39 protein-coding genes and 3 pseudogenes (1 of these 42 only partly in view) are annotated in these 44,221 nt (G+C 72.7%); 28 read left to right on the forward strand and 14 right to left on the reverse strand.

The annotated features are described in order from the left end of the window. Nucleotides 1–189, reverse strand: the 5' portion of a protein-coding gene (locus tag ACGF5G_RS31605; RefSeq protein WP_393269574.1) for an ATP-binding protein. It extends 1,182 nt beyond the left edge of the window; the window shows 189 of its 1,371 coding nt (coding positions 1–189); the start codon lies at nt 187–189; its stop codon lies off the left edge, out of view. 29 nt (nt 190–218) lie between these two features. Then, nucleotides 219–908, reverse strand: a complete 690-nt coding sequence (locus ACGF5G_RS31610) for a response regulator transcription factor (protein ID WP_357452216.1) — start codon at nt 906–908, stop codon at nt 219–221. A 73-nt stretch (nt 909–981) separates the two neighbouring features. Here ACGF5G_RS31610 and ACGF5G_RS31615 point away from each other — a divergent pair, with 73 nt between their 5' ends. Together ACGF5G_RS31615 and thrS are read left to right on the forward strand one after the other, a co-directional pair. Further along, entirely contained in the window at nt 982–1,902 is a 921-nt protein-coding gene (locus ACGF5G_RS31615; protein WP_393269577.1) for an ADP-ribosylglycohydrolase family protein, read from the forward strand. Between the two features lie 149 nt (nt 1,903–2,051). Beyond that, nucleotides 2,052–4,052 (forward strand): threonine--tRNA ligase, encoded by a 2,001-nt coding sequence (gene thrS / locus ACGF5G_RS31620; protein ID WP_393269580.1) that lies wholly within the window; start codon nt 2,052–2,054, stop codon nt 4,050–4,052. Nucleotides 4,053–4,126: 74 nt separating this feature from the next. Here thrS and ACGF5G_RS31625 read toward each other — a convergent pair whose 3' ends face one another. Continuing rightward, a complete protein-coding gene (locus tag ACGF5G_RS31625; protein ID WP_393269584.1) occupies nt 4,127–4,873 on the reverse strand; it encodes a D-Ala-D-Ala carboxypeptidase family metallohydrolase in 747 nt (248 codons plus the stop codon). 159 nt (nt 4,874–5,032) lie between these two features. Here ACGF5G_RS31625 and ACGF5G_RS31630 point away from each other — a divergent pair, with 159 nt between their 5' ends. Both ACGF5G_RS31630 and ACGF5G_RS31635 read left to right on the forward strand, forming a co-directional pair. After that, nucleotides 5,033–5,542 (forward strand): HIT domain-containing protein, encoded by a 510-nt coding sequence (locus tag ACGF5G_RS31630; RefSeq protein ID WP_350706683.1) that lies wholly within the window; start codon nt 5,033–5,035, stop codon nt 5,540–5,542. Nucleotides 5,543–5,624: 82 nt separating this feature from the next. Beyond that, nucleotides 5,625–6,683, forward strand: coding sequence for an aldo/keto reductase (locus ACGF5G_RS31635; RefSeq protein WP_393269587.1), 1,059 nt, complete (start codon nt 5,625–5,627; stop codon nt 6,681–6,683). A gap of 141 nt (nt 6,684–6,824) precedes the next feature. Here the strand turns inward: ACGF5G_RS31635 and ACGF5G_RS31640 are convergent, their stop codons facing one another. Further along, the gene (locus ACGF5G_RS31640; RefSeq protein ID WP_393269591.1) at nt 6,825–8,987 is read right to left on the reverse strand and encodes an elongation factor G-like protein EF-G2; all 2,163 of its coding nucleotides are present in this window, start codon (nt 8,985–8,987) and stop codon (nt 6,825–6,827) included. Nucleotides 8,988–9,239: 252 nt separating this feature from the next. Between ACGF5G_RS31640 and pgsA the strand changes: the two genes are divergently transcribed. The 9 genes from pgsA to ACGF5G_RS31685 all read left to right on the forward strand — a co-directional run bounded on the left by pgsA (nt 9,240) and on the right by ACGF5G_RS31685 (nt 17,543). After that, complete coding sequence (gene pgsA / locus ACGF5G_RS31645; protein WP_393269594.1) at nt 9,240–9,872, forward strand: phosphatidylinositol phosphate synthase; 633 nt, start codon at nt 9,240–9,242, stop codon at nt 9,870–9,872. A gap of 43 nt (nt 9,873–9,915) precedes the next feature. Then, nucleotides 9,916–10,848 (forward strand): phosphatidylinositol mannoside acyltransferase, encoded by a 933-nt coding sequence (locus ACGF5G_RS31650; protein ID WP_393269597.1) that lies wholly within the window; start codon nt 9,916–9,918, stop codon nt 10,846–10,848. 15 nt (nt 10,849–10,863) lie between these two features. Further along, nucleotides 10,864–12,024 carry a glycosyltransferase family 4 protein gene (locus ACGF5G_RS31655; RefSeq protein ID WP_393269600.1) on the forward strand — a complete coding sequence of 387 codons (1,161 nt, stop codon included), beginning with the start codon at nt 10,864–10,866 and terminating at the stop codon, nt 12,022–12,024. A gap of 2 nt (nt 12,025–12,026) precedes the next feature. Further along, nucleotides 12,027–12,530, forward strand: a complete 504-nt coding sequence (locus ACGF5G_RS31660; RefSeq protein WP_393269670.1) for a hypothetical protein — start codon at nt 12,027–12,029, stop codon at nt 12,528–12,530. Between the two features lie 189 nt (nt 12,531–12,719). Further along, nucleotides 12,720–13,637 carry a pyridoxal 5'-phosphate synthase lyase subunit PdxS gene (gene pdxS, locus ACGF5G_RS31665; protein WP_358093221.1) on the forward strand — a complete coding sequence of 306 codons (918 nt, stop codon included), beginning with the start codon at nt 12,720–12,722 and terminating at the stop codon, nt 13,635–13,637. Nucleotides 13,638–13,713: 76 nt separating this feature from the next. After that, entirely contained in the window at nt 13,714–14,322 is a 609-nt protein-coding gene (gene pdxT, locus ACGF5G_RS31670) for a pyridoxal 5'-phosphate synthase glutaminase subunit PdxT (RefSeq protein ID WP_393269603.1), read from the forward strand. 243 nt (nt 14,323–14,565) lie between these two features. Next, on the forward strand, nt 14,566–15,315 hold the full coding sequence (locus tag ACGF5G_RS31675; protein ID WP_393269606.1) for a YebC/PmpR family DNA-binding transcriptional regulator: 750 nt from the start codon (nt 14,566–14,568) through the stop codon (nt 15,313–15,315). Nucleotides 15,316–15,522: 207 nt separating this feature from the next. Beyond that, nucleotides 15,523–16,773 (forward strand): hypothetical protein, encoded by a 1,251-nt coding sequence (locus ACGF5G_RS31680; protein WP_393269609.1) that lies wholly within the window; start codon nt 15,523–15,525, stop codon nt 16,771–16,773. Between the two features lie 107 nt (nt 16,774–16,880). Continuing rightward, on the forward strand, nt 16,881–17,543 hold the full coding sequence (locus ACGF5G_RS31685) for a DUF402 domain-containing protein (protein WP_393269611.1): 663 nt from the start codon (nt 16,881–16,883) through the stop codon (nt 17,541–17,543). Nucleotides 17,544–17,621: 78 nt separating this feature from the next. On the opposite strand, the gene ACGF5G_RS31690 is transcribed toward ACGF5G_RS31685, so the two are convergent. Further along, nucleotides 17,622–19,070 (reverse strand): hypothetical protein, encoded by a 1,449-nt coding sequence (locus ACGF5G_RS31690; protein ID WP_393269613.1) that lies wholly within the window; start codon nt 19,068–19,070, stop codon nt 17,622–17,624. A 112-nt stretch (nt 19,071–19,182) separates the two neighbouring features. Between ACGF5G_RS31690 and ACGF5G_RS31695 the strand changes: the two genes are divergently transcribed. Then, nucleotides 19,183–20,169 (forward strand): ornithine cyclodeaminase family protein, encoded by a 987-nt coding sequence (locus ACGF5G_RS31695; protein WP_393269616.1) that lies wholly within the window; start codon nt 19,183–19,185, stop codon nt 20,167–20,169. Nucleotides 20,170–20,281: 112 nt separating this feature from the next. Here the strand turns inward: ACGF5G_RS31695 and ACGF5G_RS31700 are convergent, their stop codons facing one another. Then, nucleotides 20,282–21,073, reverse strand: a complete 792-nt coding sequence (locus tag ACGF5G_RS31700) for a shikimate dehydrogenase family protein (RefSeq protein WP_393269618.1) — start codon at nt 21,071–21,073, stop codon at nt 20,282–20,284. A 347-nt stretch (nt 21,074–21,420) separates the two neighbouring features. Between ACGF5G_RS31700 and ACGF5G_RS31705 the strand changes: the two genes are divergently transcribed. The 3 genes and pseudogenes from ACGF5G_RS31705 to ACGF5G_RS31715 all read left to right on the forward strand — a co-directional run. Beyond that, the gene (locus tag ACGF5G_RS31705) at nt 21,421–22,224 is read left to right on the forward strand and encodes an SGNH/GDSL hydrolase family protein (protein WP_393269621.1); all 804 of its coding nucleotides are present in this window, start codon (nt 21,421–21,423) and stop codon (nt 22,222–22,224) included. A 99-nt stretch (nt 22,225–22,323) separates the two neighbouring features. Continuing rightward, nucleotides 22,324–22,458: pseudogene (locus ACGF5G_RS31710) on the forward strand (IS110 family transposase); the annotation flags it as partial. 79 nt (nt 22,459–22,537) lie between these two features. Further along, nucleotides 22,538–22,676 (forward strand): annotated as a pseudogene (locus tag ACGF5G_RS31715) (TniB family NTP-binding protein); the annotation flags it as partial. Between the two features lie 99 nt (nt 22,677–22,775). Here the strand turns inward: ACGF5G_RS31715 and ACGF5G_RS31720 are convergent. Both ACGF5G_RS31720 and ACGF5G_RS31725 read right to left on the reverse strand, forming a co-directional pair. Further along, complete coding sequence (locus ACGF5G_RS31720) at nt 22,776–24,626, reverse strand: LamG-like jellyroll fold domain-containing protein (RefSeq protein WP_393269623.1); 1,851 nt, start codon at nt 24,624–24,626, stop codon at nt 22,776–22,778. A gap of 259 nt (nt 24,627–24,885) precedes the next feature. Continuing rightward, a complete protein-coding gene (locus tag ACGF5G_RS31725; RefSeq protein ID WP_393269626.1) occupies nt 24,886–25,266 on the reverse strand; it encodes a winged helix-turn-helix transcriptional regulator in 381 nt (126 codons plus the stop codon). Nucleotides 25,267–25,394: 128 nt separating this feature from the next. On the opposite strand from ACGF5G_RS31725, the gene ACGF5G_RS31730 reads away from it, so the two are divergent. Next, nucleotides 25,395–25,802 carry a RidA family protein gene (locus ACGF5G_RS31730; protein WP_393269629.1) on the forward strand — a complete coding sequence of 136 codons (408 nt, stop codon included), beginning with the start codon at nt 25,395–25,397 and terminating at the stop codon, nt 25,800–25,802. A 270-nt stretch (nt 25,803–26,072) separates the two neighbouring features. Then, nucleotides 26,073–26,519, forward strand: a pseudogene (locus ACGF5G_RS31735) (IS110 family transposase); the annotation flags it as partial. 98 nt (nt 26,520–26,617) lie between these two features. Here ACGF5G_RS31735 and ACGF5G_RS31740 read toward each other — a convergent pair. The 4 genes from ACGF5G_RS31740 to ACGF5G_RS31755 form a co-directional block, all read right to left on the reverse strand. Beyond that, a complete protein-coding gene (locus ACGF5G_RS31740) occupies nt 26,618–27,679 on the reverse strand; it encodes an ABC transporter permease (protein WP_393269631.1) in 1,062 nt (353 codons plus the stop codon). Beyond that, on the reverse strand, nt 27,676–28,569 hold the full coding sequence (locus ACGF5G_RS31745; RefSeq protein ID WP_393269632.1) for an ABC transporter ATP-binding protein: 894 nt from the start codon (nt 28,567–28,569) through the stop codon (nt 27,676–27,678). The genes ACGF5G_RS31740 and ACGF5G_RS31745 overlap by 4 nt, the downstream gene beginning before the upstream one ends. Before the next feature lie 82 nt (nt 28,570–28,651). Next, on the reverse strand, nt 28,652–29,353 hold the full coding sequence (locus ACGF5G_RS31750) for a response regulator (RefSeq protein WP_393269672.1): 702 nt from the start codon (nt 29,351–29,353) through the stop codon (nt 28,652–28,654). A 95-nt stretch (nt 29,354–29,448) separates the two neighbouring features. Continuing rightward, nucleotides 29,449–30,735, reverse strand: a complete 1,287-nt coding sequence (locus tag ACGF5G_RS31755) for a histidine kinase (RefSeq protein WP_393269635.1) — start codon at nt 30,733–30,735, stop codon at nt 29,449–29,451. A gap of 248 nt (nt 30,736–30,983) precedes the next feature. Between ACGF5G_RS31755 and ACGF5G_RS31760 the strand changes: the two genes are divergently transcribed. Both ACGF5G_RS31760 and ACGF5G_RS31765 read left to right on the forward strand, forming a co-directional pair. After that, the gene (locus tag ACGF5G_RS31760; RefSeq protein WP_393269636.1) at nt 30,984–31,790 is read left to right on the forward strand and encodes a Scr1 family TA system antitoxin-like transcriptional regulator; all 807 of its coding nucleotides are present in this window, start codon (nt 30,984–30,986) and stop codon (nt 31,788–31,790) included. Next, nucleotides 31,781–31,993, forward strand: a complete 213-nt coding sequence (locus ACGF5G_RS31765; RefSeq protein ID WP_393269639.1) for a DUF397 domain-containing protein — start codon at nt 31,781–31,783, stop codon at nt 31,991–31,993. Before ACGF5G_RS31760 ends, ACGF5G_RS31765 begins: the two co-directional genes overlap by 10 nt. Nucleotides 31,994–32,224: 231 nt before the next feature. On the opposite strand, the gene ACGF5G_RS31770 is transcribed toward ACGF5G_RS31765, so the two are convergent. Then, on the reverse strand, nt 32,225–33,115 hold the full coding sequence (locus ACGF5G_RS31770; protein ID WP_393269642.1) for an NmrA/HSCARG family protein: 891 nt from the start codon (nt 33,113–33,115) through the stop codon (nt 32,225–32,227). 218 nt (nt 33,116–33,333) lie between these two features. Between ACGF5G_RS31770 and dnaE the strand changes: the two genes are divergently transcribed. Together dnaE and ACGF5G_RS31780 are read left to right on the forward strand one after the other, a co-directional pair. Continuing rightward, nucleotides 33,334–36,864, forward strand: coding sequence for a DNA polymerase III subunit alpha (gene dnaE / locus ACGF5G_RS31775; protein WP_393269644.1), 3,531 nt, complete (start codon nt 33,334–33,336; stop codon nt 36,862–36,864). 80 nt (nt 36,865–36,944) lie between these two features. After that, complete coding sequence (locus ACGF5G_RS31780; protein WP_393269646.1) at nt 36,945–37,982, forward strand: aminotransferase class V-fold PLP-dependent enzyme; 1,038 nt, start codon at nt 36,945–36,947, stop codon at nt 37,980–37,982. Nucleotides 37,983–38,024: 42 nt separating this feature from the next. On the opposite strand, the gene ACGF5G_RS31785 is transcribed toward ACGF5G_RS31780, so the two are convergent. Then, a complete protein-coding gene (locus tag ACGF5G_RS31785) occupies nt 38,025–38,885 on the reverse strand; it encodes an SPFH domain-containing protein (protein ID WP_393269648.1) in 861 nt (286 codons plus the stop codon). A 306-nt stretch (nt 38,886–39,191) separates the two neighbouring features. On the opposite strand from ACGF5G_RS31785, the gene ACGF5G_RS31790 reads away from it, so the two are divergent. From ACGF5G_RS31790 to ACGF5G_RS31810, 5 genes are read left to right on the forward strand one after another with little or no spacing between them, the layout of a single operon-like run. Further along, nucleotides 39,192–39,953 carry an ABC transporter ATP-binding protein gene (locus ACGF5G_RS31790; protein WP_350685486.1) on the forward strand — a complete coding sequence of 254 codons (762 nt, stop codon included), beginning with the start codon at nt 39,192–39,194 and terminating at the stop codon, nt 39,951–39,953. Continuing rightward, the gene (locus ACGF5G_RS31795) at nt 39,940–40,632 is read left to right on the forward strand and encodes an ABC transporter ATP-binding protein (RefSeq protein WP_393269651.1); all 693 of its coding nucleotides are present in this window, start codon (nt 39,940–39,942) and stop codon (nt 40,630–40,632) included. The genes ACGF5G_RS31790 and ACGF5G_RS31795 overlap by 14 nt, the downstream gene beginning before the upstream one ends. A 43-nt stretch (nt 40,633–40,675) precedes the next feature. After that, entirely contained in the window at nt 40,676–41,935 is a 1,260-nt protein-coding gene (locus ACGF5G_RS31800; protein ID WP_357701467.1) for an ABC transporter substrate-binding protein, read from the forward strand. 7 nt (nt 41,936–41,942) lie between these two features. After that, a complete protein-coding gene (locus ACGF5G_RS31805) occupies nt 41,943–42,824 on the forward strand; it encodes a branched-chain amino acid ABC transporter permease (protein WP_357452299.1) in 882 nt (293 codons plus the stop codon). Further along, a complete protein-coding gene (locus ACGF5G_RS31810) occupies nt 42,821–43,837 on the forward strand; it encodes a branched-chain amino acid ABC transporter permease (protein WP_393269656.1) in 1,017 nt (338 codons plus the stop codon). Before ACGF5G_RS31805 ends, ACGF5G_RS31810 begins: the two co-directional genes overlap by 4 nt. Nucleotides 43,838–44,221 lie beyond the last annotated feature (384 nt).

Below are 44,221 nucleotides of genomic sequence, written 5' to 3' on the forward strand. Positions count from 1 at the left end.
CCGGGTGGCCGGGTCGTCGCCGCTGGCGGCCACGGCGCGCTGCACCACGGCGGGATCGGTGCTGACCGCGAGCGCCCCGGTCACCAGCGCGCTGCGGCGGGCGGCATCCGCGAGCGCCTCCTCGCGGGCCCGGTCACCGAGGCCGGTGGCGAGCGGGACGAGGAAGGCGAACGCGACCAGGGCACACATGCCGGCCGTGAGACGGGCCAGCGACGCCCTCAGTCCGGCGCCACCAGCCGGAAGCCGACCCCCCGCACGGTGCGCAGGTAGCGCGGCTTCGCCGCGGACTCGCCCATTTTGCGACGTAGCCAGTAAAGGTGAACGTCGATGGTCTGGTCCTCGCCGACCGACGGCTGCCGCCATACCTCCTCCAGAAGTTCCCGGCGGGACACTACCCGGCCCGGACGTGCGGCGAGATACGCCAACAGGTCGAATTCCTTGCGGGTCAGCGCCAACGGCTCGCCGTCGAGGTGGGCGCTGCGCTCCCCGACGTCCACCCGCAGCCCGCCGACGCTGTGCACGGCCGGCTGCACCGCCCGGCTGGCCCGCCCGGCCCGGCGCAGCACCGTGGTGATCCGGGCGTCGAGGTGCGCGCCGGTGAACGGCTTGACCATGTAGTCGTCGGCCCCGGCGCGCAGCAGCCGGACCACGGACTGCTCGTCGTCGCGCGCGGTGGCGATGATGATCGGCACGTCGGTGATGCCGCGCAGCATCCGCAGCGCGTCCGAGCCGTCGAGGTCGGGCAGGCCGAGGTCGAGCACCACCAGGTCGGGGGTCTCGGCGGCCACGCGGCGCAGCGCGTCCAGCGCGGTGCCCACGGCGTGCACGGCGTGCCCCCGGTCGGCGAGGGACCGCAGCATCGCGCCGCGTACGACGTGATCGTCTTCGACCAGGAGCACGGTGGCCACGCCAAGACGGTACTCGGGGTGGCAAGTTGATCGCGTTGCGGCGCACCTGCGAACCGGGCAAGCTGGTGCAACGATGTCCTTCACGCTCTTTGCCGACACCCGCCTCGCGCTCGCCCGGGACTCGCTCGCCGGCCTGTCGGTCGGCGACGCGCTCGGCTCGCAGTTCTTCGTCCCCGGCCGGCACCCGGCCGACCTGGCCGCCGGCAGGCTTCCCCCGCCGCCGTGGGAGTGGACCGACGACACCGAGATGGCCTGCTCGGTGGTCGCCGCCCTTGCCGCATCGGGCACCATCGACCGGGACGCCCTCGCCATGGCCTTCGCCGAGCGCTGCGAGCCCTACCGGGGGTACGGGCCGGGGGCCGTGACGATCCTGCGGCTGATCCGCACGGGCACGCCGTGGCCGGTGGCGGCCGCCGCCGCCTTCGACGGGCAGGGCTCGTGCGGCAACGGCGCGGCGATGCGGGTCGGTCCGCTGGGCGCGTGGTTCGCCGACTCGACCGCCCGGGCGGCGGCGCAGGCAGGGGCGTCGGCCGAGGTGACCCACGCGCACCCGGAGGGCATCGCCGGGGCGGTCGCGGTGGCGGTGGCCGCCTCGCTGGCCGCCCGGGGCCGGCTGGACGGCCACCGGCCGCCCCCGCGCCGGCTGCTCGCCGGGGTGGCCGCCGCGCTGGACCCGGCCACCGAGGTGCACCGGGGCGTACGCCGGGCCGCCGACCTGCTCGACCGGCCGCTGCGCGAGGCCGTCGACGTGCTCGGCAACGGCTCCCGGGTCACCGCCCAGGACACCGTCGCCTTCACCTGCTGGGTGGCGGCCGTGCACCTGGACGACTACCCGGCGGCGATCGGCGCCTGCGTCGAGGCGGGCGGGGACGTGGACACCACCGCCGCCATCGTCGGGTCGGTGGTGGCCGCGCACACCGGGGTGGGCACCCCCGGCGGGGTGCCCGCCGACTGGCTGGCCGCCCGCGAGCCGCTGCCGGACTGGTCCGCCTGACCCTTCCCGCCGGTCGGGCGGGCGCCGGGGCCGGCGTCCCACGGGTCGCGGGGGCGGTGGCGTCGCCGACCGTGCCGGCGGGGGCGACCGATAGCATCGCAGGAGCCGAACGTTCGGCGTCATCCGTACCGTCTGCTGGAGGAGTGACCGTGTCCGCACCCCGTACCCCCGCCGTGGCCGACCCCGTCGTCGTCGCCGCCGGGACCACGGCGGCCGACGCGGTGGCCGCGGCCGGGCTGCCCGCGGCCGGCCCGAAGGCGGTCGTCGTGGTCCGCGACCCGCAGGGCCAGCTGCGTGACCTGGACTGGTCGCCGCAGGTCGACACCGAGGTCGAGCCGGTCGGCCTCGACTCCCCGGACGGGCTCAACGTGCTGCGGCACTCCACCGCGCACGTGCTCGCCCAGGCCGTGCAGGACGTCTTCCCCGAGGCCAAGCTCGGCATCGGCCCGCCCATCGAGAACGGCTTCTACTACGACTTCGCGGTCGACAAGCCGTTCCAGCCGGACGACCTCGGCAAGCTCGAGAAGCGGATGCAGGAGATCATCAAGTCCGGCCAGCGGTTCCGCCGTCGCCGCTTCGGCAGCCTGGACGAGGCGAAGGCCGAGCTGGCCGCCGAGCCGTTCAAGCTGGAGCTGATCGACGTCAAGGGTGAGGGGCTGGACACCTCCGAGGTGATGGAGGTGGGCGGCGGCGAGCTGACCATCTACGACAACCTCGCCGCGACGGAGGACAAGGTCTGCTGGTCGGACCTGTGCCGCGGCCCGCACCTGCCGAACACCCGGCTGATCGGCGCGTTCAAGCTGATGCGCTCGGCCGCCGCGTACTGGCGCGGGTCGGAGAAGAACCCGCAGCTCCAGCGGGTGTACGGCACCGCCTGGCCGACCCGGGACGAGCTGAAGGCGTACCTGAAGCTGCTGGAGGAGGCCGCCCGGCGCGACCACCGCAAGCTCGGCGCGGACCTCGACCTGTTCAGCTTCCCCGACGAGATCGGCTCCGGCCTGGCGGTCTTCCACCCCAAGGGCGGCATCATCCGCCGCGAGCTGGAGAACTACTCGCGCCGCCGGCACGAGGAGGCGGGGTACGAGTTCGTCAACACCCCGCACATCACCAAGGCGCAGCTCTTCGAGACCTCCGGGCACCTGCAGTGGTACGCCGACGGCATGTACCCGCCCATGGAGATGGAGGGCGCCAACTACTACCTCAAGCCGATGAACTGCCCGTTCCACAACCTGATCTTCCGGTCCCGGGGGCGGTCCTACCGGGAGCTGCCGCTGCGGCTGTTCGAGTTCGGCTCGGTCTACCGGTTCGAGAAGTCCGGTGTGGTGCACGGCCTGACCCGGGTGCGCGGCATGACCCAGGACGACGCGCACATCTACTGCACGCAGGAGCAGATGGCCGGCGAGCTGAAGTCGCTGCTGTCGTTCGTGCTGGACCTGCTGCGCGACTACGGCCTGGACGACTTCTACCTGGAGCTGTCCACCCGCAACCCGGAGAAGTCCGTCGGCACCGACGAGAACTGGGAGCGGGCCACCGAGGCGCTGCGCTCGGCCGCCGAGGAGTCCGGTCTGGACCTGGTGCCGGACCCGGGCGGCGCGGCCTTCTACGGCCCGAAGATCTCGGTGCAGGCGAAGGACGCGATCGGCCGGACCTGGCAGATGTCCACCATCCAGGTCGACTTCAACCTGCCGGAGCGGTTCGGGCTGGAGTTCCAGGCCGCCGACGGCAGCCGGCAGCAGCCGGTGATGATCCACCGGGCGCTCTTCGGCTCGATCGAGCGCTTCTTCGGGGTGCTCACCGAGCACTACGCGGGCGCCTTCCCGGCCTGGCTGGCGCCGGTGCAGGTGGTCGGCATCCCGATCCGCGAGGACCACACCGACTACCTGCACGGCTTCGTCGCCGCGCTGCGGGCCGAGGGCATCCGCGCCCAGGTCGACGCGGGCGACGACCGGATGCAGAAGAAGATCCGCAACGCCCAGCAGCAGAAGATCCCGTTCATGGTGATCGCCGGCGACGACGACGTGGCGGCCGGCACGGTCTCGTTCCGCTACCGGGACGGCTCGCAGCGCAACGGGGTGCCGATCGCCGACGCGGTGGCCCACGTCCTCGACGTGGTCGGCTCGCGGACCAACGTCGGCCCGTCGGCCGCCTGATCCACCACGCTCCGAGATCCACGGAAGGCCCCCCCCCCCCCGCGGGGGGCCTTCCGTGGACGGGCCGTCGGGCGTCAGATCCCGCAGGTCGGGGCGGACCAGGACCGGCTCGGCGTGTTGCCCAGGTGGGTGTGGTCGTTGTGGCCCGGGTAGCCGGGGCCGAGGATGTTGCTGAAGCCGTGGTAGCGGGCCTGCTGGGCGAGCCGGCACAGCGAGGGTGACCCGACCAGGTCGACCCCGTCGCCGTAGAGGTGCCGGCTGTTGCTGGCGCCGCCGACCGCGCTGTTGCAGGCGTAGCTGCGGAAGCCGCTGCTGATGTAGAGCGGTACGTTGCCGAGTGCGCGCCGCATGGCCTGGAGCTTCCACATCGACACGCGGGCGTTGAAGCGGGCGGTGCTGGCCGACACCGCGCCACCGGACCAGTCGCTGTTGCACCTGTTCCACTCCGCGTAGCTGAAGCTGACCGGGGTGCAGTCGTCGTCCTGGAGCGCGTAGATCTGGTTGAAGGTCTGGGGCCCGGCGACGCCGTCGGCGCCCAGCCCGTACGCCTGCTGGAAGCGGATCACGGCGGACCGGGTGCCCGGGCCGTACACCCCGTCGAGGGCGAGCACGGCGCCGTAGCCGGGGTAGCCCGAGACCCGGATCTGGAGTTGCCGGACGTCCTCGCCGGACATCCCCTCGGACAGGGTGCGTCCCCACGTGTAGCAGCCGTCGGCGTGGGCCGCGCCGGCGGTGAAGGTGACGCCGACCACGGTGGTGGCGGCGGTCAGCGCGAGCGCCGCGAGGAATCTGCCGAGCCGTCGGATCACGGAGACCTCCATCGGTCTATGGAAGTAAATCGATGGACGGAATTTTCAATGGTGCTTTTCGATTCGTCAACAACTTCCAGCGCCGGGTTCCCCACGGCGGGCCTCGCCGGTCGTCGGGCCGCTCCGTAGGATCGGCTTGTGGCAGGGGTGGAACGGCACACGGACAGCGGCATGGCCGACGGCCTGGAGCGGCTCTGGACGCCGCACCGGATGACCTACATCTCGGGCGAGGACCGCCCCGAGGGCTACGAGAAGCCGAAGGGGTGCCCCTTCTGCCTCGCCCCCGGCCTGCCGGCGGAGGAGAGCCTCGTCGTCGCGCGCGGCGCGCACGTCTTCGTGGTGCTCAACCTCTACCCGTACAACCCGGGTCACCTGCTGGTCTGCCCCTACCGGCACGTCGCCGACTACACCGACCTCGACGGGCCGGAGACCGCCGAGCTGGCGTCGTTCACCCAGACCGCGATGCGGGTGATCCGCAAGGTCAGCAACGCCCACGGGTTCAACCTCGGGATGAACCAGGGCGGGGTGGCCGGCGCCGGGATCGCCGCGCACCTGCACCAGCACGTCGTGCCCCGCTGGGGCGGGGACGCCAACTTCATGCCGGTGATCGGGCGCACCAAGGTGCTGCCGCAACTGCTCGGGGACACCCGGGAGCTGCTCGCCCGTGCCTGGCCCTCCTGACCCGGCCCGCCGGGGTCGGGATCCCGCGCGGCGGCGGGGACGCCGCCCCGGGGGCGGGCGGCGGAGGTGGCACGATGCGTCGATGGCAGTCACGACACGGACGTTGGGCCGCAGCGGCATCGAGGTCAGCGCGCTGGGAATGGGGTGCTGGGCGATCGGCGGCCCCTGGGCCGAGGGCACGCAGCCGCTGGGCTGGGGCGCCGTCGACGACGAGGAGTCCGTCCGGGCGGTACGCCGCGCGCTCGACCTCGGCGTGACCCTCTTCGACACCGCCGACACCTACGGGGCGGGGCACTCGGAGCGGGTCCTGGGCCGGGCGCTCGCCGGCCGGCGCGACGAGGCCGTGATCGCCACCAAGTGGGGCCACACCTTCGACGAGGCGACCCGCCAGGCCACCGGCGCGGACAGTTCCCCGGGGTACCTGCGGCGGGCGGTGGAGGAGTCGCTGCGCCGGCTCGGCACCGACCGGATCGACCTCTACCAGTTGCACCTCGCCGACCTGCCGGTGCCCCGGGCCGAGGCGCTCGTCGGCACCCTGGAGGACCTGGTCGCCGACGGGCTGGTCCGCGCGTACGGCTGGAGCACCGACCGCCCCGACCGGGCGGCCGCCTTCGGCCAGGGCGCCCGGCACGCCACCGCCGTGCAGCACACCCTCTCGGTGCTCCGGGACGCCCCCGAGCTGCTCGCCGTCTGCGACAAGTACGACCTGGCCAGCGTCAACCGGGGGCCGCTGGGGATGGGCCTGCTCTCCGGCAAGTACACGACCGGCTCCACGCTGCCCCGCGACGACGTGCGAGGGGTCGCACCGGGCTGGCTGGAGTGGTTCCGGGGCGGCCGGCCGGCCCCGGAGTGGCTGCGGCGGGCCGCCGCCGTGCGGGCGGCGCTGACCGCCGACGGGCGCACCCCCGCCCAGGGCGCGCTGGGCTGGATCTGGGCGCGCAGCGGGCGCACCGTCCCGATTCCCGGCTGCCGCACCGTCGCGCAGGTCGAGGAGAACGCCGCCGCCCTGCACCGGGGGCCGCTGCCGGCCGACCAGTTCGCCGAGGTGGAACGCCAGTTGGCGGCGCTCCGCTCGGCCGCGCTCCGCGAGGCCGACCGCCCCCACCACCCGAGCCCCATGCTCCCCACCGCCCGCCCCTGACGGGCCCCGCCCGCCGGGTCACCGTCGATCACGCAGTTGTGGTGGGCGTCGCGCCCCGGATCGCCCGTTTCGTCGGGCAGCTTCACCGCGCCGGGCGGCACGCCGCCACAACCGCGTGAATCGACCCCGCGAGGAGCCCGGTCAGGGGTGGCTGCCGTGTTCCTTGCGGACCTGGTCGGCCAGGTGGGCGGGCATGGGGTCGTAGCGGACGAAGTGGCGGCGGAAGGTGCCGGTGCCCGACGTCATCGAGCGCAGCTCGACCGCGTAACGGAGCAGCTCCGTGGCGGGCACCTCGGCGCGGACCAGGGTGCGCCCCTCGGCGTCCGCGTCCGGCTCGGTGCCGAGCACCCGGCCGCGCCGCCCGGACAGGTCGCCCATCACCGCGCCGACGGACGAGTCGGACACCCGGATCACGACCTCGTCGACCGGCTCCAGCAGCGCCGGCTGGCCCTTCTCGGCGGCGTCCCGCAGCGCCAGCGCGCCGGCGGTCTGGAAGGCCGCGTCGGAGGAGTCCACGCTGTGCGCCTTGCCGTCGAAGAGGGTCACCCGAAGGTCCACCACCGGATGGCCGGCGACCAGGCCCCGCTCCATCTGGGCGCGTACGCCCTTCTCGACGGAGGGGATGTAGTTGTGCGGCACCGCGCCGCCGACCACCCGGTCGACGAACTCGAAGCCGGCCCCGCGCGGCAGCGGCTCGACCTCGATGGCGCAGACGGCGTACTGCCCGTGGCCGCCGGACTGCTTGACGTGCCGGCCGTGCCCCTTGGCCGGGACGGTCAGCGTCTCGCGCAGCGCGACCCGGACCGGCTCGGTGTCCAGCTCCACCCCGCCCGCGCGCAGCCGCTCCAGCACCACGTCGGCGTGCGCCTCGCCCATGCACCAGAGCACCAGCTGGTGGGTCTCCGGGTTGCGCTCCAACCGCATGGTCGGGTCGCCGGCGACCAGGCGGGCCAGGTTGCGCGCGAGGGCGTCCTCGTCGGCCCGGCTGTGGGCCACGACGGCGACCGGCAGCAGCGGCTCGGGCATCTCCCAGGGGGCGATCAGCAGCGGGTCGTCCTTGGCGGAGATCGTGTCGCCGGTCTCCGCGCTGCCCGACTTGGTGATCGCGCAGATGTCGCCGGCCACGCAGGCGCCCACCTCGCGCAGGCTCGCGCCCAGCGGGGTGTAGATGTGCCCGACCCGCTCGTCGGCGTCGTGGTCGGGGTGGCCGCGCTCGGCCATCCCGTGCCCGGAGACGTGCACGGTCTGCTCCGGGCGCAGCGTGCCGGAGAAGACCCGGACCAGGGAGACCCGGCCGACGTGCCGGTCGACGGTCGTCTTGACCACCTCGGCGACCAGCGGGCCGTCCGGGTCGCAGGCCAGCGGCGGGCGGGGCGAGTCGTCCACCCCGGCGACCGCCGGCAGCTCGTGCTCCAGCGGCGACGGGAAACCGGCGGTGAGCACCTCCAGCAGCGCGTCCAGCCCGACCCCGGTCTCCGCGCAGACCGGCACCACCGGGTAGAAGTGGCCCCGCGCGACCGCCTTCTCCAGGTCCTCGATCAGCACCTCGGTGCCGATCTCCTCGCCCGAGAGGTAGCGGTCCATCAGGGACTCGTCCTCGCTCTCGGCGATGATCCCCTCGATCAGCTCGTTGCGGGACTCGACGATGGCCGGCAGGTGCTCCGGGTCCGGCTCGCGCACGTCGGCCGGCAGGCCGGCGGTGTAGTCGAAGACCCGGCGGGTGATCAGGCCGAGCAGGCCGACGGTGGAGACGCCGTCGTCGCCGAGCATCGGCAGGTAGAGCGGGAGCACGTTGTCGCCGAAGACCCGCTGGCAGAGCGCCACCGCCTCGTCGAAGTCGGCGCGCGGGTGGTCGAGCCGGGCGACGGCGACGGCCCGGGGCATGTCGACCGCCGCGCACTCCTCCCACAGGGCGGCGGTGGCGGCATCCATCCCGTCGACGGCGGAGACCACGAACAGCGCCGCGTCGGCGGCCCGCAGCCCCGCGCGCAACTCGCCCACGAAGTCGGCGTAGCCGGGGGTGTCGAGCAGGTTGACCTTGATCCCGTCGTGTAGCAGCGGCGCGCAGGCCAGGCTCACCGAGCGCTGCTGGCGTACGGCCGCCGGGTCGTGGTCGCAGACGGTGCTGCCGTCGGCGACGGTGCCGGCCCGGCCGATCGTGCCGGTCGCCGCGAGCAGCGCCTCGACCAGGGTCGTCTTGCCCGCTCCGGAGTGCCCGACGAGCACCACGTTGCGGATCCGGCCCGGCTCGGTCACCACCGGCGCGCCGCCGGCGGCCCCCTTCTCCTGACTTTTCTGCGCCATGGGGCGCACCTCCCTCAGCCGTGGTTGGTGGCGACCGCCGCGCGCGACGGGGAAGCGGCCCGAGCGGGTTCCGCGGCGATATCCTCCGGTGCTCTGCAGGGTTGCGGGTAATCAACGGGCGGGTGGGTGAGCTGACTCACCTTCCCGGCTCGATCTCACACCTGTTGCGGGGCCGGCACAAGCCTCCGTCCTGCGCGGGTCGCTGACCGGCCGTACCGCCGGTGCCGGTGGGACCGTTATCGTGGGACCGCCATGGCGAAGATCTTCCAAGTGACGGCCCGCGCGGGGATGACCCGCGTCGTCGAGCCGGTCGCACGCGGCCTGCTCCGAGCGGGCGTAACCCCCAACGCGGTCACCGTGGCGGGCACCCTCGGGGTGCTCGTCGGTGCGCTCGGCTTCGGTGCCCGCGGCCATCTGGTCGCCGGGGCCCTGATCGTGACCGTGTTCGCGCTCACCGACCTGCTCGACGGGACGATGGCCCGGATGAGCGGCGGCTCCACGAAATTCGGGGCGTTCCTCGATTCGAGCATGGACCGGATCGCCGACAGCGCGGTCTTCGGCGCGGTGGCGTACTGGCTCGCCACCGAGCACGACCATTCGGGCGTCGCCGCCGCGCTGCTCTGCCTGGCCGCCGGCGGCCTGGTCTCCTACGTCAAGGCCCGGGCCGAGGGGCTCGGCATGACGTGCAACGTGGGCATCGCCGAGCGCACCGAGCGGCTGCTCATCGTCGGCGTGGGCGGGCTGCTCACCGGCCTCGGCGTCCGGCCCGCGCTGGAGATCGCGCTCTGGCTGCTCGCCGCGGTGTCGATCTTCACCGTCGGCCAGCGGATGGCCCACGTCTACCGCCAGGCCCAGCGGGTGCACACCCCGGGCGGGCAGGGGTGAGCGCGACGAGCGCCGGTCGGCCGCTGTCCGGGGGCCGGCGCCGGTGAACCTCACCGAGCTCGGCTACGTCGCCGGGTGGCGCGTGATCCGCGCGCTGCCCCGGCCCGTCGTGGCCGCGGCGTTCCGGGCGGGCGCCGACCGCGCCCACCGCCGCGGCGGCGGGGGTACGGCCCGACTGCGCGCGAACCTGCGCCGGGTGGTCGGCCCCGACCTGCCCGAGGCCGACCTCGACCAGCTGGTCCGCCGCGGCCTGCGCTCGTACGCCCGCTACTGGATGGAGGCGTTCCGGCTGCCCTCGCTCAGCCGGACGGAGATCCTGGCCGGCTTCCGGCTCGACGGCGAGGAACTGCTCGCGGCCGACGTGGCGGCCGGCCGGGGCGCGGTGGTGGCGCTGCCGCACGCCGGCAACTGGGACGCCGCCGGCGCCTGGGTCGCGGCGACCGGCTGGCCGATCACCACGGTCGCCGAGCGGCTCAAGCCCGAGGGCGTCTACCAGCGGTTCCTTGCCTTCCGGCGAAGCCTGGGCATGGAGATCCTGCCCACCCACGGCGGCGACCGGCCGGCCTTCGACGTGCTGGTCGACCGGGTCCGGGCCGGCACGGTGGTGCCCCTGCTGGCCGACCGGGACCTCTCCGCCCGGGGGGTGGAGGTCGACTTCTTCGGGGCCCGCACCCGGATGCCGCCGGGCCCGGCCCTGCTCGCCCTGCGCACCGGGGCGCCCCTCTACGTCGCCTCGATGTGGTACGAGGCGGACGCGGCCTGCGCGTCGATCGAGGGTCCGCTGCCGCTGCCCGACCCCGAGGAGGGCCCGCTCGACCGGCGGGTCCGGTCGCTGACCCAGCGGATCGCCGACGGTCTGGCGGCGGGCATCGCCCGGCATCCGGAAGACTGGCACATGTTGCAGCGGATGTGGCTGGACCAGCACGGCACGGGTGGCGGCGCGACCCTGCCCTCCCCGGCTGCCGGACAGGCGTAAGGGAGGGGTTGAGGCGTGCGTATCGGCATCGTGTGCCCGTACTCCTTCGACGTGCCGGGCGGGGTGCAGAACCACGTCATGGACCTCGCCGAGGCGCTGATCGGCCTCGGACACGAGGTGAGCGTGCTCGCCCCGGCCGACGAGGACTCCCCGCTGCCGCCGTACGTGGTGCCGGCGGGGCGGGCGGTGCCGCTGCCGTACAACGGTTCGGTGGCGCGGATCGCGTTCGGCCCGGTCTCCACGGCGCGGGTGCGGCGCTGGATCACCCGGGGCGACTTCGACGTGCTGCACGTGCACGAGCCGCTGACCCTGAGCCTGTCGCTGCTGGCCGTGCTCTCCGCCCGCGGGCCGGTGGTGGCCACCTTCCACACGGCGATGACCCGGTCGCGGGCGCTCGCCGCCGCGCAGGGGGTGCTCCAGATCGTGCTGGAGCGGATCACCGCCCGGATCGCGGTCAGCGCGCTGGCGCGCAAGGTGCAGGTCGAGCACATGGACGGCGGCGCGGTGGAGATCCCCAACGGGGTGGCCGTCGCGAAGTTCAACCACGCGCAGCCGCTGCCCGGCTGGCCGGGGGAGTGCGCGCCCGGGCACGGCGGCGCGATCGGCTTCCTCGGCCGGTTCACCGAGGCCCGCAAGGGCTTCCCGATCCTGCGCGACGCCTTCGTCGAGCTGGCCCGGCAGCGTCCCGGGCTGCGGCTGCTGGTGGCCGGCCCCGGTGACCCGGACGACCTGTTCGGGCGCTTCCCGGTCGAGCTGCGCGACCAGGTGACCTTCCTCGGGCTGGTCTCCGAGGAGGACAAGGCGCGGATGCTGCGCAGCGTGCACCTCTACGTGGCGCCGAACACCGGCGGGGAGTCCTTCGGCATGATCCTCACCGAGGCGCTCGCGGCGGGCACCACCGTCGTGGCCAGCGACCTCGACGCGTTCCGCCGCGTGCTCGACGGCGGCCGGGCCGGTCGGCTCTTCCCCACGGGGGACCGGCCCGCGTTGTGTACCGCCCTGGCCGACCTGCTCGACGATCCCGACGGCCGGGCCGCGCTGACCGCCTGCGGCGACCAGGTGGTGGCCACCTTCGACTGGCCGGTGGTCGCCCGCCGGGTCCTCGAGGTGTACGCGGCGGCGATCGAGGCCACCGACGGGCGGGTCATGGACACCGAATGGGTGGGGCTGGACTGACGATGTCGGGCATGTGGTGGGGGGTGGTCGCGGCCCTGGCCGTCGGGCTGGTCGCGGCGTACCTGGTCTGGACCGCCGGCCGGGTCGACCGGCTGCACGGCCGGGCCGAGCTGGCCGCCCGCGCCCTGGACGCCCACCTGCTGCGCCGCGCGGCGGCCGCCGCGGTCCTCGCCGAGCGGCGCTACGGCGTCGAGCTGTACGCGGCGGCGCGGATCGCGCTGGACGCGCAGCCGGACGAGCGGGAGGCCGCCGAGAACGACCTCACCCGCCAGTTGCGTGCCGTGGAGCTGGACCCGGCCGATCCGGACTGCGAGGCGGTGATCGGCGCCAGCCGACGGCTCGCCCTGGCCCGTCAGGTGCACACCGACCTGGTCCGCGACGCCCGCGCGGCGCGCGGCCGTCCGCTGGTGCGGCTGCTGCGCATGGGGCGACGCCGGCCCTGGCCGCGCTACTTCGACATCGACGACCCCACCCTCACCGTCCCGGCGGACGTCCCCGCCGGCTGAGGCGGGCACGGACCCGACAGAACGCCCAGACGGGACGCCGGGCGCACCCGGCGACCGGGCGGCGGCGGGGCGGTGACGACTGCCACAGGGCAGGCCACCGTGGGTCTGATTGGCTGTCGGACGGGCGTTGGGACGGCCGTAGCATTTTCGCAGCCACCCCACCCCGAGCACGTCGAGGAGCGATGACCCGTGCCCGAAACGACTGCCCAGAACGCCAGCGCCAGCCCGGTCACCGGCACCGCCCGCGTCAAGCGCGGCATGGCCGAGATGCTCAAGGGCGGCGTGATCATGGACGTGGTCAACGCCGAGCAGGCCAAGATCGCCGAGGACGCCGGCGCCGTCGCCGTGATGGCGCTGGAGCGGGTGCCCGCCGACATCCGCGCCCAGGGCGGGGTGTCCCGGATGAGCGACCCCGACATGATCGACGGCATCATCGACGCCGTCTCCATCCCGGTGATGGCGAAGGCCCGGATCGGCCACTTCGTGGAGGCCCAGATCCTCCAGTCGCTCGGCGTCGACTACGTCGACGAGTCCGAGGTGCTGACCCCGGCCGACTACGCCAACCACATCGACAAGTGGGCCTTCACCGTCCCCTTCGTCTGCGGCGCGACCAACCTCGGCGAGGCCCTGCGCCGGATCACCGAGGGCGCGGCCATGATCCGCTCCAAGGGCGAGGCCGGCACCGGTGACGTCTCCAACGCCACCACCCACATGCGCAGGATCCGCCAGGAGATCCGCCGGCTGGGCTCGCTGCCGACCGACGAGCTGTACGTGGCCGCCAAGGAGCTCCAGGCGCCGTACGAGCTGGTCAAGGAGGTCGCCGAGAGCGGCAAGCTGCCCGTGGTGCTGTTCACCGCCGGTGGCATCGCCACCCCGGCCGACGCCGCGATGATGATGCAGCTCGGCGCCGAGGGCGTCTTCGTCGGCTCCGGCATCTTCAAGTCCGGCAACCCGGCGCAGCGGGCCGCCGCGATCGTCAAGGCCACCACGTTCCACGACGACCCGGACGTGCTGGCCAAGGTCTCCCGGGGCCTGGGCGAGGCGATGGTCGGCATCAACGTCGACGACATCCCGCAGCCGCACCGCCTGGCCGAGCGCGGCTGGTGAAGGTTGTAAGGAAGGGCACCTTCCTAACGCCTGAGGTAGAGGAAGGGGCCCTTCCTAACCAGGAGAGGAGCGGCAGATGGGCGACGCACCCGTGATCGGTGTGCTCGCGCTCCAGGGCGACGTGCGTGAGCACGTCGCCGCCCTCGCCGCGGCGGGCGCGGACGCCCGCCCGGTGCGTCGGGCGCAGGAGTTGGACGCGGTGGACGGGCTGGTGATCCCCGGGGGCGAGTCCACCACGATCAGCAAGCTCGCCGACATCTTCGAGATGCGCGAGCCGATCGACAAGCGGATCGCCGGCGGGATGCCGGTGTACGGCTCGTGCGCCGGCATGATCATGCTGGCCACCGAGGTCCTCGACGGTCGGTCCGACCAGCGCGGCTTCGCCGGCATCGAGATGACCGTGCGGCGCAACGCGTTCGGGCGGCAGGTCGACTCGTTCGAGGCGCCGGTGGCGATCACCGGCGTCGACGGCGGGCCGTTCCACGCGGTGTTCATCCGGGCGCCGTGGGTCGAGCGGGTCGGCGACGGCGTCGAGGTGCTCGGCACGGTGACCGAGGGCCCGGCTGCCGGGCGGATCGTGGCGGTCCGGCAGGGCAACCTGCTGGCCACCTCGTTCCATCCCGAACTGACCGGCGACGCGCGCGTGCACGCGTACTTCGTGGAGCTGGTCCGGGCGTCGCGCTGAGCGGCGGCGAGCCGTGCCTTGTTTTCGCCCCGTCTGTCCTGGTCCGGGCGGTCGGGGCGTGGCGGCGAGGCGCGGCGCGGTGACAGCGGGCCGCCAGGCGTCGGTAGGATTGCCGAGATTCGGCAGGGCCAGCTGCCCGTCACGGCTTCCACCAGGGCTGACCGGCACCACCGCGTGCGCCGGCGGGAGCGGGGCGTGCGCGGTGCGGTCGATGCAGACGGCGGGTAGCAACGGAGGTAACAGATGTCCGGCCACTCAAAGTGGGCGACGACCAAGCACAAGAAGGCGGTCATCGACGCCAAGCGCGGCAAGATGTTCGCCAAGCTCATCAAGAACGTCGAGGTCGCCGCGCGGACCGGCGGCGGCGATCCCGCCGGCAACCCCACGCTCTACGACGCCATCCAGAAGGCCAAGAAGAACTCGGTCCCGAACGACAACATCGACCGCGCCGTCAAGCGCGGCTCCGGCCTGGAGGCCGGCGGCGCCGACTACCAGACCATCATGTACGAGGGTTACGGCCCGAACGGCGTGGCGCTGCTCATCGAGTGCCTGACCGACAACCGCAACCGCGCGGCCACCGAGGTGCGCACCGCGCTGACCCGCAACGGCGGCTCGTTCGCCGACGCGGGCTCGGTGTCGTACATGTTCTCCCGCAAGGGCGTGGTGATCGTCCCCAAGGCCGGGACGACCGAGGACGACGTGATGATGGCGGTCCTCGACGCCGGTGCCGAGGAGGTCAACGACCTGGGCGAGGCGTTCGAGGTGGTCTCCGAGCCGACCGACCTGGTCGCGGTGCGCACCGCGCTCCAGGACGCCGACATCGAGTACGAGTCGGCCGAGTCGGCGCTGATCCCGAGCGTCAACGTCCCCCTCGACGAGGACGGCGCGCGCAAGATCTTCAAGCTGATCGACGTCCTGGAGGACTGCGACGACGTGCAGAACGTCTACGCGAACTTCGACGTCTCCGACGAGATCATGGCCGCCGTCGGCTGATCCCGGCCTGACCCACGGCGACGAAGCGCGCCGGGCGGCCGCCGCCCCGGCGCGCTGTGTCGTGCCCTGCCCCGTGTCCGTCCGGGCGGTGATCGGGGCGGCCGCCGCCGGACGGGCGAAATTTCCGGATGATCATCCGGACACCCGCCGTTCGGAAAGCTCGCATAGGATCTCCCGCTGTTTGATCTTCTTGAGCAACGGAGAGACATGCGAAGGACCCTCACCGCCGCGGCTGCCGTCCTGGCGATTCCCGTCCTGGCCGGCGCCGTCGCCCCGCCGCATGCGACGGCGGGCCCGATGCCGACTCCGGGCCGGGGCGTGGCCGTCGGGACGTCGCGCCCACCGGTGGCGCCCCCGAACATGCCGGCGACGGTGTACGGGGGCGCGTGGCCCTCGGGCCACGTGCAGGGAGTGGCGGTCGACTGGAGCCGCGGTCACGTCTACTGGTCCTTCACGAACCTCCTGGTCAAGACGGACCTCGACGGTCGGGTCGTCGGCACGGTGACCGGCTTGACCGGCCACCTCGGCGACCTGGACGTCAACCCGGAGGACGGCCGCGTCTACGGCTCGCTGGAGTACAAGGCGCAGCGGGCCTTCTACATCGCCATCTTCGACGTCGCCCGGATCACCCGGATCGGAATGGACGCCGAGACGGACGGCGTGATGACCACCGTCTACCTGAAGGAGGTCGTCGACGACTTCACGGCGGACCTGGACGGCGACGGCGTCTTCGACGGCGACACCGGGCAGACCGCCGACCACCGGTACGGCGCCAGCGGCATCGACGGGGTCTCGTTCGGGCCGGCGCTGGGCACCGCCGGCGGGCGGAACGTGCTGATGGTCGCCTACGGCATCTACCCGAACACGACGCGTACCGACAACGACCACCAGGTGCTGCTCGCGTACGACGTGCGGCGGTGGAGCCTCCTCGCCCGCCCGCTCAGCCAGACGGCACCGCACCGGAGCGGGCCCGGGCAGCCGTACTCCAAGGTCTTCGTCCGGACCGGGAACACCACCTTCGGGGTGCAGAACCTGGAGTACGACCGGCACACCCGCCGGTGGCTGATGGCGGTCTACCGGGGCGGCAAGCCGGAGTTTCCGAACTGGACGCTCTACGCGATCGACGGCACCGTCGCCCCGCAAACCGGTGTGATCACCGGCCAGCCGGACGGCGCGACCGGCTGGATCGTCCCGCTGGCCCCGGCCGGGCTGGCCGATCCGGCCACCGGGATCCGCGGCTGGGAGGGGCCCGGCAGCTTCGGCCTGGAGGCGCTCGGCGACGGGCGGTTCTACGTGGTGAGCAGCGGGACGACCACGGTTGACGGTGAGCGGCGGCAGGCCGGCACCGCACTCCTCCAGCACTGGACGGGAGCGACGCCGAACCCCTTCGCCACGGCCGGATCCACCGTCGCCGGGCGCCGACCCGCAGCCCGTGCCGTGCTCTCCCGGCCCCGCTGAGCCCGACGAGGACGGCGCGCGTGAGGTCTTCGACGTCCTGGAGGACTGCGACGACGCGCAGAAACGTCCACGCGAACCGGGACGCCGACAGTCGGTAGGTTGGGGGAGTGGATCGTCCGGGTCGGGTGGAGCGGGACGGTGGGCGGGTCGGGAAGGGGCACCGCTTCGCCCCGGGCGACGTGGTGGTCCGGCGCGAGGTCCTGCACGGCGAGGTGTGGTTCGCCTGCCCGACCGTCTGCGTCGAGGACTCGCCCGACCTGCTCGTGCTCTACCTGCCCCCGGGCGCGGAGTTCGGCTTCCCCGAGACCGGGCGGTTCCCGTGCGGGCGGCACCCGTGGCAGGTCGCCGGGCACCGGGTGTGGAGCGGCCACGGCAAGCTGATGCTGCACCGCCCGGGCGAGGCGCACTCCGTCGACGTCTTCTGGACCGGCCCGGAGCGCGCCTTCGCCGGGTGGTACTTCAACCTCCAGGACCCGTTCCGGCGTACCGCGATCGGGGTGGACACCCTCGACCACGAGCTGGACCTCTGGTGGCCGGCCGACGCCGCCCGCTACGTCTGGAAGGACGTGGAGATGTTCGCCCAGCGCCTGGAAGAGGGGCGTTATCCGGGGATGGCCGACGCGATCCGCGCCGAGGGCGACCGGATCGCCGCCCTGCTCGACGCCGGGGAGCGGTGGTGGGACGAGGCGTGGGCGTCGTGGCGGCCGGACCCGGCGTGGCCGGTGCCGGCCCTGCCGGCCGGCTGGGACACCGTCCCTCCGACCCGCTGACCGCTGACCGCTGACCGACTGGGACGCCGACCCGCTGACCGCAGCCCGCCGGCCCCGAGCGTGCCTCGGCCCTGCTCGTCAGGACCCGCCGTTGCGGGGCATGACCGGACGGACCTCGACCGGGCGGCCCGGCCCGCCGCCGGCGCGCGACGTGTACTCCGGGACGCCCACGCACGTGAACAGCAGCGCCGCGAGGTCGTCCGGCTCGCCGAGCAGGCCCGGGACCTCCGAGTCGAGGAAGGTCATCCCGGAGGCGCCGGCACCCAGGGCGTACGCCGCGAGGTGCAGCCGGCCCTCGACGAGCCCGGCGGCGAGCTGGGCGTCGCGGTAGCCGCGGTCGTCGAGCGCCGACAGCGGGGTGGCCCCGACGACGACGTACGCCGCGTCGCCGGCGAGCGCCTGGTCCAGGCAGACCCGCAGCAGCTCGTCACGCAGCTCCGCGGCCCGCAGCGGCCTCGCCAGGTCGGGCCAGCGGTAGAGACCGGGCGCCACACCGTCGACGCCGTGCACGGCCACCCAGTGCGGCACCGGCACGCCGCGCAGGGCGGCGGCCAGGGGCCACTCCAGCAGGGCGCGCGGCAGCGTCCGGGACCGGTCCATCCGGCGCTGCGACCCGCGCCGGCGCACCACCTCGTCGAGCGGGTCGGACGGCGGGAACTCCGGCAGCGGCGGCGCCTCCGGCCAGGGCGCCCCGAGGGTGTCCCGCTCGCCCGCGCGCTGCGCGGCGGTGCACAGCGGCAGCTCGACCGGCGGCAGCTCACCCGGCACCGCCGCCGCGGTGGGGCCGGTCGCCGGCTCGCCGTCGCCGAGGGACAGCAGGGCGAGCGGATACTCGTGCACTCCGTCCGCGCCGACGAGGCGGCGCACCGTGGCGTCCGGGAACAGCGTCCGCAGCCGTGGCGCGAGGTCGGCGCTCGCGGCCGCCGCCGACAGTTGGGACAGCAGCGTCCCGGCGTCCCAGTAGAGGTGCCGCCAGCCGCGCTCGGCGTACCGCCACCCCGTCCGCCACGGCACGCCCGTGACGACGAGCGTGGTGGCCGCTCCGGTGGCGGCGGGGGCGACCTGGACGAGCGCGTGCCGCGCCGGATCGTACCAGTGCACGCCGTCCGGGACGCCCGCGACGTCGCGGGTGCTCGCGTAGACCTCCAGCGGGAAGCGTGCGCCGGCCGAACCGGCGGCCCGGTAGAGGAACGGCCGCCCGTGGCGCTCGGCGGTGCGGACGACGCCGGCGCCGAGGAAGAGCACGCGGCCGAGCTGCGCGGCGTCGAGGAGTTGCGCCCGGCCCGCGGCGCCCGCGAGCACCGCCGTCGCGGGGATCCCCGGGTCGGGCAGGTCGCGCGGCAGGGCGACGACGGGCAGGCCGTCCGGATAGCCCTTGAGCTGCGGCGGCATGGTCCCGGGGTCGTTCGGCACGAGGTCGTGGCGGATCCGCGGGTCGTCCCCGGGCACGTCCCAGTCGCGGTTCGGCACGTACGACGTCAGCCGGTGCAGCAGCCCGGCGCCGGAGTCGAGGTCCACAGCGGCCATCCTGCCAGTGCTCGCACGGCCCCGCACCGTAGTGACGACCGCACCGACCACCCCACCCCGCGCGGGGCTTAGCCTCGGGGCGTTCCTCGTCCGTCCGCCGCCGGAGGCCACCATGACCGATCCGATCCCGCCGGCCGCGTCCTTCGCCGGCATGCGCCTGATCCCCGCGGAGGCGGTCGCGGCTACCCCGGTCCGGGTCGCGGTGGACGCCCTGGAGGCCGCCCTGCGGGCGGGCCTCGACCCCGAGCGGGAGACGCCCCGCTCGAAGGTGCCCACGCGGGGCGGCGAGCTGCTCGTCATGCCCGCGACGCGGGGCGCGTACTCGGGCTGCAAGCTGCTGACCAGCACCCCCGACAACGCCGGTCGCGGTCTGCCGCTCATCCAGGGGGCCTTCGTCCTCTTCGAGGGCCCGGAGCAACGCCCGGCGGCGCTCGTCGACGGCACCGCCCTGACGAACCTGCGTACGCCCGCCGTGTCCGCGCTCGCGGTGCGGCACCTGCTGCCCCGCGCGGCGGGCGACGCGCTGCGGCTCACCGTGTTCGGCACCGGCCCCCAGGCCCGCGCCCACGTCGAGGCGATGCTGGCGCTGCACGCGATCGCCGAGGTCTTCCTGGTGGGACGGGACGGCCCACGGCGCGACCGGCTCGCCGCGCGGTGCGACCGGGCGGGCGTCCCGGTGCGGGTGTACGAGCCCGGCCCGGTTACCGACGCGGTGACGGCGGCGGACGTCATCTGCTGCTGCACCAGCGCGTCGACGCCGCTGTTCGACGGTGCCCTGGTCCGGCCCGACGCCGTCGTCGTCGCGATCGGGTCGCACTCGCCGGACGCCCGCGAGGTCGACGACCGCCTCGTCGCCCGCTCCCACGTCGTCGTCGAGTCGCTGGCCGGCACCCCGCGGGAGGCGGGCGACATCGTCGCTGCGCTGGCGGCCGGCGTGCTGCGGGAGGAGGACCTGCGTCCGCTCCGTGACGTGGTGACCGGCCGCGTGCGGTTGCCGGCCGGTCGACCACGGTTGTTCAAGGGGACCGGAATGCCGTGGCAGGACCTCGTCGTCGGCGTCGAGGTCTACCGCGACGACCTCGCCCGGCGGCCCGGGTAGGGCCTGCCGCCGGCGCTCCACCGGGGCGACGTCCGCGCGGCGCCCCAATCGATCGGCCGACGTCCGGTCGGTGGGCCGGCGGTCACGTCACCGTGCGGCGGTCGGGTCCCGGTCAGAGCCCGAAGAACGCGAGGTAGGAGTCGAGCTGGTGGGCGAGCATCGGCTCGCCGGGGTGCGCCCGCAGGCCGCGCGCGCGGGCCTCGGCCAGCAGGGCCGTCTCCGCCGGGGTCATGATGATGTCGGCGACCACGGCGTCCGTGGGCAGTTCGGCCACCGGGAACGGCAGCGGGTCGTCGGGGCGCAGCCCGAGGGGGGTCGCGTTGACCGCGAGGTCGGCGTCGGCCAGTCGCGGTCGCGCCGCTCCGGTGACCCGGTCCGGGTACGCGGCGGACAGCCGTCGCCGCAGCGTCTCCAGCCGGCCCGGGTCGGTGTCGGCCAGCCGCAGCTCCGCCACGCCGGCGTCGAGCAGGGCGACGGCGATGGCGCTGCCCGCCCCGCCCGCGCCCACCACGCACACCCGGCGGCCCCGGGGGTGGTGTCCGGCCGTGGCCAGCCCGCGGACGAACCCGTCGCCGTCGAAGGTGTCCGCGGTCCAGGTTCCGTCGGGCTCGCGCCGCAGGGCGTTGGCGCTGCCGGCCAGGCGGGCGCGGTCGCTGGCCCGGTCCGCGAGGGCCAGGGCGGCGGCCTTGTGCGGCACGGTGACCAGCATCCCGTGCAGGTTGCCCACCCGTTGCAGGCCGCGTACGACCGGGGTGAGGTCGGCCGGTGCGACGTGGACCGGGACGAGCACCGCGTCGGTGCCGCGGCGGGTCAGCACCGGATTGAGCAGGCCGGGGGCGCGTACCTGCGCGATCGGGTCGCCGAGCAGCGCGTACAGCCGGGTGGTGCCGCCGATCTCCGTCATGCCGCGCCTCCGTGTCGATGGCCGACGCCCAGGGTTGCCCGTCCCGCCGGTCGGGGTGCCGCGCCGCGCCGACGCTATCGCGGGCCCGGACGTGGGGCCCCTCCGGGTTCGCGCCGTCCGCCGAGCCGGCCCCTTCCGCCCGGTCGGCGCCGCCGGTTCCGTAGGGGACGGTGGGCGTGCCGGGGGCGTTCGACCCCCGGAGGCGCGGGGTGGGCGGTCGCGGCGGTACGGGGTGCCGGACCCGGAAACCGTTGCCGGCACCCCTAAGATCGCCGCAAGGATCTTTCGCCGGGAAATATTTAGTGATATCAATCTCGCACCGATCCCTCTCACCCCCGGAGTGCGACGTGCGGAGAACTCGCTTCGTGACCCTCGCCCTGAGCCTCGCCGCGGCTCTCGGCGCCAGCCTGTCCCTGACAACCCCCGCCCAGGCCGCCGCCACCGACCGCTACGTCGCCCTCGGCGACTCCTACGCCTCGGGCGTCGGCGCCGGCAGCTACACCAGCGAGAGCGGCTCCTGTCAGCGCAGCACCAACGCCTACCCCGCGCTGTACGCCGCCACCGTCAAGCCCGCCTCGTACCGCTCGGTCGCCTGCTCCGGCGCCACCACGACCAGCGTGATCAACACCCAGCTCTCCGCGCTCAGCTCCACCACCAGCCTGGTCAGCATCACGGTCGGCGGCAACGACGTCGGCTACTCCAACATCATGACCACCTGTGTGCTCAAGGGCACCACCGAGTGCGTCGCCGCCGTGCAGGCCGCCGAGGACAAGGCCCGCGCCCAGCTCCCCGGCCTGCTGAGCAACGTCTACAACGGCATCAAGACCCGGGCCCCGAACGCCCGGGTCGTGGTCGTCGGGTACCCGGTCTTCTACCAGCTCGGCACCGTCTGCGTCGGGCTGAGCGCCACCTCGCGTGCCAAGATCAACGAGGCCATCAACCTGGTCGACGACATCACCCGCAGCGCGGCCAACGCGGCCGGCTTCACCTTCGCCGACGTGCGCTCGGCCTTCGTCGGCCACCAGCTGTGCAGCTACGGCGAGAAGTGGCTGCACGCCCTCAACTACCTCAACCTCGGCGTCTCCTACCACCCGACCGCGGCCGGCCAGTCCGGCGGCTACTACCCGGTCTTCCGCAACGCCGCCGACTGACCCGACCGCGCGCCACCGCCGACGCGTACCGGCTGATCCGGCAGCCGCCCGCGGCGGCGGTGGCGCGCGTCCGTCCCGGCTCCCGGTGGTCCTCGCCCGATTCGCGCTCTGCTCATCCAGATCCACCCCGCACTGGAACGAGCGTTCGGCAAGAACATTCAGCACAAGGCCGTCCTCGAACTGCTGTCGCGGTGCGGCGGCCCAGCCGGGCTGCGCAAGGCCGGCCGCCGCAAATCAGCCTGCCGCGCGGGCGTTGGACTGTTCGCCAAAGGACTGACCGCTACCGACTGCTGGACACCTCCGCGGAGACGTACGCCGGGAGAGCCTGAACTTGATCCGGTTTCTTGGGCAACGAGTTGCGCATCCCCCTCGTCGGAGTCGGCACCCGGGAGGTGTACCTGGCGATCCGCTCCGACGACCAGTTGGAGAACCGGTTCGAGCCGTTCACAATCCACCCTCGGACGGCCGATAAGTTGACGTCCTCCCCCGCGTTCAGGCGGGGGAGGACGTCAACGATCATTCTTTCGCCCGACCATGCCCTACGTCGTCCGTCAGGCGCGCATGAAATGGCGAACCGGCAGCGGCCGGTCCACGATCCGAATGTCCCCGAGCCAGCCGTAGAAGCCCTGCTCGATGATGCGGTCGTAGTGGTACGCCCCGACAAGCCACGGCTCGTTGTTGGTGGCCAGCCCATTGGCTGAGGTGGACGGGTTGCGCAGCAGCTTCGCGCCGTTGACGTACATGGTGGTGGTCCGGCCGTCGTTGACGACGGCGACGTGGAACCACTCCCCGGCCCGCATCTCGTGGCCCCAGTTGGTCGAGATGCCGCCTTGGTTGAGCGGGAAGACCGCCCATTGCAGCGCCATGCCGTCGGAGAGACTGAGGGCCACGAGCGGCTCGGCCGGATCGCCGGCGGTCTTGCCCGCGTCCCGGCCGCTGCCCATCCGGCACACCAGGCTCATCCATGCATGGTTTGTGGCTCGTACGTCCGCCGGTAGCTTGACGAACGCCTCGATGGTGTATCCGGAAGCGAACGTCAGCCGGTTGAGCGGTGCATCGTCCGCGGTTCGCAGGTACGCTCCGCGCGCCGGTTGCTTTTTCCCGTTGAGGAAGATGCTGCCGTGCGCGGGCTGATCGGGGTGGTGCTCGACGCTGGAGCGCATCGCGGTCTGGTCGCTGCCCGGGAGGGTGATCCGGGTCAGGTGGTTGCCGCGGCCGGAGAGGTCGGCAACCTGAGCGCCTTCGGGGACCGGGGTGCCGTCGGGGCCGACCTCGTCGAAGCGCCAGTACGCGACGGTGCCGGGGACGACCATCTGGCTGGCCGGCCTGGGTTCGCGCGGCGGGACCGGCGCGAAGCCGGCGAAGCGCTCCGTGAAGTCGATCGCCATGCTGAACCGGTTTGCCGGTTCGGTCAGCTCCACCTCCTGCTGCTCCAGGTCGTTGCGCTGGCTCGGGTCTTTGTCGAGGATCCAGGGCGAGAAGGTCTCCACGTCGATGGTGTTCCGCGCCAGGTCGAAGTGGTAGAGGCGGACCATGCCGCTGCCGCCGTAGTAGCGGTCCTGGTAGTTGGTGATGTGGACGTGGACGTCGTGCCCGGCGGTGTTGCGCAGCACGGTGCGGCCTGACGGCCAGAAGTGGCCGTTCAGGGTCAGGAAGATCTGGTCGTGCTCCTTGATCAGCGAATCCCACAGCCGCTGGCCGTGTCCGGACAGCCGCGCCTGGCCGTTGCCGTCGGCCCACGCGAGGTCGTGGGTGGTGAGGATCGCGGGCAGCCCCGGGTGTGCGCCGAGCACCTCCCGGGCCCAGGCGAGCGTGCCTGCCGAGGGGCGCCAGTCGAGGGCGAGGAGCAACCATTCCCGACCGCTGGCGGTGAAGACGTGGTAGGTGTTGTAGCCGTCCGCGGAGGCACCGCGGAAGGTGGACATCTTCCGGTACCGGCCTGGTCCGAACACGTCCAGATAGGGGCTGGCGCCGCGCTGGTCGTCGGTCGCGGCGTTGATGTCGTGGTTTCCGGCCAACACGCTGTACGGCATCCGGTGCCCGTCCAGAATCTCGAACACCTTGCCCGCCTGGGCCAGTTCCGCCGCGGCCGCGTTCTCCACCACGTCGCCGAGATGCGCGGTGAAGACGATGTTCTTCTCGGCGCGTGCCGTCACCAGGTGCTGGAAGGCAGCTCTGAGTGGGGCGGGGTCGCCGCGATCCCCGTCGAACAGGTACTGGGTGTCGGGGATCACCGCGAGCGTGAACCGGGGTGCGTGCGGATCGGGCTGTCGGCCCGACTCCGGGTTACCGGCCTCAGCCGCGTGCGCGCCGGCCGGGGAGAGGACCGTTCCTGCGGCTGCGCTGGCTCCGAACAATCCGAGGACCTGCAGAAGGCTGCGGCGGCTGGGGTTGTTTGGCATGTCTCGTATCCCTCGTATCCGCTTTGGGTAGGAGGTCTATTGCCGATGAGCTGCGGGAACAAAGATCATTCTGTCGGACAATCGATCGGGAACGCCGGATGAACGTTGCGGAACCTTCTCGGGCCTGTGCCTGCGATGGGAATGGCGCCCGGCGTGACACCGCCGCTCGCTATCGGGCGGGCTCCCACGTAGCACCCGAGACACGCAAGAAGCAGTAGGCCTCGCCTGCCTCGTGGCAGGAGGCGCCGGGCTCTGCCGGTCAGTTGCCGAAGCGGCGGCGGGAATCCTCGATGTGACCGAGGTACTGCCGGGTCCAGGCGCACATCCCGTCGACCGTCGCCCTTAGGCCCCGGCCCGCCTCGGTGAGGGTGTACTCGACCCGGGGCGGCACGGTGGGGTGCACGGTCCGCTCGACGAGGCCGTTGCGCTCCAGCATGCGCAGGTTCTGGGTGAGCATCTTGTGGCTGATGCCCTCGACCTCGTCGCGCAGCTCGCTGAAGCGCAGGGTGCGTTCCCCGAGGATCTCGATGATCAGCAGTGCCCACTTGTTGGCGACGTCCGAGAAGATCTCTCGCGCCAGGGAATCCGCGCGCATCAGGTCCGCGTCCTCAGGCGCGCCGCTGAACTGCTTAGTCACCATGAGGTTCTCCCGTCACCAAAAAGTGCGTTCTTCCACGTCAGCGGCCACTCTCCTATGGTTTCCCAGTAACCGCAAGAGACCACGGGCGGGCACCCAACCGGGCCTCGCCCGACGAGGAGGCAGACGACATGGCCATCACCCTTGTGAACCCCCACGGACTCCCCGAGATCGACGCCTACCGGCAGGTGTCGATCGCGACCGGCGCAAAGCTGGTCTTCGTCGCCGGGCAGGTCGCCTGGGACGCCGACGGCGTCACGGTCGGCGACGGCGACCTCGCCACCCAGGTCGAACAGTGCTACCTCAACATCGGCACCGCCCTGGCCGGGGCCGGTGCCACCTTCGCCGACGTGGCGAAACTGACCGCCTACGTCGTCGACTGGACCCCCAACAAGATGCCCCTGTTCCTGGCGGGGGCCACCCGGGCGTTCGCGAAGCTCGGGATCACCCCAGCACCGCCGGCCACGCTGCTCGGCGTCGCCGCCCTGCACGTACCGGAACACCTGGTCGAGATCGAGGCCACCGCGGTCATCGAATGACCAGGCCGGGACAGGCCTCAGTGGGAAATCAAAATTCGTCGAGGGTCCTCGGCCCGTTACCTTTTTGATCGTCCCCAGCCGGGACTGCTCGGTCGCCCGGCCCGGTATGACTTACTGCCCCTGTCGTACGCATGATCCGGGGGTGTTGTCGCCGGGTCGGGTGGCGTCGACGGACCGCTGATAGGGACACGGCCACTCGCGGTGTTGGGGTAGGTCTCTTCGTAACGTGGCTGCCGGCAGTCGACGCCAGATCGGCGACCGGGTCAGTGGATGTGTCGGGGAGGCGATGCGGTGCACGGCGACGACTACGAGGTGTTTCTCGGTCTCGATGTCGGCAAGGACGGCCACCACGCCGTCGCGTTGAACCGGGACGGCAAGCGGCTGCACGACGCGGCGTTGGTCAACACCGAGGCCAAGCTGCGGCAGGTGTTCGACAAACTCGCCCGCCACGGCCGGGTTCTCGTGGTGGTCGACCAGCCGGCTTCCATCGGTGCGCTGCCGGTCGCAGTCGCCCGTGCCTGCGGTCATCAGGTGGCCTACCTGCCCGGTCTGGCGATGCGGCGGATCGCCGACCTGCACCCGGGCGCCGCCAGAACCGACGCCCGCGACGCCTACGTGATCGCCGACGCGGCCCGCACGCTGCCGCACACGCTGCGCCGCGTCGATGTCGGCGACGAGGCCCTGGCCGAGTTGGAAGTCCTCGTCGGCTTCGACGACGCCTGGCCGGCGGCGGCCCGGCACGTGGTTGGCGTGCCGGGCCGCGCCGGCCGTCAGCCCCGGACGAGGTACGCCCGGCCGGCGCCCCGCGACACCGCTCAGCCCACCGTCTCCCGGGACCGCCACGCCGTCCGGACCGAGGTGCGGCCGTTGGTCCGCAGCAGCGAACCCTCGTACACCCGGGCCCCCGCCGCGACGAGCGCGGCGGCCGCGACCAGCAGCAGGGCCAGCGACAGCAGCGGCTCCCAGCCGGCCGCGTCCCCGGTGAACAGCCGCAACGGCATCGCCGTGGGCGCGGAGAACGGCAGGTAGGACAGCACCCGCATGGCGGTCGCGTTGTCGTTCAGGAAGATCACCGCGAAGAACGGCAGCATGACCGCGAGCTGCACCGGCATCGACACGCCGGCGATGTCCTCCTGGCGGTTGACCAGCGCCCCGGCCGCCGCCCACATGGCCGCGACCAGCACGAAGCCGAGCAGGAAGAACGGCACGAACCAGCCGATCGCCGGGGCCAGCAGCGAGAGCAGCCCACCGCTGTCGCCGAACTGCACACCCACCACGGCGACCAGGGCGACCAGGGCGATCTGCCCGAGGGCCAGCAGGGTGCCGGCGACCATCTTGCCGGCCAGCAACGCCCGGACCGGCACCGCGGCCACCAGGATCTCCACGATCCGGGTCTGCTTCTCCTCGATGATGCTCTGCGCGATCTGCACGCCGAAGGTCTGCGAGGTGATGAAGAAGACGAACGCGAAGGCGAACGGCACCAGGAAGGCCACCACCGGGTCCACCGCGTCGGGGTCCAGCAGCCGCACCGGGGGCTGCGTGCTCAGCGCCGCGACCACGTCGTCGGGGGCCTCGTCCATGGCCAGCACCGCCGGCCCGGAGACCACGGCGGCGTCCACGTCGCCGTCGCGGACGGCCTGCTCGGCGGCGTGGTCGTCGGGCGCCAGCCGCACCTTTAGCCCCGCCTCGCGCAGCGGGCCGGCCGCCGCCTCGGTCACCGCCACGCTCGACGGGCCGCCGGAGAGCAGCGGCGGCAGGATGGTCGCGGCGGCGGCGATCAGCAGGAAGAACAGGGTGCTGATCAGGAAGGTGCGGTCGCGCAGCTTGACCCGGATCTCCCGGGCGGCGACCAGCCGGGTGGCCTGCGTGGTGTTCACTGGGTGACCTCTCGGAAGATCTCGGTGAGGGACGGGCTGACCGGGCGGAACGCGCGCACCGGGCCGCGGGCCAGCGCCGCGTGCAGCACCACCTGCTCGTCCGCGCCGGGCGCGAGGTCGAACACGGCGCGGGCGCCGTCCAGGTCGACCAGGGTCACCCCGGGCTGGTCCCGCAGCCAGCCGGCGTCGGTCTCCACCACCAGCTCGAACCGGGGCACCGTGTACGTCGCGCGTAGCTGCTCCCGGCTGCCGGCGGCGCGGATCACGCCGCCCGCGATGATCACCAGGTCGTCGCAGAGCCGCTCCACGACGTCCAGCTGGTGGCTGGAGAAGAGCACGGGCACGCCCGTGGCGGCCCGCTCCCGCAGGACCGCCACGACCGTGTCCACGGCCAGCGGGTCGAGGCCGGAGAACGGCTCGTCGAGCACCAGCACCTCGGGGTCGTGCACCAGCGCGGCCGCGATCTGCGCGCGCTGCTGGTTGCCCAGCGACAGCGTCTCCAGCAGGTCGTCGCCGCGCTCGGCGAGCCCGACCCGCTCCAGCAGCGCGTCCGTGCCGCGCCGCGCGGAGGCGGCCGTCATGCCGTGCAGCCGGCCCAGGTAGGCCACCTGTTCCCGGACGCTCATCTTCGGATAGAGGCCGCGTTCCTCCGGCATGTAGCCGAAGCGACGGCGGACCTCCCGGGTCAGCGGAGCGCCCTGCCAGCTGACCTCCCCGGCGTCCGGGGCGAGCACCCCCAGGATGATCCGCATGGAGGTGGTCTTGCCGGCGCCGTTGCCGCCGACGAAGCCGGTCATCCGGCCGGCCGCCACGTCGAAGGACACGTTCTGGAGCACCCGACGGTCGCCGAAGCTGCGGTCGACGCCGTCGAGACGGAGCACACTGGTCACGGCGGTCACGCTAGATCGTCAACTGCCCGCCGCCGTCCGCCCGGAGGCTGAGCGGGCAGGTCCCCCGCGCGGCGGAGGCAGGTCAGCCGCCCGGTCGCACCACCCCGTGTTCGTACGCGAAGACCACCGCCTGCACCCGGTCGCGCAGGCCGAGCTTGGCCAGCACCCGGCTGACGTGCGTCTTCACCGTCGCCTCGCCCAGGTGCAGCTCCGCGGCGATCTCGGCGTTGCTGGCACCCCCGGCGACCAGGACCAGGACCTCCCGTTCGCGGGGCGTCAGGTCGCGCAGCGCCGCCTCGGGAGAGGTCCGGACGCCGCCCCGCCCGGCGGGGTCGCCGGGGCGGGCGAAGGTGGCGATCACCCGCCGGGTGAGTTCCGGAGCGAGCAGGCCGTCGCCCCGGGCGAGCACCCGGATCGCCTCGACCAGCGCCTCCGGGGTGCCGTTCTTGAGCAGGAAGCCGCTGGCCCCGGCGCGCAGCGCGGCGAACAGGTAGTCGTCCCGGTCGAAGGTGGTGAGGATCAGCACGGCCGGCCCGCCCGGCTCGTCCTGCTCGGCCGTGATCCGCCGGGTGGCCTCCAGCCCGTCGACCCCGGGCATCTCCACGTCCATCAGCACCACGTCCGGGCACAGCGCCCGGGTCATGCCGACGGCGCGTTCCCCGTCGGCGGCCTCCCCGACCACCTCGATGTCGTCCTCCACCTCGAGGATGACCCGGAAGCCGGTGCGGACCAGGTGCTGGTCGTCGGCGAGCAGCACCCGCACCGGCCGGTCGGCGTCGGGCACCGCGCGGTCGGCGCCCACGCCGAACGCCTCGCGGTCGGCGGTCACGCCGGGCACCTCGCGGTCGGCGGTCACGCCGGGCACCTCGCGGTCGGCGGTCACGCCGGGCACCCCGCCGCGACCGGGAGCGGGAACCGGGCCCGTACCCGCCAGCCACCGCCGGCCCGCGGGCCGGCCTCCAGCGCCCCGCCGTGGGTGGCGACCCGCTCGCGCATCCCGACGAGGCCCAGCCCGTCGGCGTTCGCGGGGCGGGTGGCCCGTCCGTCGTCGGTCACGTCCACCTCCACCTCGTGCGCCAGGTAGCGGATCCGCACGTCGAGTGCGTTCGCCCCGGCGGCGTGCTTGAGCGCGTTCGTCACGGCCTCCTGGACGATCCGGTACACGGCCTGGGAGACCGACTCCGGCAGCGGCACCCGGTCCCCGTACACCCCCAGGGTGGCCCGCAGGCCGGCCTCGCGGGCCCGGTCGACCACGGCCGTGACCTGGTCGATCGCGGCGGGCCCCGGCTCGTCCGCGCGCTCCGGGCGGTCGTCGCGGGCGCGGAGCAGGCCGAGCATCCGGCGCAGCTCGTCCACCGCCGTGCGGGCCGTCTCCTCGATCGCGCCGAGCGCCGTGCGGGCCTTCGCCGGGTCCTTGTCGAGCACCCGGCGGGCGGCGGACGCCTGCACGCCCATCACCGACACGTGGTGGGCGACCACGTCGTGCAGCTCCCGGGCGATGCGAACCCGCTCGCCCACCACCGCGTGCTCACGGACCTCGGCCTGCGAGCGGCGCAACTCCTCGGCCCGCGCCTGCACCTCGTGCTGCCGGCGGGCGGCCAGCCACGCGGTCTCCCCGAAGAAGTACGCGAACCCGAAGAAGAGGCCGTTGACCAGCACCCCGTTCACTATCGCGGCGAGCACGGGGGGCACCGGACCGACCGCGCGGTCGAACGCGTCGGCCGGGATCCTGTCGATGGTGACCGCGTAGTAGACCCCCAGCCAGGCGAACATGGTGGCGATGACGCCGATGCGCAGCCGGCGGGCCAGCCGGCGGTCCGGCCCCCAGGCGCCGAGCGAGTAGAGGGCCGCGAACAGTGCCCACGAGGAGAGCTGCGACTCCGGGGCGGAGCGCGCCTGCGCGGCGACGAACGCGATCGCGATGACCAGGAGGGTGGCGGCGGGGAACCGGCGTCGCCAGATCACCGGCAGCGTCACCGCGACGGTCCAGAAGACCTGCTCCGGCCCGGAGGGCGGCGGCCCCAGCAGGAAAGCCCCGGTGCTGCGGGCGAGGGTGAGGCTGACCAGCGCCAGGACGACCGTGGCCAGCCCGACGTAGACGTCGTACCGCCGCTGTTCCGGGGTGGGGCCCGGCCGCCGCCAGTCGTCGTCCATCACGGTGTTCACCCTGGTGAGGATCCCATCCCGCTGGTCGGCGTCGGCCGGGCACCCTGCCGGGCGGCCACGTGCGGCCGCCGCGCAGCCGGGGGTACCGGATCCGCGCGCCTGTCCGTGTCGACCTCCTCCGTCGTGCCTGTTCACACTCTGCTGCTCGGGTGACTACGGTCGGAAGGCGTCGCCGGCCGGTGGTGCGGGCCGGGGCGGCCCCGGTGGCGGGTGCTGGCGGTGATCGGCGTGGCTGTGGTGGAGGTGTGATGGGAGTCGGGCAGTTTTCCACGCTGGAGTTCCTCGGCGGCGAACTGCGCCGGGCGCGGCGCGACCGGGGGCTGAGCCAGGAGGAGCTGGCCCAGCAGATCAACTACTCGTCCTCGCTGGTCGGGATGGTGGAGATCGGGCACCGCACGCCGTCGCAGGACTTCGTCGGCCGGGTCGACGCCGCGCTGGAGTCTGGCGGCTTCTTCGAGCGGCTGCTCACTCTGGTCCGGGCCGACGCCGCCCCGCCCTGGTTCCGGGAGTGGATCTCGGTGGAGGCGGAGGCGACCCTGATCCGCTGGTTCGAGCCGTCGCTGATCCCCGGCCTGCTCCAGACCGAGGCGTACGCCCGCGCGGTGCTCACCGGCGGCGGGATGCTTCGCGAGGTCGAGGTGGAGCAGCGGGTGACCTCCCGGCTGGCCCGCCAGGCGGTGCTGACCCGGGAGGCCCCGCCGGAGGCCGTCTTCGTCGTGGACGAGGCGGTGCTGCGCCGGCAGATCGGCGACCGGCAGGTGATGGCCGAGCAGTTCGCCCACCTGCTCGCGGTCACCGGGTCGCCGCACGTCGACCTGCACGTGGTGCCCGCCGACGTCGGCATGCACGCCGGGCTGGCCGGCGCGTTCATCCTGGCCCGCACTCCCGAGGGCGGCGAGGTGGCGCACGTGGACACCCCGCTGCGCGCGCACGTGAGCGACCGCTCGGACGACATTGATAGCCTGCAACGCAGGTGGGAGAACCTGCGGGGCGAGGCGCTGCCCCGCCGGGCGTCCCGGGAACTCCTCGCGGAGGTGGCGGAGTCATGGACCTGACCGGCGCGATCTGGCGGAAGTCCACCCGCAGCGACAACGGAGGTGCCACCTGCGTCGAGGTGGCGACGAACCTTGTCGACGTGGTGGGCGTACGCGACAGCAAGGACCGTGGGGGGCCGGTGCTGGCCTTCGGCCCCGCGGCCTGGACCGGCTTCCTCGCCGCGGCCACCGCCGGCGCACTCCGGCCCGCTCGTCACGGCTGACGGCCCGGCACGCCGGGGCGTGCCGGGCCGCGTGGTGCGGTCGGGTCAGCGGCGGTCGCGCAGCGCCTTGACCACGCTCCAGTCGGGCAGGTGCAGGGGATCCTGGTGCGCTCCAGTTCCAGTGCCACATCATGGTGCCCGAAGACAGCAGTGTGTTCCGGCGAGAAGGACGGCGGCGAACCCCGCAGGGTTCGCCGCCGGTCGACGCGCCGCTGGCCGGATGGCGGTGGGCTAGCCGCCGTGGGGCTTCCGTCGCGCGGGCTCCCCGGTCCGGTCGCCCTGCGGTGCGGACGCCGCCCGGCCGAGGCGGTCCCGCAGAAACTCCTCGAACGTCAGCAGCCCGGGGAACCGGTTCCGCAGGCCGGCGATGTCGGCCCGGTATCCGCTCTCGGCGAACCATGCGTACATGCGCTGGTCGATGGGTTGCGGCTCCAGGCGGGTGGGGGTGCCGGTGAGCGCCTCGTAGATCTCGGCGACCCGGGTGAAGGTGAGCTCGTCACCGGCGATCTCGATCTGCGTGCCGAGGTGATCGGCGGGGTGCGCGAAGGCGTGCGCGGCGATGCGGCCGACGTCGTCCGAGGCGATCATCTGGATCGGTCGGTCGGGTACGACCTGTAGCCGCAGGACCCGTTCCCCCTCGGTGTCGGCGTAGTGGAGAAGGTTGTTCATGAAGAACGCCGGGCGCAGGACGGTCGCGGGGAGGTTCAACGCCTGGATGTGCCGCTCGATCTCTGCCTTGGTCTCGAAGTGGTCGATGCCGGTCCGGCGCTCCGCACCGCCCACCGAGCTGTAGACCAGGTGTGCGACGCCGGTCTCCCTGGCCACGTCGGCGACGGTCTTTCCCTGCCTGACCTCGGCTGCGAGGGTGTCCGGCGTGTGCGCCAGGGCCTGGACACTGAAGACACCATGCACACCGTGCATCGCCGCGCGCAGCGAGTCGGCGTCGTCCATGTTTCCCTCGACCAGGGTGGCGCCCTGCTCGTGAAGGAGGCGTGCGGCGGGCTTGGCCCGATCGCGTACGAGCGCCCGCACCTGCCAGCCGTCCCGGAGCAACCGGCGTGCCGTGGCGCCGCCCTGGTTGCCGGTCGCGCCGGTCACGAGAACTGTCTTCCGCTCTGTCATGACGGTCCAGCCTAGGGAAGTGGCTGGTCAGCGGGACGTCAAGGGGTCGACCACCGGGTGGGGCGCGCGCCTCGGCCGTCCCCCGCCGCGGCCGGGGAGATCCACACCACCCCGGCCCGCTCCGCCCCGCGCGGCGTCTGGAGCCGTCTCTTCCGGCGGCGATAGGGTAGGCCGACCGACCTCGACCATCCCATGATCCGACCCGGGGGGCGCCACGCATGGGCGATTCGTTCGCGCATCTGCACGTGCACACGGAGTACTCGATGCTCGACGGTGCGGCCCGGCTGAAGGACCTCTTCGCCGAGGTCAAGCGGCAGGGCATGCCGGCGGTGGCGATGACCGACCACGGCAACATGCACGGCGCGAACGACTTCTACAAGCAGGCGATGGCCGCCGGGGTCAAGCCGATCCTCGGCATCGAGGCGTACGTGGCGCCGGAATCACGCTTCCACAAGCAGCGGGTGCGCTGGGGCAGGCCGGAGCAGAAGAGCGACGACGTCTCCGGCAGCGGCGGCTACACCCACATGACCATCTGGGCGCGGAACAAGACCGGCCTGCACAACCTCTTCAAGCTGACCAGCCGGTCGTACACGGAGGGGTTCTTCGTCAAGTGGCCGCGGATGGACGCGGAACTGCTCGCCGAGAACGCCGACGGGTTGATGGCGACCACCGGCTGCCCCTCCGGGGAGGTGCAGACCCGGCTGCGCCTGGGCCAGTACGACGAGGCGCTCAAGGCCGCCGCGCGGTACCAGGAGATCTTCGGCAAGGAGAACTACTTCCTGGAAGTCATGGACCACGGCATCAGCATCGAACGCCGGGTCCGCCAGGAGCTGCACGACATCTCCCGCAAGCTGGACATCCCGCCGGTGGTGACCAACGACTCGCACTACACGCACGAGGCCCAGGCCGAGGCGCACGACGTGCTGCTCTGCGTGCAGACGGCGGCGAACGTCGCCGATCCGAACCGGTTCCGGTTCGACGGCAGCGGCTACTACATCAAGTCCGCCGACGAGATGCGCGCCGTCGACAGCTCCGACCTCTGGCTGGAGGGCTGCCGCAACACCCTGCTGGTGGCCGAGAAGGTCGACCCCGCCGGGATGTTCGAGTTCCACAACCTGATGCCGCGCTTCCCGGTCCCGGAGGGGGAGACCGAGGAGTCCTGGTTCCGCAAGGAGACCTTCGCCGGGCTGGCCCGGCGCTACCCCGGCGGCATCCCCGAGGGCCACGTCAGGCAGGCCGAGTACGAGCTGGGCGTCATCATCCAGATGGGCTTCCCGTCGTACTTCCTCGTGGTCGCCGACTTCATCCAGTGGGCCAAGAACCAGGGCATCGCCGTGGGCCCCGGCCGCGGTTCGGCCGCCGGCTCGCTGGTGGCGTACGCGCTGGGCATCACCGACCTCGACCCGATCCCGCACGGCCTGATCTTCGAGCGGTTCCTCAACCCCGAGCGCGTCTCGATGCCGGACGTCGACATCGACTTCGACGAGCGCCGGCGCGGCGAGGTCATCAAGTACGTCACCGACAAGTGGGGTGAGGACAAGGTCGCCCAGATCGCCACCTTCGGCACCATCAAGGCGAAGGCCGCGATCAAGGACTCGGCCCGGGTGCTCGGCTACCCGTACGCGGTCGGCGACCGGATCACCAAGGCGATGCCCCCGGCGGTGATGGGCAAGGACATCCCCCTGGAGGGCATCTTCGACCCCAAGCACCCCCGGTACGCCGAGGCCGGCGAGATCCGGGGCATGTACGAGGCCGAGCCGGACGTCAAGAAGGTCATCGACACCGCCCGGGGCATCGAGGGGCTGATCCGGCAGACCGGCGTGCACGCCGCCGGCGTCATCATGTCCGCCGAGCCGATCATCGACCACATCCCGCTGATGCGCCGGGACTCCGACGGGGTCATCATCACCCAGTTCGACTACCCGACGTGCGAGTCGCTCGGGCTGTTGAAGATGGACTTCCTCGGCCTGCGCAACCTGACCATCATCGACGACGCGGTGAAGAACATCCAGCTCAACCACGGCAAGGAGCTGGACCTGCTCGGGTTGCCGCTGGACGACAGGGCCGCGTACGAGCTGCTGGCCCGGGGCGACACCCTGGGCGTGTTCCAGCTCGACGGCGGGCCGATGCGCTCCCTGTTGCGGATGATGAAGCCGGACAACTTCGAGGACATCTCCGCCGTCCTCGCCCTGTACCGACCAGGCCCGATGGGCGTGGACTCGCACACCAACTACGCGCTGCGCAAGAACGGCCTCCAGGAGATCACCCCGATCCACCCGGAGCTGGAGGAGCCGCTGCGGGAGATCCTCGCGCCCACCTACGGCCTGATCGTGTACCAGGAGCAGGTGCAGCGCGCCGCGCAGATCCTCGCCGGCTACACCCTCGGCCAGGCCGACCTGCTGCGGCGGGCGATGGGCAAGAAGAAGAAGGAGATCCTCGACAAGGAGTTCATCCCGTTCCGGGACGGCTGCCGGGAACGGGGCTACTCGGACGAGGCGATCCAGAAGGTCTGGGACGTGCTGGTCCCGTTCGCCGGCTACGCCTTCAACAAGGCGCACTCCGCGGCGTACGGCCTGGTGTCGTACTGGACCGCGTACCTGAAGGCGCACTACCCGGCCGAGTACATGGCGGCGCTGCTCACCTCCGTCGGCGACGACAAGGACAAGATGGCGCTCTACCTCTCGGAGTGCCGCCGGATGCGCATCCAGGTGCTGCCCCCGGACGTGAACACCTCCGCCGGGCCGTTCACCCCGGTCGGCAAGGAGATCCGGTTCGGTCTCGGCGCGGTACGCAACGTCGGGGCGAACGTGGTCGCCGCGATCATGCGCTGCCGGGAGGAGAAGGGCGACTACGCCGACTTCTACGACTTCCTCTCGAAGGTCGACGCGGTCGTCTGCAACAAGAAGACCATCGAATCGCTGATCAAGGCCGGGGCGTTCGACTCGCTCAAGCACTCCCGCAAGGCGCTGCTCGCGGTGCACGCGGAGGCGATCGACGCGTACGCCGACGTCAAGCGCAAGGAGGCCGTCGGCCAGTACGACCTCTTCGGCGCCGGCTTCGGCGACGCGGACACCAGCAGCACCACCGTGATGCCGGTGATCGGCGAGGGCGAGTGGGACAAGCGCGACAAGCTCGCCTTCGAACGCGAGATGCTCGGCCTCTACGTCTCCGACCACCCGCTCTTCGGCCTGGAGCACGTCCTCGGCGCGGCGGCCGACTGCACGATCGCCGCCCTGTCGGAGGAGGGCACCGTCCCGGACGGGGCGGTGGTGACCCTCGCCGGCATCCTCTCCGGCGTGCAGCGCCGGGTCACCAAGCAGGGCCGGGCCTGGGCCTCGGCCACCCTGGAGGACCTGGCCGGCGGCGTGGAGACGCTGTTCTTCCCCAACACCTACGAGGTGATCGGGCAGTACATCGCCGAGGACGCCATCGTGGTGGTCAAGGGGCGGGTGGACCGGCGCGACGACACCCCGCGCATCATGGCGATGGACATGTCCATGCCCGACATCAGCAGCAACCCGGCGAGCAAGCCGATCACCCTGACCATCCCGGTGACCCGGTGCACGCCCCCGCTGGTGGAGCGGCTCAAGGAGACCCTGGTGCTGCACCCCGGCGACACCGAGGTGCACGTCAAGCTGCTCAACGGCAGCAAGGTCACCACGCTGCGGCTCGGCCCGTTCCGGGTGGCGGCCACCACCGCGCTGATGGGCGACCTGAAGAGCGTCCTCGGCCCCGCCAACGTGAGCTGACGCCGCCAGGGCCGGCGCCGGGGCCGCAGGTGCGGGATTGGCCGTCCCGGTACGCGCCGCGGGTGACTAGCGTCGGCGGTGTGGAGATCGCACAGGCGCAGAAGCTGTGGCAGCCGCAGCCGGGTTGGCTGAACACCGCCAGCTACGGGCTGCCACCCGACCCGGTGTGGGACGCGGTGCAGGGGGCGCTGGCCGACTGGCGGACCGGGCGTACCTCCTGGGAGGGCTGGGGCGAGGCGACCGAACGGTCCCGGGCCGCCTTCGCCGGCCTGGTCGGGGTGCCGGCCGCCGACGTCACGGTCGGCAGCACCGTCTCCCAGTTGCTGGCCCCGGTCGCCGCCGCGCTGCCCGCCGGCGCGACCGTGGTGGTGCCGGAGGTCGAGTTCACCTCCAACCTCTTCCCCTGGCTGGTGCAGGCCGAGCGGGGCGTCCAGGTGCGCACCGTGCCGCTGGCCGGGCTGGCCGACGCGATCGACGCCGGCACCGACCTGGTCGCGTTCAGCCTGGTGCAGTCCGCCGACGGCACGATCGCCGCGTACGACGAGATCGTCGCGGCGGCCCGTGCGCACGGCGCGCTCGTCGCGGTGGACGCCACCCAGGCGTGCGGCTGGCTGCCGTTCGACGCGAGCCGAGCCGACGTGGTCGCGGTCGGCGCGTACAAGTGGCTGATGTCGCCGCGCGGCTCCGCCTTCGCCTACCTCGCCCCGGCGCTGCGCGAGCGGCTGCGCCCCGACGCCGCCGGCTGGTACGCGGGCAGCGACCCGCACGCCTCTTACTACGGCCCGCCGCTGCGCCTGGCCGACGACGCCCGCCGGTTCGACATCTCGCCGGCTTGGTTCAGTTGGGTCGGTACGGCCCCCGCGTTGGAGTTGGTCGCGGAGATCGGCGTGCCCGCCGTGCACGCGCACGACGTCGCGTTGGCCAACCGGTTCCTCGCCGGCCTGGGCCGGCCGACGGGCGACAGCGCGATCGTCACCGTGGAGGTGCCCGGCGCGGCGGAGCGGCTGGAGCGGGCCGGGGTCCGGGCGGCGGTCCGCGCCGGCCGGGTCCGGGCGTCCTTCCACGTCTACTCCACGGTGGACGACGTGGACCTCGCCCTGGACGCGCTCACCGGCTGAGCCGGGCGCGCGCCCAGGGCGAGGGTCAGCGCCGGCGGGCCGTCACTTGGCGCCGGTGATGATCCCGGGGTTGATGCAGAGTCCGGGGTTGCTGCCGTTACGCTCGGCGATCTCCAGGCACCGCGACACCTTGTCGACCTTCGCGTTCGTCTCGGTGATCTGCTTCTGGATGGCGGCGTTCTTCCGGTCCTGCTCCAGGTTTCGGGTCTGGGCGAGCTTGTCCTGGAAGGCCTTGATGTTGCCCTCGGTCTTGTCGTCGTGGTTGACCCGGGTGATCGTGACCGACAGGATGTCGACGTCGCTGGAGAGCCGCGTCTCCGCGCTGGCCTTGATGCTCTCGGCGAAGGGCTTCAGGTCCACGTTCAGGTTGCCGGTGTTCGCGTCGATCTTCTCCAGCGGGTTGTACGTGGCGAAGGCGTCGTTGACGGCGCTGTCGAGCTGGACGCCCACCCGCTGACCCCGGAAGCTGTCGAAGTCGCCCTTGTAGTCCATGAACTGCTTCGGCGCGTTCTCCGGCCTGACCTGCCACTCGACGAGCACCTCGACGCAGGCGTCGGCGAGCGTGCCGGTGCGGACCCGGACGCAGTTCTCGCCGCCGATGTGGTCGTACTTCTGCCGGCCGGCGTCCCACTCGCCGACCTTCTGCCACGGGGCGACCCACTTCAGGCCGGAGCCGGTGACCTTGCCCGTCGGCTTGCCGAAGCTGGTGACGATCCCGACCGAGCGGATCGGCACGGAGTGGGCGCTGGAACCGACGACGAACACCACCACGCCGACGAGGCAGCCGAGCGCCGCCAGGGTGGCGGTTCGCTTCGCCGAGCTGGCGCGCGCGCCGAGCGCGAGCGCGCCGGAGATCGCCAGACCGGCGGCGAAGATGATCGCAACAGTGAAGCCGAAGGGCATTCGCTCGGCACCTTTCACGGGAGGGGGCCCATGACACTAGGGCCGCCGGTCAAGACGGTGCGGAGGTGGCGGCCGTGGGCCGTCCACATGCCGGTGGTAGGTGTCGGGCTGGACAGCGAGATCCGTCGATGCGAACCAGCGGGGCTGTCGGGCGGAGGGTGGAGGTCCCGCACGGCCAGCCGTCCCGGAATATGGCTCCCATCGACATAGCTCGACCTCTGGCGCCGCCGTAGGTTTCCAGCACGCGACGGCCATGTGACCGCGGTCACCGACCCGGCCGTCGCGACACCTGCGAAGGAGTAGGCGATGGCCGGGCAAGCGCTCCTGTCGGCTCGCGGGCTGACCCGCGACTTCCGGGGCTTCCGGGCGGTCGACGGCGTCGACCTCGACATCGCGGCGGACAGCGTGCACGCGCTCGTCGGCCCGAACGGCGCCGGGAAGACCACCCTCTTCAACCTGCTGACCGGGTTCCTGCAGCCCAGCGGCGGCCGGATCGAGCTGGCCGGCCGCGACGTCACCGGGCTGCCGCCCGAGCAGGTCGCTCGGCTCGGCGTGGCCCGGTCGTTCCAGATCACCAGCCTCTTCCCGCAGCTGTCCGCGCGGGAGCACGTCGAGCTGGCGTTGCAGAGCCCGAGCGGGCTGGGCTGGCGGTTCTGGCGCTCGGCGAAGCTGATGCGCCGCTACACCGACCGGGCCGGCGAGCTGCTCGACATGGTCGGGCTGGCCGAGCTGTCCGAGGCCCCCGCCGAGGCGCTGGCGTACGGGCGCAAGCGGGCGCTGGAGCTGGCCATCGCCCTCGCGCTGGACCCGAAGGTGCTGCTGCTCGACGAGCCGACCGCGGGCATGGGCCTGGAGGACGTCGACCGCACCGTCGACCTGATCGCGCGCGTCCGGCAGGGCCGGACCGTGGTGATGGTCGAGCACAACATGAGCGTGGTCGGGCGGCTCGCCGACACCGTCACCGTCCTGCAGGCCGGCAAGGTCCTCGTCGAGGGCCCGTACGAGCAGGTCCGCGCCGACGAGCGCGTGATCACCGCATACCTGGGAGCCGCTGATGCTGCGCATTGAGAACCTGTCCGCCTGGTACGGCGAGGCGCAGGTGCTGCGGGAGGTCAGCCTGGACGTCTCCGCCGGCGAGGTGGTGACCCTCGTCGGGCGAAACGGGGCTGGCAAGTCCACCCTGCTGCGCTGCGTGATGGGCCTGCACACCGGCCAGCGCGGCACGGTGGAGCTGGACGGTCGGGACGTCGGGAAGCTGCCCGCGTACCGGCGGGCGCGGCTGGGGCTCGGCTGGGTCCCCGACGACCGGGGCAGCTACGCCACGCTGAGCGTCACGGAGAACCTCACCCTGCCCCCGACGGTCGGCCCCGACCCGTGGCCGCTGGAGCGGGTGTACGAGGCGTTCCCCGCCCTCTACGAGCGACGGGACTCGGCCGCCACCATGCTCTCCGGCGGCGAACAGCAGATGCTCGCCCTCGCCCGCGTGTTGCGGATGGGCGCCCGGCTGCTGCTCTGCGACGAACCGACCGAGGGGCTCTCGCCACTGCTCGTGCAGCAGGTCGGCGACCTCCTGCGCGAGGCCAAGCGGCACGGGGTGACCGTGCTGCTGGTCGAGCAGAACCTGCACTTCGCCACCGGCGTCGCCGACCGGCACTACCTGCTGGCCGAGGGACGCATCGCGGAGGCGATGGAGAACTCCGAGGTGCAGTCGCGGGAACGCGAGCTGCTGTCGTACCTCGGCATCTGATTTTTCGATTTCGACGACCCGCGCGCCGCGCGGGGGTGGAGGGATGAGCATGCGTAGGACGGTGGGTGTGGCCGCCGCGTCGGCGGCGGCGATGGTGCTGGTCGCCGGATGCGGCGGCGGTGGTCCCCAGTCGGGTGGGGACCAGAAGCTGACCGGGGGCAAGATCGTGCTGGGCGTGCTGAACGACCAGTCGGGTGCGTACTCCGAGCTGTCCGGCAAGAACTCGGTCAAGGCCGTCGAGATGGCCATCGCCGACTTCAAGGCGAAGCACGGCGACAAGGCGGTGACCGGCGACATCACCGTGGAGACCGCCGACCACCAGAACAAGCCCGACATCGCCAACAGCAAGGCCGCCGAGATGTTCGACCGCAAGGGCGTCGACCTCATCCTCGACGTGCCGACCTCCTCGGCCGCGCTCAAGGTCGCCGACGTGGCGAAGGAGAAGAAGAAGCTCTACTTCAACATCGGGGCGGCCACCACCGACCTGACCGGCAAGAGCTGCAACAAGTACACCTTCCACTACGCGTACGACACCTACATGCTGGCCAACGGCACCGGGAAGACCACCACCGAGCAGGTCGGGAAGAACTGGTACATCCTCTACCCGAACTACGCCTTCGGCCAGGACATGGAGAAGAGCTTCTCGAGCGCGATCACGGCGGCCGGTGGGACCGTCGTCGGCAAGGACGGCGCGCCGTTCCCGAACACCAGCGGCGACTACTCGACGTTCCTGCTCAAGGCGCCGACGCTGAACCCGAAGCCGCAGGTGCTCGGCACCATGCAGGCCGGCGCCGAACTGGTCAACGTGGTCAAGCAGTACAACGAGTTCAAGCTCCGGGAGAAGGGCGTCGGGCTCGCCGTGGGCCTGATGTTCATCACCGACATCCACTCGCTGACCCCGGCCGCGCTCGCCGGCACCACGTACACCGACGCCTGGTACTGGAACTTCGACGCCAAGAACCGGGAGTTCGCCGACCGGTTCCAGAAGGAGACGGGCACCCGGCCGTCCTTCGCGCACGCGGCCAACTACTCCGCCGCCACCCAGTACCTGGAGGCCGCGCAGGCCGCCGGCACGGACGACGCCGACGCCGTGGTCAAGGAGTTGGAGGGCAAGACCGTCGAGGACGTCTTCCTGCGCAACGGCAAGATCCGCGCCGAGGACCACCGGGTCATCCACGACGCCTACCTCGCCCAGGTGAAGCCGCAGTCCGAGGTCAGTGAGCCGTGGGACTACGTCAAGGTCCTCAAGACCATCCCCGCCGCCGAGGCGTTCCGCGCCCCGTCGGCGGACTGCAAGATGTGACCAGGGCATGACCGGCTTCTTGCAGAACACGTTCAACGGGTTGGTGAGCGGGGCGTTCTACGCCCTGCTCGCCCTCGGGCTCGCGGTCATCTTCGGGATGCTGCGGGTGGTCAACTTCGCCCACGGGGCGTTCTACATGCTCGGCGCGTTCGGCGCGTACGTCCTGCTCAGCGAGGCGGGCGTGCCGTTCTGGGCGGCGTTGGTGATCATGCCGGTGGGGTTGGGCCTGCTCGGCATGGCACTGGAGCGGGCCTTCATCCACCGGCTCACCCGGCTCGACCCGCTCTACAACTTCCTGCTCACCTTCGGCCTCACGCTGATCCTCCAGGACCTGGTGAAGCTCCGCTACGGCGTGCAGTCCAGCCCGTACGAGACCCCGTCCGCGCTGAGCGGGTCGGTCGACTTCGGGCTCTTCGACTTCCCCACCTACCGGGTCTTCATCCTGGGCTTCGCGGTCGCCGTCTGCGTCGGCGTCTGGTGGGTGCTGACCCGCACCCGGATCGGCATGGTGGTCCGGGCGTCGACCGAGCGGGCCGAGCTGACCCAGGCGTTCGGCATCAACGTCGGCCGCTGGGTCACCCCGGTCTTCGGCTTCGGCATCGGCCTGGCCGCGCTCGCCGGGGTGCTGGCCGCGCCGATGCGGGCCGTGAACCCGCTGATGGGCGCCGACCTGATCATCGTGGTCTTCGCGGTGGTGGTGATCGGCGGGCTCGGCTCGATCTTCGGGTCCGTGGCCGCCGGCTTCGGCATCGGCCTGGTCCAGGCGTGGGGCGAGGCGTACCTGTCCGACTTCCCGATCGTGTCGCAGACGATCGTCTTCATCGTGATGGCCGCCGTGCTGCTCTGGCGTCCGGCCGGGCTGTTCGGCCGTGAGGAGGCACCGGCATGACGAGCACCGTCGACACCGCGACCGACGCCGGCCGCCCGGCGCCGAGATCCGGGCTGGTCGCCGTCACCCGGGCGCCCGGCTGGGTCCGGTACGCACTGCTCGCCGTCGGGCTGCTGGTGGCGTTCTGGCTGCCCAACGGGCTCTACCCGGCGGTGGCGGTGGACATCCTCTGCTGGGCGCTGTTCGCCGTCGCCGTGGACCTGCTGCTCGGCTTCACCGGGCTGATGTCCTTCGGGCACGCGGCCTTCTGGGGTGCCTCCGCGTACGTCACCGGGTTGGTGGCCATCCACGCCGGCCTGCCGTTCCCGGTGGCGGTGCTGGCCGGGGCGCTCGCCGCGGCCGTGCTCGCGGTGCCGATCGGCTACCTGGCCGTGAAGCGGACCGGCATCTACTTCGCCATGGTCACCCTGGCGTTCGCGCAGATGGTCTACTACGTGGCCAACGAGTGGCGTTCGGTCACCCGGGGCGAGAACGGCCTGCAGGGCGTGCCCCGCGAACTGTTCGGGTTGGACCTCACCGACGACTACTACTTCTACTACGCGATCCTGCCGATCGTGCTGCTCGGGCTGGCCGGCGCCTGGCGGATCGTGCACTCGCCCTTCGGCCGGGTGCTGGTCGGCATCCGCGACAACCCCGCCCGCGCCCGCGCGCTCGGCTACCCCGTGCACCGCTACAAGCTGACCGCGTTCGTGCTGTCGGGCTTCATCGCCGGGCTCGGCGGCGGGCTGTTCGCCGTCGGCCACCGCTTCGTCTCCCTCGACGTGCTGCACTGGACCACCTCCGGCAAGGCCGTCATCGTGGTGGTGCTCGGCGGGATCGGCACGCTCTGGGGCGGGGTGCTCGGCGCGGCCATCCTGGTCCGTCTGGAGGACTGGCTGTCGTTCTCCGGGTTCGAGGCGATCGGCCTGGTCACCGGCAGCATCTTCGTCCTCGTCGTGCTGGTGTTCCGGCGCGGCATCTGGGGCAGTGCCGCCGCCCTGGCCACGCGCTGGGTGGCAGCCCGCCGCCGGTGACCCCACGCGGGACGCGCATCAGCCGGCGCTCCCCATACCGCCCCTGACCGCCCACCCGCTCCCCGCCCACCCGCTCCCCGCCCACCCGCTCCCGCCCACCCGCTCCCCGCCCACCGCTCCCGCCCACCCGGTCGGTTGCCCCGCCCGCGCCGAGATCTTGGACAGTTGCCGTTCGCACCGAGCGGCAACTGTCCAAGATTCGGTGGCGGGTTGCGGCATGCGCCGACGGCCGGCACCCCGTGTCGGGGTGCCGGCCGTCGGTGTCGAGATGTGCCGCCGGGCGGCCCCCCGCCCGGGTGCCGGGCGGCGCTACCCCCTGTTGGTGGATGTGGGTGTGGGAGCGGGTCCAGGGTTCGGCGGCGAGGTCGGGGGGCGGCTGCGACC

The organism is Micromonospora sp. NPDC047730 (assembly GCF_043204765.1).
Taxonomy (GTDB): Bacteria; Actinomycetota; Actinomycetes; order Mycobacteriales; family Micromonosporaceae; genus Micromonospora.

Excerpts from the sequence above, each read along its gene's own strand:
- ACGF5G_RS31615 (WP_393269577.1), top strand. The coding sequence starts at position 982 with ATGTCCTTCACGCTCTTTGCCGACACCCGCCTCGCGCTCGCCCGGGAC.
- ACGF5G_RS31625 (WP_393269584.1), bottom strand. The coding sequence starts at position 4,873 with ATGGAGGTCTCCGTGATCCGACGGCTCGGCAGATTCCTCGCGGCGCTC.
- ACGF5G_RS31630 (WP_350706683.1), top strand. The coding sequence starts at position 5,033 with ATGGCCGACGGCCTGGAGCGGCTCTGGACGCCGCACCGGATGACCTAC.
- ACGF5G_RS31635 (WP_393269587.1), top strand. The coding sequence starts at position 5,625 with ATGGCAGTCACGACACGGACGTTGGGCCGCAGCGGCATCGAGGTCAGC.
- ACGF5G_RS31640 (WP_393269591.1), bottom strand. The coding sequence starts at position 8,987 with ATGGCGCAGAAAAGTCAGGAGAAGGGGGCCGCCGGCGGCGCGCCGGTG.
- pgsA (WP_393269594.1), top strand. The coding sequence starts at position 9,240 with ATGGCGAAGATCTTCCAAGTGACGGCCCGCGCGGGGATGACCCGCGTC.
- ACGF5G_RS31660 (WP_393269670.1), top strand. The coding sequence starts at position 12,027 with ATGTCGGGCATGTGGTGGGGGGTGGTCGCGGCCCTGGCCGTCGGGCTG.
- pdxT (WP_393269603.1), top strand. The coding sequence starts at position 13,714 with ATGGGCGACGCACCCGTGATCGGTGTGCTCGCGCTCCAGGGCGACGTG.
- ACGF5G_RS31675 (WP_393269606.1), top strand. The coding sequence starts at position 14,566 with ATGTCCGGCCACTCAAAGTGGGCGACGACCAAGCACAAGAAGGCGGTC.
- ACGF5G_RS31680 (WP_393269609.1), top strand. The coding sequence starts at position 15,523 with ATGCGAAGGACCCTCACCGCCGCGGCTGCCGTCCTGGCGATTCCCGTC.
- ACGF5G_RS31690 (WP_393269613.1), bottom strand. The coding sequence starts at position 19,070 with ATGGCCGCTGTGGACCTCGACTCCGGCGCCGGGCTGCTGCACCGGCTG.
- ACGF5G_RS31695 (WP_393269616.1), top strand. The coding sequence starts at position 19,183 with ATGACCGATCCGATCCCGCCGGCCGCGTCCTTCGCCGGCATGCGCCTG.
- ACGF5G_RS31700 (WP_393269618.1), bottom strand. The coding sequence starts at position 21,073 with ATGACGGAGATCGGCGGCACCACCCGGCTGTACGCGCTGCTCGGCGAC.
- ACGF5G_RS31720 (WP_393269623.1), bottom strand. The coding sequence starts at position 24,626 with ATGCCAAACAACCCCAGCCGCCGCAGCCTTCTGCAGGTCCTCGGATTG.
- ACGF5G_RS31725 (WP_393269626.1), bottom strand. The coding sequence starts at position 25,266 with ATGGTGACTAAGCAGTTCAGCGGCGCGCCTGAGGACGCGGACCTGATG.
- ACGF5G_RS31730 (WP_393269629.1), top strand. The coding sequence starts at position 25,395 with ATGGCCATCACCCTTGTGAACCCCCACGGACTCCCCGAGATCGACGCC.
- ACGF5G_RS31760 (WP_393269636.1), top strand. The coding sequence starts at position 30,984 with ATGGGAGTCGGGCAGTTTTCCACGCTGGAGTTCCTCGGCGGCGAACTG.
- ACGF5G_RS31765 (WP_393269639.1), top strand. The coding sequence starts at position 31,781 with ATGGACCTGACCGGCGCGATCTGGCGGAAGTCCACCCGCAGCGACAAC.
- ACGF5G_RS31770 (WP_393269642.1), bottom strand. The coding sequence starts at position 33,115 with ATGACAGAGCGGAAGACAGTTCTCGTGACCGGCGCGACCGGCAACCAG.
- dnaE (WP_393269644.1), top strand. The coding sequence starts at position 33,334 with ATGGGCGATTCGTTCGCGCATCTGCACGTGCACACGGAGTACTCGATG.
- ACGF5G_RS31785 (WP_393269648.1), bottom strand. The coding sequence starts at position 38,885 with ATGCCCTTCGGCTTCACTGTTGCGATCATCTTCGCCGCCGGTCTGGCG.
- ACGF5G_RS31790 (WP_350685486.1), top strand. The coding sequence starts at position 39,192 with ATGGCCGGGCAAGCGCTCCTGTCGGCTCGCGGGCTGACCCGCGACTTC.
- ACGF5G_RS31795 (WP_393269651.1), top strand. The coding sequence starts at position 39,940 with ATGCTGCGCATTGAGAACCTGTCCGCCTGGTACGGCGAGGCGCAGGTG.
- ACGF5G_RS31800 (WP_357701467.1), top strand. The coding sequence starts at position 40,676 with ATGAGCATGCGTAGGACGGTGGGTGTGGCCGCCGCGTCGGCGGCGGCG.
- ACGF5G_RS31805 (WP_357452299.1), top strand. The coding sequence starts at position 41,943 with ATGACCGGCTTCTTGCAGAACACGTTCAACGGGTTGGTGAGCGGGGCG.
- ACGF5G_RS31810 (WP_393269656.1), top strand. The coding sequence starts at position 42,821 with ATGACGAGCACCGTCGACACCGCGACCGACGCCGGCCGCCCGGCGCCG.